This window comes from Vibrio sp. HM8-C (assembly GCF_058630515.1).
The window spans coordinates 1-57,671 of sequence record NZ_JBMMKS010000014.1 but is presented as its reverse complement, the minus strand read 5'-3'; the positions used below and the strand labels follow the sequence as shown (position 1 = coordinate 57,671).

Here is a 57,671-nt window from a genome sequence, read left to right as displayed (position 1 = left end):
CCGAAGTCTGCTAGACGTGCAACTTTACCTGTGTAGATCTTACCAACTTCAACTTCAGCAGTGATTTGCTCGATACGACGAATCGCTTCTTTCGCTTGCTCACCAGAAGTTGCAGCGATCTTGATTGTACCGTCATCTTCGATTTCGATAGTTGTACCAGTCTCTTCAGTCAGAGCACGGATAACTGCACCACCTTTACCGATAACGTCTTTGATCTTCTCAGCATTGATCTTCATTGTGTGGATACGTGGAGCAAATTGAGAGATATCTGCGCGAGCACCAGAGATAGCTTGATCCATTACAGATAGGATGTGCTTACGTGCACCTTGCGCTTGGTTAAGAGCAATTTGCATGATCTCTTTAGTGATACCTTCAATCTTGATGTCCATTTGAAGTGCAGTGATACCAGAGTTAGTACCTGCTACTTTAAAGTCCATATCACCTAGGTGGTCTTCGTCACCAAGGATGTCTGAAAGAACAACGAAATCGTCGCCTTCTTTAACAAGACCCATTGCGATACCCGCAACAGAAGACTTGATTGGCACACCAGCATCCATAAGAGCTAGAGAAGTACCACAAACAGAAGCCATTGAAGAAGAACCGTTTGATTCAGTGATTTCTGAAACAACACGTACTGTGTACGGGAATTCTTCTGGAGAAGGCATTACTGCTGCAATACCACGCTTAGCCAGTTTACCGTGGCCGATTTCACGACGCTTAGGAGAACCTACAAAACCAGTTTCACCTACACAGTATGGAGGGAAGTTGTAGTGTAGTAGGAAGTAATCTTTCTTCTCGCCAGTTAGCTCATCGATGATTTGTGCATCACGTTGAGTACCTAGAGTAGCAGTTACTAGAGCCTGAGTTTCGCCACGAGTGAATAGCGCAGAACCGTGAGTACGTGGAAGAACGCCAGTACGTACATCTAGTGCACGAACCATGTCCTTCTCACGACCATCAATACGAGGGTTACCCGCGATGATGCTACGACGTACAACTACTTTCTCTAGATCGTGGAAAATAGTGTGTACTTCTTTTAGGTTCAACTCTTCGTTTTCAGCAAGTAGCTTCTCGTTTACTTCTGCACTGATTTCATGGATGCGGTCATAACGCGCCATTTTTTCAGTGATTTGGTAAGCTTCAACTAGTTTAGTTTCAGCTAGTTCAGCAATTTTTGCTTTAAGCTCTGTGTTTTCAGCAGGAGCTGTCCAGTTCCAAGCAGGAGTAGCAACTTCAGCTGCAAACTCATTGATTGCATTGATTACCGTTTGTTGTTGGTCGTGACCAAATACAACTGCAGAAAGCATCTCTTCTTCAGTTAGGTTGTCAGCTTCTGACTCAACCATTAGAACTGCAGAATCAGTACCAGCAACAACTAGGTCTAGACGAGAAGTTGCTAGTTCTTTTTCACTTGGGTTCAGAACGAGTTGACCATCGATGTGACCAACACGCGCAGCACCGATAGGACCGTTGAATGGGATACCTGAAATAGCAAGCGCTGCTGAAGTACCAATCATAGTCACGATATCTGGTTGAACATCTGGGTTCACAGACATTACTGTCGCGATAACTTGAACTTCGTTTGTAAAGCCATCTGGGAACAGTGGACGGATTGGGCGGTCGATCAAGCGAGCAGTTAGTGTTTCGCCTTCTGAAGGACGACCTTCACGCTTGAAGAAGCCACCAGGGATTTTACCTGCAGCGTAAGTACGCTCTTGGTAGTTTACAGTTAGAGGGAAGAAATCTTGACCTTCCACCGCTTCTTTCTTACCAACAACAGATACGAATACTGCGGTGTCATCCATAGTAACCATTACTGCTGATGTTGCTTGACGAGCAATAACACCTGTTTCTAGCGTTACAGTGTGGTTGCCATACTGGAACGTTTTAACAACTGGTTTTTCGAACATGTAAATATTCCTTACTCTGAGCATTTGCTCAGATTAAATAAATGAACCTCACACATTACGAATCGCGACTAGTGAAAACGCGCTTCAATTCCGTATCCAGAATATTCAGCAAACACGCTTTGAATAGCCGCGACCGTTTGGTCGACGTGGTTGACTGTAATGTAGTGAGTATTAGTGTGAAAGCCTAACTAAGGATTTCGCCGTGCGTAGTATATACCCGCTTGCGGCAAGATGCTAATTTCAGGAAAGAATTAAGGTCGCCATAAATAGCAATTTTGACTTTCTACAGACACAAAAAAGGGGCATAAAGCCCCTTTTTCTTTAAACCTGCAAGGCAGACGCTAATTAGCGACGTAGACCTAGACGGGCGATTAGTGCGTGGTAACGCTCTAGATCTTTACCTTTTAGGTAGTCTAGAAGTTTACGACGGCTAGAAACCATACGTAGAAGACCACGACGGCTGTGGTGATCGCCTTTGTGAGCTTTGAAGTGACCTTGTAGGTGGTTGATAGAAGCTGTAAGTAGAGCTACTTGAACTTCTGGTGAACCAGTGTCGCCTTCAGAACGTGCGTATTCTGCAACGATTGCTGCTTTAGTTTCTGCATTCAGAGACATAATTCTCTCCTAAAGAGTTAAGTTTATATTTGTGTCAGCCAATCTCTGATTCAGCCGACACGTGAGGTGCGGATTATAGGGAATAACCTTTAACCACACAAGCGCTATTTCGCTTAATAACACCTGTAAGTTCGCTCGATAAATCCACAGAAATTGGCTTTGTAGTTAACAACGCAGCGACTTCAAGTACGCTATGGATAAACTACTAATCTTTTTGGCGCGATCTTTCCATCATCGTTAATTTCAGCAACACCTAAGAACAAACGTTCTTCGCCGCCAGTCATACGAACGATGCCTTCAGTTGGCGCACCAAATACTTGAACCGGTTGTCCATGTTGAACCATATCAACCAACTCAGGAACAAGGTTTACTTCTGGTAAATCCTGTACAGCAGTATCCATAGGCAACAGCAACGCATCAAGAACATCATAAGGTGAACGTTCTTCACGATGAGCTTGCTCAATAAGTGCGTTAAGCTGCTCAAGCGTTACCATATTTTCATATGGGTATTTCGCTACACCAGTACGACGCAACATAGTCACGTGCGCACCACAGCCTAGCATTTCACCTAAGTCATCGACGATAGTGCGGATGTAAGTGCCTTTTGAGCAGTGAACTTCCATCTCAACTTCATCATTTTCAAAACGATGCAGTACGATGTCGTAGACAGTGATTTTACGAGACTCACGCGGAACTTGGATACCTTGACGAGCATATTCGTACAATGGACGACCTTGGTATTTCAATGCCGAAAACATTGATGGTACTTGGTCCGTTTCACCACGGAATTTTTCGATACAACTCACCAACGTGTCACGGTCAACATTCACGTCACGTGTTTCAACCACTTCACCGTCTGAATCTGATGTATCGGTACGTTCACCCAGCCTTGCAATCACACGATAGCGCTTATCGGAATCAAGTAAAAACTGAGAAAACTTAGTCGCTTCGCCTAAGCAAATAGGTAGCATTCCGGTTGCTAGTGGATCGAGCGCTCCGGTGTGCCCTGCTTTTTCAGCAAAGAAAAGGCGTTTAACTTTTTGTAAGGTGTCGTTGGATGAGATGCCGGTTGGTTTATCAATCAGCACCACACCATTAATCGGACGCCCTTTACGACGACGAGCCATTACTCTTCGTCCTCACGACCTGCTTCTTTTTGCTTTTGCTTGTCGCTACTTACGACTTCAGAAACAAGGTTAGACATACGCATACCTTCAACTAAAGTGCTGTCGTAGTGGAAACGAATTTCTGGAGTTAGACGTAGGCGAATACGCTTACCAAGCATCATACGGATATGAACTTCGTGTTCACGTAACGCTTTTAGACAAGACTCTGGAGTTTGCTCACCAACACAAAGGAAAGTGACAAACACTTTCGCGTAAGCTAGGTCACGAGAAACTTCCACGTCAGAAATGGTCACCATTCCTAAACGAGAGTCACGAACTTCGCGTTGAAGGATCATTGCGAGTTCTTTTTGTAATTGTTGAGACACACGTTGAGTGCGGCTAAATTCTTTTGGCATAATTTTCTCACTAATAGAAAGAATGGGGGAATGGTATTCCCACTCCCCCATGGCGTATTCAACAACCGAACATTGCCGTTAATACTGCAGTATTAATGAACCCAGTTTCGCTTATCGATTGACGAACTTAGCAACAAAGGATTCATTAATTTTAGCGAATTAATCGATGGTACGTTGGATTTCGATAGTCTCGAATACTTCGATTTGGTCGCCTACGCGAACATCGTTGTAGTTCTTAACGCCGATACCACACTCATAACCATTCTTAACTTCTTGCATGTCGTCTTTGAAGCGACGTAGCGACTCAAGTTCACCTTCGTAGATAACCACGTTATCACGTAGTACACGAATTGGAGCGTTACGCTTGATAACACCTTCAGTAACCATACAACCTGCGATTGCACCCAGTTTCGGTGACTTAAATACGTCACGAACTTCAGCAAGACCAATGATCTCTTGCTTGAATTCTGGAGCAAGCATACCGCTCATTGCCGCTTTAACTTCGTCAATCAATTGGTAAATGATTGAGTAGTAGCGTAGGTCGATGCTTTCGTTTTCAACCGCACGACGAGCTGAAGCATCCGCACGAACGTTAAAGCCAACAACGATAGCATTAGATGCTGCTGCTAGTACTACGTCAGTTTCAGTAATACCACCAACACCAGAACCTACGATGTTCACTTTCACTTCTTCAGTCGATAGCTTCATCAATGAATCAGCGATTGCTTCAACAGAACCTTGTACGTCAGCTTTCAGTACGATGTTCAGTTCAGAAACGTCACCAGCAGTCATGTTAGAGAACATGTTCTCTAGTTTAGATTTTTGCTGACGAGCAAGTTTCACTTCACGGAACTTACCTTGACGGTAGTTTGCAACTTCACGAGCTTTACGTTCATCACGTACAACTGTCGCTTCATCACCGGCAGCAGGTACACCTGAAAGACCTAAGATCTCTACAGGAATAGAAGGACCAGCTTCGTTGATTTCGTTACCTACTTCGTCACGCATAGCACGTACACGACCGTACTCTTGACCACAAAGAACGATGTCGCCTTTGTTCAGAGTACCAGACTGTACAAGTACCGTTGCGATTGGACCACGACCTTTATCTAGACGTGATTCGATAACCACACCAGAAGCCATGCCGTCTTTCACTGCTGTCAGTTCTAGAACTTCAGCTTGTAGCAGGATAACTTCTAGAAGTTGGTCAATGTTAGTACCCTGTTTTGCAGAGATGTGAACGAACATGTTCTCACCGCCCCACTCTTCAGGAATAACATCGTACTGCGCCAGTTCGTTCTTAACGTTGTCTGGGTTAGCCGTGTCTTTATCGATCTTGTTCACAGCGACAATCAGAGGCACACCCGCCGCTTTCGCGTGTTGGATAGCTTCGATTGTTTGTGGCATTACGCCATCGTCTGCTGCAACTACAAGTACAACGATATCCGTCGCTTGAGCACCACGAGCACGCATAGACGTAAACGCCGCGTGTCCAGGAGTATCAAGGAACGTGATCATGCCGTTTGGCGTTTCAACGTGGTATGCACCAATGTGCTGTGTAATACCACCCGCTTCACCAGATGCAACGTGTGTACGACGAATGTAGTCAAGTGTTGATGTCTTACCGTGGTCAACGTGACCCATGATGGTAACAACTGGTGCACGAGAAACTTTTTCAAACTCGTTGTCACGGTCTTGCATTACCGCTTCTTCAAGCTCGTTCTCTTTGCGAAGAATCACTTTGTGACCCATTTCTTCAGCAACAAGCTGTGCTGTTTCTTGGTCAATCACTTGGTTGATTGTCGCCATAGCCCCCATCTTCATCATCACTTTGATGACTTCAGTACCTTTCACTGACATCTTACTTGCCAGTTCAGATACAACGATAGTTTCGCCGATTACAACGTCTGACTTAGCAACAACTGCGCTCTTGTCAAAACCATGTTGCATTGAAGATGGCTTAGCAATTTTGCCAGCTTTACGACCTTTACCGCCACGGCGAGTCTCGCGCTCTTGCTTGTCGTCACGATTAGACATTTTCGTCTTTTTCGTTTTGGTTGAAGCACCACGGCGACGACCACCTTCTTCACGACGGTCTGCTTCATCTTCTGCCGCGCGAGCATAGCTCGAAGTGGTCACATGGTAATCTGTATTATCGTCCATACTACCCTTTTTCTCTTCTTCAGCAGACCAACGCTCATTATTCTGTTCAGCCAATTCACGTGCTTTCTCAAGCTGACGAAGACTCTCTTCTTCAGCTTTACGCTTAGCTTCTTCTTCCTGACGACGCTTCAATGCTTCGGCTTCTTTTCGCGCTGCTTCTTGCTTCGTTTTATCTTCAGCAGAACGTTCACGTTGCGCCCCACCCTGTGCATCACGTTTAGCATCTTCTGCATCACGTTTTGCTTTTTCTTCTGCGTCACGTTTTGCTTGCTCTTCTGCTTGACGTTTTGCTTGAGCTTGCGCTTCCGCTTCACGTTTTGCAGCTTCTTCAGCTTCACGTTTCGCTAATTCTTCAGCTTCACGCATTGCAGATTCTTCTGCTTCGCGTTTTGCTTCATCTTCAATTGCACTGCGCTTAACATACGTTCGTTTTTTGCGCACTTCAACTTGAACATCCTTACTTTTACCGCCACCTGCACTTACGCTTAATGTGCTGCGGGTTTTACGCTGGAGCGTTAAACGAGTTGGCTCAGCTCCTGAGCCCTCTCCATGTTCCTTACGTAAGTGATTCAGAAGTTTGCTTTTTTCATCTTCTGACACGCTGTCTGAACTCGTTTTTTTCATACCAGCATCAGCAAGTTGTTCTAATAAGCGGTCAACTGGAGTACCAATTTCTTCACTCAGTGCTTTAACTGTAAGTTGTGTCATGCCGCTTTCTCCCTTGCTGAAATTATGCGTCTTCGCCGAACCAACAAATGTTACGAGCAGCCATAATTAGCTCGCCAGCACGTTCTTCGGTTAGACCGTCAATACCTTCAAGATCGTCGATACCTTGATCTGCTAAATCTTCTAGTGTTACCACACCTTTAGCAGCAAGTTTAAATGCCATATCACGCTCAAGACCAGCTAGAGAAAGTAGGTCTTCAGCAGGCTCTAGGCCTTCGAACGATTCTTCTTGTGCCAATGCGATTGTTGTCAATGCATCTTTTGCACGGTTACGTAGTTCTTCAACTAGGTCTTCGTCAAGACCATCTACTTCAAGTAGTTCATTTACTGGAACGTACGCAACTTCTTCTAATGTTGAGAAACCTTCTTCAACCAATAGCTCAGCAAAATCTTGCTCAATATCAAGGTACTTCATGAAGTTCTCGATAGCTGCCATTGATTCTTCTTGGTGTTTCTTGTTTAGATCTGCAACTGTCATTACGTTCAGTTCCCAACCAGATAGTTGAGACGCTAGACGTACGTTTTGACCGTTACGACCGATAGCTTGAGCTAGGTTATCAGCTTCAACTGCGATATCCATTGAGTGCGCATCTTCATCAACGATGATAGAAGCTACATCAGCTGGTGCCATTGCATTGATAACGAATTGCGCTGGGTTATCATCCCAAAGCACGATATCGATACGCTCGCCACCAAGCTCGCTAGATACTGCTTGTACACGTGCACCACGCATACCGACACACGCACCAACAGGGTCGATGCGACGATCATTGGTTTTCACTGCGATTTTCGCGCGAGAACCAGGATCACGAGCAGCGCCTTTCAGTTCGATCATCTCTTCGCCGATTTCAGGCACTTCTACACGGAACAGTTCAGCCAACATTTCAGGCTTAGAACGTGTAACGAAAAGTTGGAAACCACGAGCTTCTGGAGCAACTTTGTACAGAAGACCACGTACACGGTCGCCTGGACGGAAGTTTTCACGAGGAAGTTGGTCTTCACGCAAAATTACAGCTTCAGCGTTGTTGCCAAGATCTAGGATAACAGTCTCACGGTTAACCTTCTTAACCACACCTGTTACTAGCTCACCTTCATTATCGATAAACTGTTCAACGATTTGTGCGCGCTCTGCTTCACGTACTTTTTGCACGATTACTTGCTTAGCAGTTTGCGTTGTAATGCGGTCGAATGTTACTGACTCGATTTGTTCTTCGTAGTAATCGCCTAACTCAACTGAATCATCATCATAAGATGCAGCTTCTAGAGACATCTCTTTAGTTGGGCTCTCTACTTCGTTTACTACTAACCAACGACGGAAAGTTTCAAACTCACCAGTTTTGCGGTCGATAGCAACACGAACATCTACGTCAATTTCGTATTTCTTCTTAGTTGATGTTGCTAGCGCAATTTCAAGCGCTTCAAAAATACGCTCACGAGGTACTGCTTTCTCGTTCGAAACAGCCTCTACAACCGCTAAAATTTCTTTACTCATTGTTATAGCCTCTTAAGCTCTTTTCTCTAGGAGAACTAAAATTTAGGGATCAGGTTAGCTTTTGAAATATTGCTAATCGCAAAATGTTCTTCTTGACCATCGACAGTTACAGCAACAGTTTCACCATCAACTGAGTGAATGATACCTTTCCATTTACGACGATTTGCTACAGCCATTTTCAAAACGATGCTGACCTCGTGACCGATAAATTGATCATAATGTGCAGCTTTAAAGAGTGGCCTTTCCATACCTGGCGAAGACACTTCTAAGTTGTAAGCCACAGTGATCGGATCTTCAACATCCAATACAGCACTCACTTGATGACTTACTTCTGCACAATCATCAACGTTAATACCGTTTTCATGATCAATGTAGATACGTAGTGTTGAGTGTTGTCCTGCGCGAACAAACTCTAATCCAACCAACTCATAACCAGAAGCCGCTACAGGCGCTTCAAGCATCTCAGTTAATTGTCTTTCTAAACCAGTCATTTAAACCACTCCAGAAACAAAAAAAGGGCATAGAGCCCAATTTAAATTCCAAGCAAAGCACCTGTGTTGCACGTTAAGAAACACAGATAACAAAAAACCCCGAAAGTCGGGGTTTTTGCTGCTGGACCCTGATAAATTGAGAATTTCTTCTCAACTGCAGTGAGGTAAACACTGCCAAACTTGCAACAATTATCGTTCTAATAATAGAGAAACGCTAATAATAGAAAATAATTGGTTGCGGGGGCCGGATTTGAACCGACGACCTTCGGGTTATGAGCCCGACGAGCTACCAAGCTGCTCCACCCCGCGTCCGACTTGCGAGCATTATACGCTCAACAAGGTGTTTTACAAGTTTGTAAACATGGTGCCGAGAGAGGGACTCGAACCCTCACACCGAAGCGCTAGCACCTCATGCTAGTGTGTCTACCAATTTCACCATCTCGGCATAACCTTTCTTACTTTTCAGTAAGATTATTGAGGAATTTCATCGCCTGTTGGGGCTGGAGTTTCACTCAATGTACCTTCAGTAGTTTGCTCAATCACTTGACCTTTAGTAGGGTCAACCCATTGTGATTCAGCTTTGTGAGTAGACATGTTGCCTAACACAAGACTAAAGATAAAAAATACTGTTGCAAAAATTGCAGTCATTCGGGTTAGGAAATTTCCTGAGCCGCTCGCGCCAAACACTGTGTTTGAAGCACCAGCACCGAATGAGGCTCCCATATCTGCGCCTTTACCTTGCTGGATCAACACTAGGCCAATGATACCAACCGCTGCCAACAGGTAAATCACAAGTAGAACTGTAAACATCGCTTCCACCTATGTTCCAAATTGTTGAGCCAGCGCCGTTCCAATCATGACCAATCATCGACGAGAACAAGGCTAGCGACCTCCTCAACGAAGGCGGAGGCAATACTATCGGATGCGAGTATGACTGACAAGGGATATTTATTAAAAATATCTAGTTTGCTTATTAAACGGTCAAAAAAGGCTCAAAGTGATATTAGTTTAAACTTGGCTCCAAATTTCTAACTCGGTTAAAAACTTAGGAGCCAATAAAAACAAGACTTAACAGCTAGCTTTAACTGCTTCTGCAATTTTTAAAGCTGAGGATTTAACAAGTTCTGCGTCTTCACCTTCAACCATTACGCGAAGCAGAGGCTCCGTGCCCGACTTACGAAGTAAGACACGCCCTTTTGCGCCTAGTTGCGCTTCGACTTCTTTAACGCTTGCGATCACGGCATCAGCTTCAAGTGGATTAGAATCACCACTAAAGCGTACGTTTTCGAGAACTTGAGGGTAAAGTGTCATACCTTTAGAAAGTTCACCAAGTGACATTTCGCTACCAACGACTGAAGCTAAAACTTGTAGAGCCGCGACAATCGCATCACCGGTTGTTACTTTATCAAGCAAAATAATATGACCTGAATTTTCTGCACCGATTTTCCAACCTTTAGCCAATAATTGCTCCATGACATAACGGTCACCAACCGCCGCACGTACAAATGGGATACCCAGTTGCTTTAAGCCATTTTCCATGCCTAAGTTCGTCATCAGCGTGCCAACAACACCGCCTTTTAGCTCTCCACGACGTAATGCATCGCGAGCGATGATGTAAGCAATTTGGTCACCGTCAACCTTGTTACCACTCTCATCGACCATGATTAAGCGGTCACCATCGCCATCAAATGCCAGACCAAGATGCGCCTGCTCTTCAACAACACGTTTTTGTAACGCCGCTACGTCAGTTGCACCTACTTTGTCATTGATATTAGTACCATTCGGTTCAATACCCATCGCAATAACTTCAGCTCCGAGTTCTTTAAACACATTTGGAGCAATGTGATACGTCGCGCCATGTGCGCAATCCACGACGATTTTTAGCCCAGCCAAACTCAATTTGTTTGGAAATGTACTTTTGCAGAATTCGATATAACGCCCTGCTGCGTCAACCAATCGTGATGCTTTGCCTAATAACGCCGATTCAACACAGGTTATCTCTTTGTCCAATTCAGCTTCAATAGCCAACTCCACCTCATCAGGCAGCTTAGTACCATCAGATGAAAAGAACTTAATACCGTTGTCATAATAAGGGTTGTGAGATGCGGAAATAACGATGCCCGCTTCCGCACGAAAAGTTTGCGTTAAATACGCAACTGCAGGCGTTGGCATTGGCCCTGTTAATACAGCCTTTAAACCGGCAGCGGCTAGACCCGCTTCAAGAGCTGACTCCAACATGTAACCAGAAATACGTGTATCTTTACCTATGATTACTTGCTTAGTACCTTGCTTTGCTAACACTCGACCAGCTGCCCAGCCAAGCTTAAGCACAAAATCGGGAGTGATTGGGTATTGCCCAACTTTGCCACGAACACCGTCAGTACCAAAATAACGTCTTTCATCAGACATAATATTTCCTTAGCCTATTCTTATAACTATTTGTGACTTATAAATTATCATTCATTGTTTGAATAATTTTCATCGCTTCCAATGTCTCTTCAACATCATGAACGCGGATTATTTGTGCGCCTTTTAGAGCAGCTATAGTTGCGCATGTTACACTCGCAACCATACATTCCGCAGGTTTCTTCTCAAGAAGTTTAAACACCATTGATTTGCGAGACATACCAGCAAGTATAGGGAAACCAAATCGATGAAGTTTTTCTAAATTGGCGAGTAAATGATAGTTATGCTCAATTGATTTACCAAAGCCAAAGCCAGGATCAAGAATGATATTTTCACGTGCAATACCTGCTCGCTCACATTCAGCAAGCTTTTCGAGAAGAAAGCTTTCCACTTCGAGCTGCACATTATCGTATTCAGGGTTGATTTGCATCGTTTTTGGCTGCCCTTTCATATGCATGATACAAACAGGAACATTAGCCTTTGCTGCCACTTCAAGGGCTCCAGGCTCTTGCAACGAGCGAACATCATTAATTAAATCAGCACCGGCTTCTATAGATTGACGCATCACTTCAGCTTTACTGGTATCAACAGAAATCCAAACATCTTGATTAAATTCGCGAATGGCTTTTATTGCAGGAATCACGCGTCGTAACTCTTCCTCAAGAGTGACTTCGGGAGCACCTGGTCTAGTTGACTCCCCACCAATATCAATAATGCTTACGCCGGCATCGATCATTTGTTTAGCACGAGCAATAACATTTTCAATAGACGTATAGCTTCCGCCATCGGAGAAAGAATCCGGCGTAGTATTGAGTATCCCCATGATATGAGGACGATTAAGAATGAGTTCTTTTGTTGCTGTTTTTAATTTCATAAACGATAAATGATTCCATAACCATGTTTCCATAACCCGGAAACAGAAAACCCCGAACTAGTCGGGGTTTTAGTGATAACGAAAGATTATTCTGAATCTTTTTTCTCAGTTGATGAGTCAGTAGAAGTCTCTTCTACTTTAGGTTCTTCCTTTGACTCTTCAGCAGAAGCTGCAGCTGCTTTAGCCGCTTCTGCTTTTTTCTCATCTTGAGCTTTAGCTTGGTCAGCCCAACCAGCTGGTTCACGAATATCTGATTTACGCTCCATCAGATCATCGATTTGCCCAGCATCAATCGTTTCATATTTCATCAGCGCATCTTTCATAGAGTGCATGATATCCATATTGTCGATTAGAATTTGGCGAGCTCGCTCGTAGTTGCGATCAATGATAATACGAATTTCATCATCAATTAACTTCGCAGTATCATCAGACATATGTTTAGTTTGCGTCACGCTACGACCAAGGAACACTTCGCCCTCTTCTTCAGCGTACAACATAGGACCTAACTTCTCAGAGAAGCCCCATTGAGTCACCATCTTACGAGCAATATCTGTCGCACGTTCGATATCGTTTGACGCACCTGTTGATACTTTTTCAACACCGTAAATCAGTTCTTCAGCAAGACGACCACCGTACAAACTTGATATCATCGACTCTAGATGTTGCTTCGACATACTTACACGGTCTTGCTCTGGTAAGTACATGGTCACACCAAGAGCACGCCCACGCGGAATAATCGACACTTTGTAAACTGGATCATGCTCTGGAACTAAGCGACCAACAATCGCATGACCAGCTTCATGATAAGCCGTTGACTCTTTGGTATCTTCTGACATAACCATTGAGCGGCGCTCAGCACCCATCATGATTTTGTCTTTAGCCAGTTCAAACTCAACCATTGAAACATTGCGTTTGTTGCCACGAGCAGCAAACAGTGCCGCTTCATTTACAAGGTTTGCAAGGTCAGCACCAGAGAAACCTGGAGTACCACGAGCGATTAATGATGGTTCTACATCACCAGCCAGAGGAACTTTGCGCATGTGAACTTTAAGGATTTGTTCACGACCACGTACATCAGGTAAACCAACAACCACTTGACGGTCAAAACGACCAGGACGAAGTAGCGCAGGATCTAATACATCTGGACGGTTAGTTGCAGCGATAACGATGATACCTTCATTACCTTCAAAGCCATCCATTTCAACCAGCATTTGGTTCAGTGTTTGCTCACGTTCATCATGACCACCACCAACACCAGCGCCACGTTGGCGACCTACAGCATCGATCTCATCGATAAAGATGATACAAGGGGCTGCTTTTTTCGCTTGTTCAAACATGTCACGCACACGAGATGCACCAACACCGACGAACATTTCTACGAAGTCAGAACCTGAGATAGTAAAGAAAGGTACTTTTGCTTCACCAGCTATCGCTTTTGCTAGCAATGTTTTACCTGTACCAGGAGGACCAACCATCAAAACACCTGTTGGAATTTTACCACCTAGTTTTTGGAATCGGCTTGGATCACGTAGGTAATCAACCAGTTCTTTTACATCTTCTTTCGCTTCATCACAGCCGGCAACATCACCGAATGTAGTCTTGATTTGCTCTTCGCTCATCATGCGGGCTTTGCTCTTACCAAAGGACATTGCACCTTTGCCACCGCCGCCTTGCATTTGGCGCATGAAGAAAATCCACACACCTACGAGCAGAATCATTGGGAACCAAGAGATGAAAATCGTTCCAAGTAGGCTTTGCTCTTCTGGAGCAGTGCCTTGAACTTTCACATTCTGGTTAATCAAATCATCAAGCAATTTCTCGTCATATACAGGCATATAGGTCACGTAACGTGCACTGCTGCCTCTACGAGTAAAGCTAATTTCACTGTTATTGAATTGAGCTTCTTGAATCTGGCCTTGGCCAACTTCTTGTACAAACGTCGTGTAATCGATGGTACGACCGTTATTGTCTCCTGGACCAAAACTTTGGAAAACAGACATCAACACAACGGCGATTACAAGCCACAGAATTAAATTTTTTGCCATGTCACTCAAGGTGTAAGCCTCTCGATAACTAGTTGTAATTAAAGGTAGGGTACTACAGTTTCTAGGCTGTAGCCATAGTGTTAACTTTTCTCATTACAAGTAAAATAGTTAACCTTTGTAACCAGTGGCGACGATATAAACTTCTCGAGAACGAGCTCTTGAAGAATCTGGTTTACGAATTTTCACAACTTTAAACATGTCTCGGACATCTTTAACGTATTGGTCAAACCCTTCGCCTTGAAACACTTTGACAACAAAACTACCATTAGGCGCAAGAACTTGTCGACACATATCTAATGCTAATTCGACCAGATACATCGCCCTAGGTTGGTCAACAGAAAGGTTACCCGCCATATTCGGTGCCATGTCTGACATTACGACATCCACCATATCCGGCTGAATCCGTTCTAAAAGCGCTTCTAATACAGCTTCTTCTCGGAAATCTCCTTGAAGGAACGATACACCAGCAATTGAGTCCATCGGTAAAATATCACAAGCAATCACTTGTCCATTATCACCAACAATACCAACAGCATATTGAGACCACCCACCAGGAGCAGCACCCAGGTCAACTACGGTCATTCCGGACTTCAATAATTTGTCTTTCTCTTGAATTTCTTCAATTTTAAAGATAGCACGTGAACGATAACCTTTCTTTTTAGCTTCATTCACATACTTGTCATCGAAATGTTCTTTCAACCAGCGGCCAGAGCTCGCTGAATGTTTTTGTTTACTCATTCTAATCCTAATCAAACAGCGTCTATCTGAGAAAGTATGGTAGAAAATATAGTCTTCAATGATAGATGGCGTTAAAATAGCTTTTTTCAACCCTGATAATAAAGAAATTTGGGCGCGTAATGAACCTAAGCAACAAACAAAAGCAGCACCTAAAAGGTCTAGCACACCATTTAAACCCAGTCGTTCTGATGGGCGCTAACGGGCTGACTGAAGCTGTTCTAGCAGAAATCGAAATTGCGCTTGACCACCACGAACTAATTAAAGTGAAAGTGGTGTCTGAAGATCGTGAGACAAAACAACTAATTGTTGACGCGATCGTTCGTGAGACTAAAGCAGAAAAAGTACAAGTTATTGGTAAAGTACTGGTTCTGTATCGTCCGTCAGAGCAACGTAAGATTGAACTTCCTCGTAAGTAATCACTGTTTTAAGTATTTAAAAAAGTGTTACTTAAGATTACAAAAAGGTCGCGATAGCGACCTTTTTGTATTTATAGCTAGTAATAAGGTCGACGGTTAGATGTAATCTACTCGTTCAATCTCAAATACTTTATCGCCACCAGGTGTCACGATTGTCACTTCGTCACCTTCAGTTTTAGCGATCAAACCACGGGCAATTGGTGAACTAACAGAAATACGACCAGCCTTGATATCTGCTTCATCATCACCAACGATCTGATAGGTTTTCTCTTCGTCAGTATCAACATCAATTAGAGTTACAGTTGAGCCAAAAATAACTTTGCCTGTCTTATCCATTTTCGTTACATCGATAACTTGAGCAACAGATAGCTTGTATTCGATATCACGGATTTGAGCTTCGCAGATACCTTGCTCTTCACGAGCAGCGTGATATTCCGCGTTCTCTTTTAGGTCACCTAGCTCTCGCGCTTCCGCAATCGCTTGAGTAATCTGTGGGCGCAATTTCAATAATCTTTCAAGTTCATCACGCAGCAATTTCTCGCCACGTACTGTCATAGGAACTTTTTCCATTTTATACCTCTACGCCAAAGCTATCTTTGGACAAAACGAAACAGCCTAACATCCCTAGGGAGATAGGCTGTATTAGATAAACGTATTTTGGCTAAGTGTAAACAAACTTTCTGCCGAAATCATCCAAATTAAAATTTAGATACAAGAATTGGCTTTCGGAGCACAAACCTATCATTTAGCTGCATAGTCAGTCCGACGACTAATTGATGTCTCATCCAACGGTTCATTAGTCACACCTATTTAGAATCTCTTGATATTGAATTTACATTCACACAGATTATGAATTAAAAAAATATAAATCATTAAAAATCAAAATTTTAAACATAAAAACAAAAATAAAACAGTGTGCAATATTTTTTCAGAATATTTGACTAACCAATACCCACGATTTGAAGTTTTAATCTAGCAGCACCGTATCTAACGAACTCATTTGTACTATTGTACTTTGAACGTATATGAGAATCGCTGACAGCCAAAACTAGCGAAGATTACCTTAACTTATGGATATGGGCAGACTACTAAAGCAACACTATCTAAATGGACAGTTAATTAGGATTTACAAAATGAAAAAGACTCTAATTGCTTTAACAGTTGCTAGCACAGCAGTGGCAACAGGCGCTAACGCTAACGAACTTTATAACAAAAATGGCGATACTCTTACTATGGGTGGTCGTGCTGAAGCACGTCTGTCAATTAAAGATGGCAAAGCAGATGACCTATCTCGCGTTCGTCTAAACTTCCTTGGTAAAAGCATGATTACTGACAGCCTTTACGGTGTTGGTTTCTACGAAGGTGAATTTACTACAGCTGACAACGCTGACGGTTCTGATCTAGACAACCGTTATACATATGCTGGTATTGGCGGTAACTTCGGTGAAGTAACTTACGGTAAAAATGATGGTGCGCTTGGTGTCATCACAGACTTTACCGATATCATGGCCTTCCACGGTAACTCAGCGGCAGATAAAATTGCAGTCGCTGACCGTACTGACAACATGATCACATATAAAGGTGCTTTCTCAGATCTTTCACTGAAAGCAAGCTACCGTTTTGCAGACCGCACAACTGCGGCTGATGGTGGTTACTCAGATAATAGCGAAGATGGTTACTCTCTATCCGCTATCTATGCACTTGGTGACACTGGCTTTAAAGTGGGTGCTGGCTATGCTGACCAAGATACTCAAAATGAGTACATGCTAGCGGCTTCTTACGCAATTTCTGATTTCTACTTTGCTGGTACTTTCACTGATGGTGAAAAAGATACAAACGTAGATTACACAGGTTATGAATTCGCAGCAGCTTATACACTAGGCCAAACTGTATTCACAACTACATACAACAAAGCTGAAACTTGGGACAACACTACAGCAAATAACGTCGCTGTAGATGCAACCTACTACTTTAAACCTAATTTCCGCGCTTATGTATCTTACAATTTCAACCTAATTGATGCGGGTGATGCATATACATCTCAAAATGCTACAACTGGTGTATATTCGCAAGGTACAGCAACAAAAGCTCAAGCTGAAGACGAAGTTGTGCTAGGTATGCGTTACGACTTTTAAGCTAAAGTTAGATAGTTAGATGCAAAAACGCCTGCTGATGCAGGCGTTTTATCAAAACAAGCTTAGAACGTATAGTAAACGCCTGCTAGGTATAAAGAGTTATCAGTATTGCTAGCATATTCAGAATTCTCTTGAGCAGAGTACTCAACAAAACCTAATAGGTTGTTAGAGAACGAGTAGTCAGCACCTACTGTGTAAGCTGTGAAATCTTCAGCTGCATTATCTTGATCAGCTACAAAGCCTGATACATATAGGCGAGCAGCATCAAATTTGTAATCAGCAGCAACACCAATAACATCAGTGTCAACACTGTTTACTTGTTCAACTACGTAATGTGCTGCAACAGAGAAAGCATCCGCTGAATAACCAACTTTAACACCGTAAACATCGTTGTCGCCGCCATTGGTCACGTAATCACCATTGCTATCTTTAGCACGGTTACCATGGTCTTGGTATGACGCGCCTACGTTGAAACCAGCAATTGTGTATGACGCAGATACGCCATAAGCAGCATCTTGATCTTCGTTTTCGTCAAGGTACGTGTCAGCAATAAGAACTAAGCCGTTTGCTTCGTATTTAGCAGCAATTGTATGACCGTTAGACTCAAAGTCCGTAACGAAGTCATCCATGAATCCATAACCTTCGTTAGTATTATCAATGGTAATAGCATTGAAAGAGTCACCAAAGTCACCAACTTCACCAACTGCAATACCAAAGCTTTCACCAAACATTGCGCCAAAATAAAGGTCATCTGTTTTTAAATCTTTGCTACCGTCAGAACCGTAACCTTCACCGTTCTCCATTTCAAATGAACCAAATACAGTAACTGTATCGTTAAGCTTATGAGTAGCATCAATTTGAATTTTTGCCCAAAGATCTGCATCTACATCGCGACCAGCTGTATTGTCTGACTCGAACTTACTTAAGAAAGTGTCGATTTCACCAGACACACCAAATGTTGTTGCATCACCTTCGTAGATGTTAGCCGCATTTGCAGCACCTGAAACTAAAGCCGCCACTGCTAGCGCGATAATTTTTTTGTTCATTCCCTATTTCCTTATTACTTAGCCTAACCTGTTAAGTATTTTGTTTAAGTAATCAACACAAAGCCCGTTGCGAATGATTGATATCAACACAAGAACCTCAACAATTGATACACACAAATTATTTAACTCTGCGCTTACAGCATAGACTAGTAAAAAGAACTAAATGGCGGGAACTTTTGTTTTTTTATTAATAAAAAAAAATCAACCTGATGATTTTTATATATTTTATTAAAAACGAGAAAGCATGCATTTCATCAATCTTTTCCTGATTTATACTGAACAACGCTGCTTTTTTATATTTCTTCATACAAAAATACGTGACAATAATCACACAATACCACAAATCAACGATACTGATTAATGCTCGAACACCTAAGAAAGCAAAGATTGAGGACGTTTCTTTGAATGATTAAAAAGCGAACTTATCCGAATCTGTTTCAAATAATTCTCCCAAACTGTCAATGAAACTTAGTGCCTAACACATTATACTGACTTCACTTTTGAGCAATTTTGTAGTCAATATGCAGCGTGTATTTCTAGCCAAACAGATCTTCAGAACAATCGTTCTTGCCTCAATTACGGGATTAACGCTTTGTGCTTCAGTTTTTCCAGTTCAGGCTAATGAAGTCACCGATACACTACCTCCTGCAACTCGCTATGCACTTATCGCCAAAAAGCTCAGTGACAACATTGATACTGAAATTCAATCTACAACCCAATACTTTCCACCGGCCAGTACTCTAAAGATAGTGACGGCTCTAGCAGCTAAGCTGGAGCTTGGTGATGAGTTTCGTTTTCAGACAAGTCTCACTCAATCTGGAAGTAACTATTCTCTTATTTTTTCAGGTGACCCAACTTTAACAACTGACAGTATCAAACAGTTACTCAGCCACCTAAAATCTAAAAACTCAGGAGTCATTAGAGGCGACCTCTGGCTAGATAACAGCGCATTTACTGGATATGACAAAGCGGTAGGCTGGCCTTGGGATATTGTTGGCGTTTGCTATAGCGCCCCCGCAAGTGCCATTAATATCGATGGGAACTGCATTCAATCGTCCATCTATACTGAAAAAAATGGTAAAACCCGAGTCTATGTACCAGAGCAATACCCTGTCTACGTAATGACTAACGCAGAGTCTCTAACAGAAGAACAACAGAAACAGCAACACTGCGATTTAGAGCTCTATCCTACTCAGGAAAACCACTATCAGTTATCAGGATGCCTGACACAGAGAACGAAACCTCTTCCTCTAAAATTTGCTGTTCAAAATACCGAACTGTACGCCCATAGAGTTGTGTATAAGCTATTAAATCAATTAGGTATTGAGCTAAAAGGCGAGATAAAAATAGGAAAGATGCCTAAAGAAGGCACTCTTCTAGCGTCTCATCAGTCTGAACCTCTGAGCGCATTATTAGATACCATGCTTAAAGATTCAGATAACCTGATAGCAGACACGTTAACTAAAACCATAGGCAAACATTTTTACCAACAAGCTGGCAGTTTTAACAACGGAACAGAAGCAATTAAAGAGGTGATTGCTAGTAAAACAGGAATATCATTAAAAGAAGACCAACTTGTTGACGGCTCGGGCTTATCTCGCAACAACCGTATTCAGGCATCCAGCATGCTCAAGATCCTGTATTACATTTGGAACAATGACAGCAGTTTGGGAATAATTAACTTGCTACCAAGTTCTGGCGAATCAGGTACGCTTCAGTATCGTCGCAGCATGCGTGATGATTCTGTGAAAGGAAAAATTAAAGCAAAAAGTGGATCGCTATATGGAACACATAATATGGCGGGGTATGGTTTAGATAAAAATGGCAAACCAAGTTCGGTTTTCATTCAATTCGTTACAGATTACTTCCCACCGGAAGTAGAAAATGACGTACCGATTGAAGCGCCTCTGGTCACATTTGAAAAAAGCTTCTACCGCCAAGTGATTGAACTTAGCAATTAACTACCTCTACAGGCTAATTTATAAAGACAAAAAGCGCCACTAGGCGCTTTTTGACGTTCAATAAACAGTAAATTATTTCACTGTTACACGAGCGAACTTACGCTTACCGACTTGGTAAACATAAGTACCAGCTGCAGGAACTAACTTAGCATCTTCGATTTTCTCGCCGTCTTGTTTAGCTGCACCTTGCTTGATCATACGCATTGCATCTGATGTAGAGCTTACAAGATCCGCCTCTTTAAGTAGGTTAGAGATTGCAATACCGGCTTCAAATTCAAACTCTGGCATCTCTTCTGGCATCGCACCTTTTTGGAAACGGTTGATAAATTCTTGCTCAGCAGCATCAGCGTCAGCATCAGTGTGGAAGCGAGCAATAATCTCTTTAGCCAAAAGAATCTTAGCATCACGTGGGTTTGCACCATTCGCGACGTCTGATTTGAGCTGTTCTAACTCAGCAAGAGGACGGAATGACAATAGCTCGTAGTAGCTCCACATTAGATCATCAGAGATGGACATGATCTTGCCGAACATTTCACTTGGAGACTCACTAACACCAATGTAGTTATGTGCTGATTTAGACATTTTCTTCTCACCGTCTAAACCAACCAATAATGGCATCATCAACACAACTTGAGGTTTTTGGCCATTCGACTTTTGCAGCTCACGACCCATCAATAGGTTGAATTTTTGGTCAGTACCACCAAGCTCAACGTCAGTTTCCATAGCCACTGAGTCATAACCTTGTAGGAGTGGGTACATGAACTCATGAATAGCAATTGGCTGACCACCCGCGTAACGCTTTTTAAAGTCATCACGCTCTAACATACGAGCAACAGTTTGATTTGCAGCTAGACGAATCATACCTTCAGCACCAAGCTCTGATAACCACTCAGAGTTAAACTGAATTTTGGTTTTAGCTGGATCTAGGATCTTAAATACTTGCTGCTTATACGTTTCCGCATTACGTAACACATCTTCGCGTGTTAGAGGTGGACGAGTGGTATTTTTACCTGTTGGGTCACCAACCATACCTGTAAAGTCACCGATAAGGAAAGTAACATCATGACCTAAGTCTTGGAAAGTACGTAATTTATTCAGAATCACAGTGTGACCTAAATGAATATCTGGCGCAGTTGGATCGGCACCTAATTTGATACGTAAAGGACGGCCTTCTTTAAGCTTAGCAATCAGCTCTTCTTCAGGAATCAGTTCCTCAACACCACGTTTAATTTCAGCTAAAGCCGCTTCAATACTCGCCATTCTTGTTCACTCCCACAGATTTGGCAAAAATTTAATAGTTCGACATCTTACTTGAATAGCGATGCATTTTGAAACCAGTTAGACTACGGAACTGGATATTTTATTAATTATTAACTGAATGACCCCCGAGTATGCTTTCTATTTTCACTCGTCTTCCATGGATTCATCGTACTTTAATCGCTTTGTGCAGCGCGCTCATCGTATTTGCGCTGTTATTTTTACCTAGCCCTGAGTCGTTGAAAAAAAATCCTGAAAAATTAGAAATTGGCCGTCACTACCCGCTTGCTATTAACAGCGAAGCCCTGTCTCCTGGTACAACCATTCTTCCTACGGCTATCTTACGCTGGGAAAAACATAAGGTTCGTTCTGGAGAAAGCGCTGCCGTTTTGTTTCAACGTATTGGACTCAGCGCTAGGCAGTTATATAACCTAACATCAAGTAATGACGACATTAATGATCAGCTCAGTCGACTGCGTCCCGGTGATGAAATCCAGTTCGGCTTTAATGAACAAAATGAACTGATTCAACTGAAACGTAACCTCAGCGCTTACGAGACGTTTGTAGTCACTCAATCCGAAGATGGCTATATCTCAGAATTAGATAAGAAAGAAGTCTTCTACCAGTACAATTATGCTGAGGCTGAAATCACTTCCAACTTCTGGAACGCTGCGATATCAGCTGGTCTAAGCGCAAACCAAATCATGGAACTAGCGGGGATATTCGGTTGGGATATCGACTTTGCTCTCGACATTCGTTCAGGAGATAGCTTCAAACTTTTGTATCAAGAGAAGATAGTAGAAGGTGAAGTAGTCGGACGCGGCAATATCATCGCAGCAACCTTCATTAACCAAGGTACTAACTTTACCGCTGTGCTCGATGACGATACAGGTAACTATTACGATCCAAACGGGCGAGCAATGAAAAAAGCGTTTTTGCGCTCCCCTCTAGACTTCCGTCGCGTTTCTTCTAACTTCAACCCTAGCAGACTCCATCCAGTTACAGGCCAAGTTAAAGCGCACCGAGGTACGGATTATGTAGCACCAATCGGCACTCCTATTTGGGCTGCGGGTGACGGTGTGGTTGAAAAATCAAGCTACAACCAATTCAACGGCAACTATGTTTTCATTCGCCACAGCAATACATACATCACTAAGTACTTGCATTTAACTAAACGAACCGTGAAGACTGGTCAAAGAGTTAAGCAGGGACAAGTGATTGGTACTTTAGGAAGAACAGGCCGAGTTACAGGCGCTCATTTGCATTACGAATTCTTAGTTAATGGTGTTCATAAAAACCCGCGCACTGTATCGCTACCGCAATCACAATCTTTAACAGGCAAAGCGAAGCAAAGCTTCATTGCTAACGCAGAAATTAGATTGCAACGTTTAGATAGATACAGTCAGCTTCTCTACGCCAACTAATCTACTTTCACTACAGTTTAAAACTTTAAGTTAAAAAGGGCTGAGTATGATGACTCAGCCCTTTGTCCATTTAAATTCACTAGAAAATTCAGCTTTAAACAATCAGGATTCTTTGTGCTTGTTTCGCCCCAGCATCAATAGGCACGGCGTCAGAACAAGCGTTAGAACCGTTGCAAACGCAAGTCCACCAGCTACGGCCGTCGCCAGCTGTGACCACCACTGAGTACTTGGTGCACCGAACTCAATCTTTTGATTAATAAGATCAATGTTCATTTCAAGCACCATCGGAAACAAACCTAGAATGGTGGTTATTGTCGTAAGCATTACAGGACGTAAACGCTGAACACCAGTACGAAGGATAGCCTCTTTCTTGTCCATACCTCGTTTAATCAATTGATTATAAGTATCGATTAACACGATGTTGTTGTTGACGACGATACCAGCCAGAGATATCACCCCAATACCGGACATAATCACACCAAACGGCTTTTGGAAAATCAACAAGCCAGCGAACACGCCCACAGTTGAGAACAACACCGCACTCAAGATCAAGAAGGCTTGATAGAAGCTGTTAAATTGAGTAACCAGAATCAGTGCCATAGCCACAAGCGCAACTAAGAACGCCTTTTCCAAGAACGCAGCTGAGTGTTCCTGCTCCTCATTTTGCCCTCTCATTCGAAATTCAACGCTAGCAGGAAGACCTAAGTCAGCCAAAGCTTGTTCAATTTTCGGCAGCTCAAGGGCAAGGTTATAGCCTTCATTCAGATCAGCCATCACGTTAACAATTCGGCGTCCATCGACACGCTTGATTGTATCTTGCTTATGATCAGGCTTAATTTCCGCAAAATTGGTAATCGGCACAAGCCCTGCTGGCGTTTTAACCCGTAGCTGACCAAAACGACCTATATCCCGCTTGTCTTCAGGATAGCGTACCAAAATGTCCACTTCTTCATTGGCATCATCAGGCAGATAGTCACCAATTTTCAAACCGTTGGTGACAAACTGAACCGTATTGCCAACCAAAGTAGCATCGGCTGCAAAGCGAGAAGCATCGTCACGACGAATATCAATTCGCCAGTCAATACCGGGTTTTGAGGAAGTATCGCTAATATTAGTAAAAGCAGCATTCGAGTCAGCCCAATGACGAACGGTTTTCGCCGCAAGCTCTAATTCTTGAGCGTTATTACAAGAAAGTTCGATGACGACATCATGCTCCACAGGCGGCCCTGCATCAGGAAACTTGTACTCGATTTCCACACCGGAGAACTTGTCCGTAGTCTGTTTCAGCTCATCAATGATAGTCATCACTTTACGGCGATATTGCCAGTCCACAGGTTTTATCTGAATCTGACCAATAACGTCATCTCCACCCGTTCGGGTATAGACACTTTCAAACTCATCATGCCCAAGCATCACTTGCTCAATTTCACGCATGATCACGTCTTTCTCATTAATAGACAGATCACCGTAAGAACGCACTTTCACATTGAAATACGGAGGATCGACTTCTGGGAAAAACTCTACTCCATTGCCCGCTTTTACATAAGCAAAAGCAATGGCGACAGACATTAGGATCGCGCTAAACAGAATCTTTAAAGGATGGTGTAAGGCTATGGATAATGTTTGATAGTAAAGCTTGGTAATGCCCGTCGCTTTATCAAAATCGCCATCATGTAGCGCTACCATGTTTGATCTTGCTTCTGTTGTTACGTTTTGCGGGCGTCCCATTACGCTACCCAGCACAGGCACAAACAACATCGCCATGATTAAGGAAGCCGTCAAAGTAGCGATCAGAGTCAGAGGAAGATACCTCATGAACTCCCCTGTCACATCAGGCCAAAACAGCAACGGTGCAAAAGCTGCAAGCGTTGTCGCAGTAGAGGCTGTGATCGGCCATGCCATACGTTTAGCGGCATCACGATAAGCTTCTCCTCTTGGCATTCCTTCTTGCATTCTTCTATCTGCAAATTCAGTCACCACAATTGCGCCATCCACCAACATGCCGACTGCCATAATCAGCGCGAATAGAACAATGATGTTAACGGTCAAGCCGAACACGGAAAGAGATAACAAACCGATCAGGAATGAACCGGGAATAGACACACCGACCAATAGCGCGGTTCGCACTCCCAACACAGCAATGATGACGATGACCACAAGAATGATGGCTGACAACACGTTGTTTTGAAGGTCATTGAGCATCATCTCGACGTCTTGAGATTCATCCCACGTGTATTTGACTAATAGATTTGATGGCCAATCTTCTCGCTTCTGAGCTTCTCGAATCACGGTTTTCACGAGTTCAACCGTTTCAATAATGTTCTCACCCGCACGCTTTTTAACATCCAAAACAATCGCAGATTTTCCATCTAGTCTTGCGAACGAACTCGGATCTCTAAATGCACGTCTTACTGTTGCGATATCACCAAACGTGATGACTTGCTTACCATCGACTTTGACTGGCAGCTCTAAAACATCTTTTATCGAGTCAAACACAGACGGTACTTTAACCGAGAAGCGACCATAACCAGTGTCAACAAAGCCAGCAGCAACAACGCGGTTGTTCAACGCAATCAGGTTGTAAATATCGCCTTGATCGAGTCCATAACTCTCCATGAGGAGTTGATCGACAATGATCTCCACGATGTCATCTCTATCACCCGCAATATCGACTTCAAGCACTTGTCGAAAACTTTCCAGTTTGTCTCTCAACAGACGGGCAATTTGCACTATGCCACGTTCAGGCACAGTGCCGTATAACACTACAGAAAGAACCGGTTGGGCGTTTGCTAGCGTAACCTCATTGACCGTAGGTTCATCACTGTCTGCGGGCAACTTTGGCTTAGCTAAATCAACCGCATCACGAACATCTGCCATCGCTTTATCAAGATCAACGCCAACATTAAATTCAAGCACTACAGACGCATGCCCTTCTGAAGAGTTGGACGTCATTTCCTTGATGCCTTCAATAGAGCGTAACTCTTGCTCCAAAGGACGTGCGATCAAGCGTTCGGCATCTCCCGGAGAAATACCTTGGTGTGAAACAGAAACGTAGATAATTGGAATAGTAATATCAGGGCTCGACTCTTTAGGAATCGTGACATAAGTAAGTACACCGGCTACCAGTATAAAAACCAGTAGCACGAGCATAGTTCGAGTACGCGACAGTGCCGCGTCAATTAACGCAAACATGTCGCCTCCTAAGGCTTACTGATTTCTAAATTTGATGTCTGTTTATCTAATATCTGTTTAACAGCGGCGACCTTATCACCATCACGCACAAAACCTTGCCCGCGTGTAATGATGTCGACTTCTTCACCCAATCCAGTTAACCAAACACCATCTTGCTCCGCTTTTACTAGCTGGATAGGAATAAAATGAACGGTATCTTCAACTAACGTTTTCACACCTAAGTTACCCTGGTCATCAAGTGCAAGCATCGCTGGAGTAATTTTCACTGCCATTTGCGTTTCTAAACTCAGTTCTACCTGAGTACTAACCCCTGCAGGAATAAGCTGATTTGGATTCGGCACTTCCACTTCAATCGCAAACGTATTGGTTGAAGGCGAAGATAGCTGGGATAAATATCGAACCGTTCCCTCTGTTTGAGAACCTTGAATAAAGTGGATAGTTGCAGGCTGACCTTTGGTAATACTCTGAATGTGACGTTCACTCACATTCGCTTCAATCACCAATCTTTTCAGATCAATCAAAGTAGCAACGGGATCTCCAACACCGACGAAATCACCTTGTTCAATAAACAAGTTTTCGACGACACCATCAAATGGAGCAACAATGGAAGTATGCTCTAGACGTAGCTCAACCGATTTTACGCTGGATTGGGCATCAGTCAGTGCTGCAAGAGCATTGGTATACGCGATCTCACCTTGTAAGCCACGGTTTTTAAGTGATTCTGCTGCTTTGTACTCTTGACGCTTCACCGATAACACGGATTTCGCTCTTTCTAGTTGAGCTTGTAAATCACCTTGGTCTATCAAAGCGATCACTTGCCCTTTAGTAACCTTCTCGCCTTTATCAATTTTGGTAATAAGAATTTTACCCGCGATTTCAGCAGACAAACGAGCTTGTTTGTCAGGTGCAGTGCGACCATAAAGGTCTATTTTTTTTTCAGTAGGTTCGGCATGAAAGGTTTGATACATCACTTTAGCAAGTGGAATAGTATCGGCAGATTTTGCTGGGGCTTGTTCTTGTGCATTTATAGAACCAAGACTCAGCCAGAGGGTTAAAAGTATGATTAATATGAAAGAAACGAGCCAGGGCTTTTGTGAAAAATAACCGCCCCCTAGTAAACTTCTCAATGAGAAATGAGACATGGACAATCCTTTATAATTATGTCCCTGCACAACGACTCAAATATACAGGGAGAGTGAACCAGCCATGATGTCATTCATAGCTAATTCACTCTGCATCATTAGTTAAACACTAAACGATGCACCGCAACCACATGTGGTTGTTGCGTTTGGATTGTTTACAAAAAAGCGAGAACCTTCCAGTCCTTCTGTATAATCAACCACTCCGCCAATCAAATATTGCAGACTCATAGGGTCAACCACTAGGGTTACGCCGCTATTCACAATTGTGGTGTCTCCATCATTTACATTCTCGTCAAATGTGAATCCGTATTGGAAGCCACTACAACCACCACCTGTAATATACACACGCAGTTTTAGTGCTGGGTTTTCTTCTTCAGCAATCAACGCTCTGACACGTGTTGCTGCTGCATCCGAAAAGGATAACGGTACATTTACTTCACTCACATTGACCTCTCTCAGTCAGGTAAATGCACACCAGATATTATTCACGATATCAATCTGATGGACATGACTCTTTTTTGATAATGCGGCGATTATCTAATACCTGACCTATACGTTCAAGTATTCACCGATACTAAGTTCAATGTCTCCAGAGATACTAGTGTCCATTTTTGCCGAACAAGCAGAACAACTCAGTGAGAAGAGTCAGAAATTTAGCTAAAACGTTTCCCCTCTGCCTGCACAAGCGTACAATGCACAGCAACTTGGTCCGAGACATAATAAAGAGGAACTATCCATGACCAAATCAGCTGATCTCTATAACAAAGCTCAATCAAAAATTCCTGGCGGCGTTAACTCTCCAGTTCGTGCATTTAACGGCGTTGGTGGCTCTCCTATTTTTATTGAGCGAGCAGACGGCGCATTTATCTTTGATGCTGATGGAAAAGCATATATTGATTACGTAGGTTCGTGGGGACCTATGATCCTTGGTCATAACCATGCTGTTATCCGCGAAGCGGTAATTAATGCAGCAAACCGTGGTTTAAGTTTCGGTGCTCCGACTGAAATCGAAATTACCATGGCTGAGTTAGTGTCTGAGCTCGTTCCTTCAATGGAACAACTACGTATGGTGAGTTCTGGTACAGAAGCAACCATGAGCGCCATTCGTCTTGCTCGTGGTTTTACTGGTCGTGACAAAATCATCAAGTTCGAAGGTTGTTACCACGGTCATGCAGACAGCTTATTAGTTAAAGCTGGCTCTGGCGCTCTAACTTTAGGTCAGCCAAGCTCTCCAGGTGTACCCGCTGATTTTGCAAAACACACATTAACCGCTCGCTTCAATGACCTTGAATCTGTGCGTGAATTGTTTACAGCAAACAAAGGTGAAATTGCATGTATCATCGTTGAACCTGTCGCGGGCAACATGAACTGTATTCCACCGGTTGAAGGTTTCCATGAAGGTCTGCGTGAAATTTGTGACCAAGAAGGCGCACTGCTGATTTTTGATGAAGTAATGACAGGTTTCCGCGTAGCACTTGGCGGAGCTCAAGCTCACTACAACATCAAACCAGACTTAACAACTCTAGGTAAAATCATTGGTGGTGGCATGCCTGTTGGTGCATTTGGTGGCCGTAAAGATGTCATGCAATTCATCGCTCCAACGGGTCCGGTATACCAAGCAGGTACTTTGTCTGGTAACCCTGTTGCTATGGCGGCTGGTTTAGCGTGTCTGACTCTGTTGAAAGAAGAAGGTAACGAGAAACGCCTAGCGGCTAAAACAAAACAATTGGCAGATGGCTTTAAGTACCTAGCAGACAAACACGGTGTGCCAATGGTAGTAAACCAAGTGGGTGGCATGTTTGGTTTCTTCTTCACTGAGCAAGAAAGCATTACTTGCTACGAAGATGTGACTAAGTGTGATGTCGAACGCTTTAAGCGCTTCTTCCACTTAATGTTGGACAAAGGCGTGTACCTTGCTCCATCTGCATTTGAAGCAAGCTTTACTTCTCTAGCTCACGGTTCAAGAGAAATCGAAGCGACACTTGAAGCTGCGGATCAATGTTTAGCGATTATCGCTGCTGAAGCGAAATAACGTTGACGACTATCTTTTATAAGAACGACTAAGTTTTATAAGAGCAACTTAGTTTTATAAAAACAACTGAGTTTCATAAGGCTGCGCTGAGCAGCCTTATTTATTTCCAGTTAGTGACAACTAACACCACGATAATGACTGTAACAGCGCCAATCCATGAAAATTTGCGACGTTTTGCATTCTTACTTTCGCAACACTTCTCATCATTGCAACATCCCATAATACCCTCTTCATTGCTAACCGACTGAATTACAGCCATTATAAACATACTTATTTGATTCCAAGGACAGCCAAAAGTGCCAGAAAAAATCAAAATTTCATCCAGTCATTGGGTTCTTGTTATTGCCCTGCTAGTCGCTGGTTTCGCCTGTTACTTACTAGTAGAACCCTATATCAATTCGATTGTGATGGCATTTATTATTTCCATGCTCATGTTTCCGCTGCATGAGAAGTTGGACAATATGATGCCAACCCATAAAAACATTTCATCCTTGTTATCCTGCATTATTCTGACGTTTATCATCGTCATTCCGCTGCTTTTTGTCTTTGCAGCTATCGTTCAGCAAGGCTCTAAGTTTTCCCAAAACGTCTATCAATGGGTAACGCATGGCGGCATTCAAACTCTGTTCAACCATCCATTAGTGGTGAAAGGTCTAGCACTAGCAAATCAGTATTTACCTTTCGACGGAATTAATCCCCAACAAATCGCACAAAAAGTCGCTCAATTTGCGACAAGTTTTGGCACAAACTTAGTCGGCATCAGTGCCAAGATTTTAGGTGATGCAACTAACTTCATTATGAGCTTCTTTTTGATGTTATTTGTCCTGTTCTTCCTACTAAGAGACAGAGAAAAAATCATCTCATCTATTCGTCATATATTACCTTTGTCTCGCAGCCAAGAAGATCGTTTGTTGGATGAGATTGAAAATGTCTCTAAATCGGCAGTGATGGGATCTTTCTTAACGGCTATCGCACAAGGTATCGCTGGCGGTATAGGTATGTGGTTAGCTGGTTTTCCGGGACTATTCTGGGGAACGATGATGGGCTTTGCATCGTTCATTCCCGTTGTTGGTACAGCACTTATCTGGATTCCAACCGCAACCTATTTATTCTTGACTGGCGATACAACGTGGGCAATTTTCCTTGTTGTTTGGAGCGTCGCTGTTGTGGGTTCGATTGATAACCTACTCAGACCATTCCTGATGCAAGGCAGTGCTGGCATGAACACCTTGATGATTTTCTTCTCACTACTTGGTGGTATCCAATTGTTTGGTTTGATTGGCCTTATCTACGGTCCACTGATTTTCGCTATCGCAATTGTGCTGTTTAATATTTACGAAGAAGAGTTCCACAACTTCTTAGACAGTCAAGACAACAGCTAAAAAGCTTCATGCTTGGAGCCGACTATGCGAGAATCGGCTCCAAAATTGAACCTAGCTTCATTGAACCAAAAAACCTAGATTTTAAATAAACCCTAAGCACTAAATAAACCACAGGCTCTAAATGTCTAACTACATTACCCCAAGCCAGATCGCTCTGCGTCAACTTGCGTACTTTGAAAACAAGAAAGTACTTGTTGCCGGAGAGGCGGAAGATCTGTTTCCTGTCGAACTCGCTAAACACTGCGCTTCTGTTTCTGTGTTCACGACCAACTATGGTTACTATCGCCAACTTGAATCAAAATCAGCGATTAGCGTCCATTTTGGTGCTGAACTTGAACATGACATTGATGCTGATATGGTGCTGTTGTACTGGCCTAAAGCAAAAATGGAAGCGGAATATCTGCTTGCTATGTTGATGGCGAAACTTGGTGTAAATACAGAAATCGTCGTTGTTGGTGAAAACAGATCTGGTGTTAAAAGCATTGAAAAGATGTTTGAAAACTACGGCAGAATAACAAAATTCGACTCAGCCCGTCGCTGTTCATTTTATTGGGGACAATGTTTAGAACAACCAAAAGCTTTTCAAATCGACGAATGGTTTAAATCTTATTCTGTTCAATATCAACAACATGAACTCACCATTCGCAGCTTACCAGGCGTATTTAGCCACGGTGAATTTGACCTAGGTAGTCGACTACTTTTAGACACTTTGCCAAATCTAGAGGGCAAGGTTCTTGATTTTGGCTGTGGCGCAGGTGTGCTAGGTTGTGTGATGGCGAAGCTCAATAGTGATATATCGCTAGAAATGTGTGACATCAGTGCGCTAGCCGTCCGCTCAAGCGAAGAAACCCTAAAGGCAAACAGTCTATCTGGTCGTGTCTTTGCGTCAGACATCTATTCAGATACTGCGACTGACTACAATTTCATTGTCACAAATCCACCTTTCCATGCAGGTTTAGATACTAGCTACAATGCAACTGAAACGCTTTTGGAAAAGTCACCAAGTCATTTACGCTCTGGCGGTGAACTGTTCGTTGTTGCCAATAGTTTCTTGAAATACCCTCCAATTATTGAGCAATCACTAGGTAATTGCGAGACGTTAAATAAGACCAGTAAATTTGCTATTTATCACGCTAAAAAAGCCTAACATTTGGTTACAAATTAACTAAAAGTGAGCCTATGACCACGATTTAAGTGGGACTTACTTGTCAAAGAAAAAAAACTTGTTAACTTCTGCGTAACTGTTTTTTTGTCGATCACATAACTTGCAGGTTTGCCTGCAAGTTTCATTGAAAGAAATCTCTTTGATATGTTCAGGTTTTATCGCAGACAAAAGTTTAAACGCTTACAAAACACCTTAATGCTAGCCTTTCTGGTGCTGAGCATTACCCCTCTGACCGTTACAGCAATCTTCTTCCTGAAGTCTCATATTGATGATCTTCAAGAACAAAGCACTTCTCACCTTCTGTCTGTTCGAGATACTAAACAGCAGCAAGTTATCGACTATCTCAATGCTAAAGAATCAGAAGTGATGGGATTTGTTCGCTCAGAACTCGCATATGCCAGTGGCGGTCGATTTTACGGCTTAGTGAACGCGTTTTCTCGCTTAGGTGAAGATATGGAACAAGCGAGAGAGAATGCGCAACAAAGATATATTCTTGGATCCGGCGATCAAGTAAAGACGTCTGTTCTTCCTCAATCAAACAGCTACGTTGGCAGTGAACGTTACCGCCTGTTGCATAAACGCTACCACTGGGCGTATATGGAGCTACTTAAACGCTCCGATTTCGATGATATTTTATTGGTCGATTTAAACGGAAATGTAACCTACTCCATCAATAAGAACGAGGAGTACGGTACTAACCTGTTTTCAGGGAAGTTCAAAGATGCCAATCTTGGGCAAACCTTTCAGCGGTTAGAGAAAACCGTTTCTGAGCATCGAGAAGATAACGAAGACTTTACCCCCGTAATTCTTTCAGACTTCATCGAAGAAAATGGTCAGCAATACGCTTGGTTTGGCGCCCCTATTATCCAACAAGGCTATTTGCACAGCTACGCGATGTTCCGCTTGCCAAACAAAGGCATTACTAAGCTCATCGCCGACAGCAGCAATTCAGCTATGCAAACACTGCTTGTAGGACAAGATCATCGCTCGCTAACGCTTTCGTACTTACAAGACGAAATTGATAAAAGCGGTGAAGTCATCAATTTAGCGCTATCAGGCAAAATTGATGTAGGCACTTATACCGATACTCTCGGTGAGAAAAACATTGCAGCTTACGCACCCATCAATCTTAAAAATACACACTGGGCCATCATTGTTGAGCTACCAGAGAAAGAGGCCTTTGCACGTGTTAACCAGCTAGAAAAGCTGTTCATATTAGCCATGCTCACCGCCATCGTATTGGTAGTCATCGCCTCTCATATGCTTTCAAATTTCATTACAGCTCCGTTATTGAGGCTCACTTGGGCTGCTGAGCGTGCCTCTGCCGGCGATCTCGATGAAAGCATGATTAACACTGAACGCAAAGACGAAATCGGTCGACTTGCTATCAGTTTCGAGCGTATGCAGCGCTCCATCCGTGAAAAAATCCAGCTCATCAAATCGCAAAACAGTGAACTGGAAAAAAACATCCAAATTATTCGTAAACAAAACGAAGAGTTGCAGCTAGCCAACAAACTCAAAGACGAGTTTCTAGCGACAACCTCTCACGAATTAAGAACGCCATTACACGGCATGATAGGCATTGCTGAAGCACTGATTTCTGGTGCAAACGGCCCTATTACGTCTGACCACAAATACCAGTTAGATATTATCGCCACCAGCGGTCAACGCCTTGCTCGCCTAGTGGACAACTTACTCGATTATCACAAGATGCGTTATGGTGATTTGGATATTCAGTGCAATGCGGTTGATCTTTCTAGTTCGACACGTCTAGTGCTAGAACTCTCTAACCATCTACTTGGTAAAAAACCGATTAGGATCATCAACCAGATATCAGACAATCAGTTCTGGGTATCGGCCGATCCTCAACGCCTAGAGCAGGTGCTATATAACCTTATCGGTAATGCGATCAAATACACCTCGGAAGGTAAAATTGTCATTTCAGCGTCATTAATCGATGACCAAGTTCGAGTTCAAGTTGTAGATACTGGACAGGGCATTCCTGCGGATCAGTTAGAACATATTTTTGAACCGCTTATTCAAGGGACAATAGATACAAACCGTTATCGCCAAGGTTCAGGACTCGGTTTATCCATCAGCCGTCAACTGATAGAACTGATGAATGGTACCCTTTATGTAAGTAGCCAGCCGCTAGTTGGCACCACATTTAGTTTCACATTACCTATTGCTTCAGTTGAAGAGATAGAGCAAGCCAAACTGACCGAACAACCACACTTCCAAGCACCAGATATTGGCGAAGTTGAACTGCCAGACACGAGTAATTTGCCGGAAAACCACGATGGTCCATTGTTATTGGTTGCAGATGACGAACCCGTGAACCTTCGTATTCTGGACAGTTTCTTAAGATTAGAAGGTTATCGTGTCCGTACGGTCGCAGACGGAAATGAAGTGCTTAAAGCGGTAGAAAAAGAGAAACCAGAGCTATTACTGCTCGACATCATGATGCCGGGTATGAGTGGCTATCAGGTTTGTGAAAAGCTAAGAGAAACATATAGTCTGACTGATTTACCGATCATCATGCTCACCGCTTTAAATCAAACAGAAGACCGATTGAGAGGTTTTGCGGCAGGCGCAAATGACTACTTGTCGAAACCTTTCAATAAAAAGGAACTGGCAGCGAGAATCCACGCTCATATGGCGGCAAGCCAAGCAGAGCAAAGACGATTAGAAAACCTTGAACTGCAAAATGAGCTCAAACAGAGAAATATCGTTGAAGCGGATTTACTAGAGACACAAGAGCGGCTTTTAGAACAGCTTGAATCTGCACATGAAGCCATTGTTTGTCTAAAAGAAAACAACAAGATTCTGTTTGCAAACCAAGCTGCATCCAGACTCTTTAAACGAACTCAAGAGCAACTTAAACGCTCCAGTGCTGAAGAGCTGTTTTCCCATAAACATCTCAATATTGCTCAAGAACATTATTGTGGTGAAGTGGACATTTTTGTTGGTGATTCACGCCTTCGCCTACCCGCAGATATTCTCAGACTACCGAAGAGTTCTGGAATGCAAGCGATTTACATATTAAACGTCGGTGGAGCTCAGAGCGCGCAAAGGATACAGAATTTAGAAACAGCGGTGGATGCACTATCAAGCTACGCATTCAGCGGGGATAAAGAGAGGCTGCAGCAACTAAAAGAACTCGGCGGTGAATTTACCCGCATTGCTGATAAAGCCGAAGGCGACAACCAATCGAAGCAAGAATTAATGCGAACAGTGCTCGTTGATGCGATGACCAGTGCGCTCAACTATTGGGAGAAAGCTCCGGGTCAATCTAAGTTCACCTTCGCCGAGCAAAGTGGTCTGTGGCGTGTCTATCTCGACCGAAGCACACTGCAAACCCGAACACTTGATAAGTACCTGCGAGTAGAAACAGTACCGAAAACGCCGCGCTGGCGTACTGTGCTGAACTCTCTCGATTACATCCTTGAGCATCATAACGAACCTGGGTCAGAGCGCCTTCATTTAGAGGCTTTGCGTAATAAGCTTCAGAAGTTGATCGCTTCAATGTAGAACGCAGTTCTATGTTTCATCACTTATGTTGAAACAGTTCAATTCACTTTAGCCCACAGCTGTGGGCTATTTTATTGCTACCCACAATTTTCTATTCACCACTGTTTTCTACTCACTACTATTTTCTACTCACGACGTTTCGCCACTAACGACGTTTACCAGCAACTATTTTTTACCAGCAACTAAAAGCAGCAGTCACCTTTACCTTTAGATCTAAGCTGCCTCTAGGTACGTGTTATACCGCTTCTACGTTGCAAATATCCATGAAGAACCATACCAATAGCGTTCTGCATTAAAACCTTTACCTCTCCCATCGCCTAAATACTCTCGTAGATATGTGGGAGTTTAAGCACTACCAAATTCGTTTCAATAAAGTTAATTAACAAAGAAAATTAACCATCCAAAATTGAGCCTAATCAGATAGAATTGACGTGTATCGATGCTCCAAAAATTCAAAAAATAAGGTAAAAAAGAAGGAATTATTTGTCTCTGGGATATCAATCACAACAATTCGCCAGAATTAATTTCCAAAGACAAATTAACGAGAAAAAGTGGTAGTGACAATCCTCTCACTTTATAGAAAACGCAGAAAACACTTTTTAAATAAAGAATAAAAACGATAGTGACCACTAACAAAAGACAAAAACCCACCATAATTAAGCGGTTTTACACCTTTCAATAAGCGGTCAAAATAGCATCAAACATAAAGAGTTTTGACGTTAATGACGGAGATGGGTGAAGTTTTGACGTTTTTAACGAGAAATGAGTTTGCTAAAAACTCATACAAGGTGTTTTCTTACCTCAGCCAACGGTTTACAGGCCACTCATATCCACCAAGCTCCTCCGCTGGTGGAACTCAATATGAGGTAACCCCTTGGAAATTGTTCATCCAATGATGAAATTCATATCCATTCGTGAAATGAAGCAAACAGTAAGGAACAGCTATGCTTGCCAATATTAAAAAGACAGCACTCGCAACAGCCGTTATCGCTGGAGCAATTAGCGTCTCAGCTCCTGCATTAGCCCGCAGTGAGCTAACCATAGTGCCTGATTTTTACCCAACTATGGTTCGTAACTTCAACCCATACTTAGCAACAAACCTACGTACGACAACTGACTTTATCTATGAACCATTAGTTATTTTCAACGAGATGAAAGGCAACACTCCGGTGATGCGTCTTGCTGAAAGCTACAAAATGGCTGACGACCTAATGAGCGTGACATTTAACGTTCGTAAAGGTGTGAAATGGTCTGATGGCGAAACGTTTACTGCTGATGACATCATCTATTCTTATCAACTACTAAAAAACAAACCTGAGCTTGACCAACGTGGTATCAACAAATGGGTTAAGAGTGTAGAAAAAGTAAATGAATACACCGTACGCTTCCAACTGACTGAAGCGAACTCAAACGTACCATACGAAATTTCGCTTGTACCGATCGTAGCTGAGCACATCTGGAAAGATGTCAAAGAACCAACAACTTTCACCAATGAAAACCCTGTTGGTACAGGTCCATTCACTGAAATCGATACCTTCACTCCGCAACTTTATGTTCAGTGTCGCAACCCGAACTACTGGGATGCAGCAAACCTAGAAGTTGATTGTTTACGTGTTCCACAAATCGCAAACAACGACCAACTACTGGGCAAAGTCGTTAACTCTGAGCTGGATTGGACTTCATCTTTCATTCCTGACATTGATCGTACCTATGCAGCAGCAAGTCCTAACCACCACTACTGGTATCCAGCATCGGGTACTCAAGCATTCGTGGTTAACTTCAAAAACCCTGATGCAGCGAAGAATGAAGCATTAACTAACGTTGATTTCCGTCGCGCATTCTCTATGGCGATTGACCGTCAAACGATTATCGACATCGCATTCTACGGTGGCGGTACAGTGAACGACTTCGCATCGGGCTTAGGTTACGCATTTGAAGCTTGGTCTGATGAAACCGTACACAACAAGTACAAAGGCTTTAACACATACGATGCTGAAGGCGCGAAAGCACTTCTTGCGAAAGCAGGCTTCAAAGATGTAAACGGTGACGGCTTTGTAGACACGCCATCTGGTAAATCTTTTGAGTTGTTAATTCAATCTCCAAACGGTTGGACAGACTTCAACAACACTGTGCAACTGGCGGTTGAGCAGTTAACTGAAGTGGGTATCAAAGCGAAAGCACGTACTCCTGAGTTTGCGGTTTACAACGAAGCAATGCTGAAAGGTACTTACGATGTAGCATACACAAACTACTTCCACGGTGCTGACCCTTACCTATACTGGAACAGTGCATATAACTCAGCACTTCAAGGTGGTGAAGGTATGCCTCGCTTCGCAATGCATTTCTACAAAAACGATAAGCTAGACGGTCTACTAGATAGCTTCTACAAAACAGCGGATAAGAACGAGCAGGTACAAATTGCTCACGGTATTCAGAAAATCATCGCTGAAAACCAAGTCACTATCCCTGTATTGTCAGGAGCTTGGATGTACCAATACAACACCACTCGATTCACTGGTTGGTGGAGCGAAGACAACCCGAAAGGTCGTCCAAGTGTTTGGGCTGGTATCCCAGAGCGTCTACTACACGTACTGGACTTAAAACCAGTTAAGTAAACGTTCATTCTTTGCGGCGTACCTCGTACGCCGCCTATTAAAAATCCCCACTATTTAAACAATTTATGACGCTCTGCGTCAGGGGATTTCTCGCTCTAAATTTCGCTAGCAATCAGAAACACACTGGGTGAGTAAGGTGTAAGTTATGGGTTATTTTTTAAGACGTTTGTCATTTTATTTTGCCGCGCTGCTTGTCGCAGCCACCATCAATTTCATTATCCCGCGAGCAATGCCTGGTGACCCAGTTACCATGATGTTTGCTAACGCAACCACGCAAGTAACACCAGAGCGTATCGAAGCTATGAAACAATTGCTTGGCTTCGTAGATGGTCCTTGGTACGTACAATACATCACTTATATGAAGAGTATCTTTAGCTGGGAGCTAGGTACTTCAATTAAGTTCTACCCTTTGAGCGTTAATGATCTTTTAGGTAGTGCATTTGGCTGGTCACTTTTTCTAGCCGGTACTGCCGTCATTATCTCTTTCTCAATCGGCTCAATTCTCGGCATCTTTGCTGCGTGGAAACGTGGTAGCCGCTACGACACTTTTATCACTCCGGGAATGTTGGTTATCCAAGCAGTGCCACAAGTCGTTATCGCAATGCTTGCCATGTTCATCTTCGCTATCGGTCTGAAGTGGTTCCCAACAGGTTACGCATACACAGCAGGTACAATGCCTGACTGGACAAGCTGGGCATTTATTAAAGATGTGGGCTATCACGCCATACTGCCTCTTGTCTGTGCGTCTATCGTTCAAATCGGCGGTTTCTTGGTCAACATGCGTAACAACATGATCAACTTACTGGCTGAAGACTACATCACGATGGCGAAAGGCAAAGGTTTGAGCGAAAACCGTGTTGTTTTCAACTATGCCGCGCGTAACGCATTGCTACCGAGTGTAACAGCGCTTTCTATGTCATTAGGCATGGCGATTGGTGGTCAGCTCATCATCGAAATCATTTTCAACTACCCGGGTCTTGGCACTGTGCTATTTAACGCCATCACTGCCCGTGACTACCAAGTTCTGCAAGGTCAACTTCTTATCATGACTCTGTTTATGCTGTTCTTTAACCTGCTCGCAGACATGCTTTATGTCGTACTCGACCCTCGTCTACGTAAGGGAGGTAAATAATCATGAAAGCACTTTGGAAACTTTTATCGGGTAACCGAGTAGCCATGATTGGCGTTGCCATACTGTCGATGTTCTTATTTATCGCAATTGCAGCACCTTTGATTACAAAACATGCCCCCGACAAACGTACAGGTAACCCACATGAATATCCTACGTTTGTAGTGAAAGCGGCGAAAAGCGATCCCAATGGTTGGGTTGCTGAAAACTTCGCAACCGACAGAAGAACATTGGCGATGTCGAAGAAAGCAGATCATACCCTTGGTACGACTCGTATGGGTCGTGACGTATGGGCGCAGGTCGCTTACGGTGCTCGCGTATCACTAGCAGTCGGCTTCGGTGCGGGTATCACAGTTTGTTTTCTGGCGACCATCATCGGTGTTTCCGCTGGTTACTTCGGTGGCAAGGTCGATGATTTTTTAACAGCAGCAATGAACATCATGCTGGTTATTCCTCAATATCCGCTGCTGTTCGTGGTTGCAGCTTTCATTGGAGAAGCTGGTCCTCTAACCATATCCCTCATCATAGGGTGTACCTCCTGGGCATGGGGTGCTCGTGTGGTACGAGCTCAGACGCTAGCACTGCGTGAAAAAGAGTTCGTCAAAGCCGCTGAAGTATTAGGTGAGAGTTCATGGCGCATTATCTTCGTTGAGATTCTTCCAAACCTTATTTCAATTGTCGGCGCCAGCTTCATCGGTTCAGTGATGTACGCAGTAATGATGGAAGCCACTATTTCCTTCCTAGGTTTAGGTGATCCGAACACCATCAGTTGGGGCATCATGCTTTACAACGTGCAAACCTCTTCATCTATGCTGGTTGGCGCTTGGTGGGAACTACTAGCTCCGTGTCTATCACTGACTCTGCTAGTAACTGGTCTGGCACTGCTTAACTTCGCAGTGGACGAAATTGCAAACCCACAATTGCGCTCTCACAAAGGGATGAAACGTTGGAAGAAACTCGCTCAGCAAGACAAATCAGCGCGCGAGCCTAACTTGCCACCTCAAAATGCACTTTGGAGCGGAGACAAATAACATGACAGCACCACTTATCTCAATCCGCAACTTATGCGTGGACTACATTACTGACGCTGGTGATGTACGCGCCTGTAACAACGTTAGCTTTGATATTGCACCGGGCGAAGTCTTTGGCTTAGCTGGTGAATCAGGTTGTGGTAAATCAACCGTTGCATTCTCGCTAATGCGTCTACACAAGCCGCCAGCGTTTATTACCGGTGGTGAAGTGATTTTCAATGGCGAAGACATCCTTCAGTACAGCGATGACAAAATGCAGTCATTCCGTTGGAGCCAGATGTCGATGGTATTCCAAAGCGCCATGAACGCACTTAACCCTGTATTGCGTATGGAAGAGCAGTTCTGTGATGTGATTATGCGCCATACCAATTTGACTCGAGAGCAGGCAAAACGCCGCGCTGAAGGTCTGTTGGAAATAGTGGATATTCACCCTAGCCGCTTAAACGACTACCCACACCAGTTTTCTGGAGGTATGCGTCAGCGCTTAGTGATCGCGATTGCGTTAGCGCTTAACCCGAAGATGATCATCATGGATGAGCCGACCACGGCACTTGATGTGGTTGTTCAGCGTGAGATTCTGCAAAAGATCTATGCGTTAAAAGAAGAGTTCGGCTTCTCTATTTTGTTCATTACCCATGACTTGTCTTTGATGGTCGAGTTCTCCGACCGCATTGGCATCATGTATTCCGGTGAACTGATTGAAGTAGCTCCTTCAAAAGAGATTCTACAAAGCCCGTTCCATCCTTACACCAAAGGATTGGGTAGTTCATTTCCACCATTAACAGGACCAAAAACCAAGCTCACAGGTATTCCGGGGAACCCTTTGAACCTACTGGAAATCCCACAAGGCTGCCGTTTCCAAGCGCGCTGTGATCGTGTCCATGAAACCTGTACCAAAGTGTCGACTCTACTTCGTCAAATTGAGCCGGGACGTTATTCAAATTGCCACCTTTACGGTGAGCCGATTGCACAGGTAAAGCTCTAGTTTGAGTTGGTTACGGTCAAGCTATTCGCAAAGTTAGGGGTGGAGAAAAATATGAATATCCAAAACGAAAATCTATTAATTGAAGGGAAGAATCTGGTCAAAGACTTCCCGATCAACAGTAATACGCTGAAACAACCGATGATGCGCGCTATCAACGACGTGTCATTCAAAATGTATAAAAGTCGCGGACTTTCAGTGGTCGGTGAATCAGGCTCTGGCAAATCCACTACAGCCAAAATGATCGCCAAAATGTACGCACCGACTTCAGGCAACATTGAGTACAAAGGTCGTGATATTCAAGAGATCAAATCTCGTTCTGATCTGATGCATTACCGCGAGGGAATCCAAATGGTTTGGCAAGATCCATTCGGTTCACTTAACCCAACGCACACCATTTTTCACCATATTGCCCGCCCACTTTTAATCCATAAAAAAGTGAAGCCTGGCAATAAGAAAGAGCTTCAAGAACGCGTGTATGACTTGCTGGAACAGGTTGGTTTAATTCCACCTAAAGAGACAGCAGAAAAATATCCGCACCAGCTTTCTGGTGGTCAGCGTCAGCGTGTCAACTTAGCTCGCAACATCGCGGTGGGTGCTGAAGTGGTGCTCGCTGATGAACCGACTTCGATGCTCGACGTCTCGATTCGTGCTGGCGTGTTAAATCTGATGGAAGAGATGAAATTTGAGAAAAAAATGTCTCTTCTCTATATCACGCACGACATCGCAACCGCTCGCTACATTGCAGAAGATCTCGCCGTTATGTATGTCGGTCATATGGTGGAATGGGGTGATACCGAGCAAATCATTCACGATCCGCAACATCCATATACCCAGCTACTGGTTTCAGCGGTTCCGGATCCAAAGAAATCGATCCACGAAAAACTAAAAGGCAACAAAGGTGAAATCCCATTGTGGACTCCAGCCTCTGTGGGCTGCCCGTTTGCTGGACGCTGTACCCATGCCACCAGCAAATGCCGTGAGCAATTGCCGGCGGTGACGCAGCTGGCAGAGAATCACTTCGTCCGCTGTTATTTATACGAAAACTAAAAACCTATACAAAAACTAAACATTAACAATAACTTATAGGTTTTCCTTCGTCTTGGGCAAACCTGATGTATTAAGAAAGCTAGCACTGCCTTTACAGTGCTAGTCAAGAAAGGCAACTGGAGACCTAAATGCAGTTACTGATCAACCACATTGGCTATGAAACATTTGGACCAAAACAGGCGGTGCTTTTGAGTCAAACCTCAGAGCTACACCCTACTTTTGCTCAACTTGTTTGCAGTTATAGCCATAAGACTGTCGCTCAACTCAAAATTGAGCGACACGGTAAAGTGGCGAATTGGCATCAAGGGTATTTTCATCGCATCGACTTTTCTCCGTTTACTGGGGAAGGCAGCTTTTACTTACGTGTTGAAAACTCTCAATCTGAAAGTACTCAATCTGAAGTTTTTACGATTGCTCAAGGTCTACTGATGCAGCGTACTTTTTCCGATGTGCTGCATTATTTTAAGTCACAACGCTGTGGCGGAATTTTTGACAAGCAAGATAAGTCTGTACCTCTACTAGGCACATCATCCACTGCCGATGTGCATGGAGGCTGGTACGACGCTTCAGGTGACGTTAGCAAATATTTAAGTCACCTTTCTTACGCTAACTATTTGAATCCACAACAAACCCCCATTGTGGTATGGAACCTGTTCAAAGGGTTAGCGCTTTTAGACCATCGCTCGGAGTTTGCTGCATTTTCTCGCACTCGCCTTAAGGAAGAGGCGTTGTTTGGTGCTGATTTCTTAGTTCGTATGCAGCACTCCGAGGGATTTTTTTACATGACCGTTTTCGACCAGTGGAGTAAAGACATCAAGCGCAGAGAGATCTGTGCTTATGAAACTCAGCAGGGTCACAAATCCAACGATTATCAAGCAGGCTTCCGTCAAGGCGGTGGTGTGGCTATTGCAGCGCTTGCAAGGGCTGCAAGGGCTGCAAGATGCGATATCCACGGTGAATACACCAGTGAAGACTATCTAAATGCTGCTGTGAAAGGCTATTGGCATTTAAAAGAATACAACACTCATTATCTCAACGACGGTATAGAAAACATCATCGATGAATACTGCGCATTACTTGCAGCATGCGAGTTGTATCGCTCTGTATCAGAAGAAGACTCAAAGCAGACTTACTTACAAGAAGCAAGAAACTGGGCTGAACGCTTATCTGCAAGACAGCAAGTCGACGAAAACTATCTTAACTTCTGGTCAGCAAACGAAACCGGTAGTCGACCTTACTATCATGCTGCAGAAGCTGGGCTTCCTGTCATTGCACTGTGTGAATACCTTGATATCGAACCTTGCGCAGAGCGTTTCGCATCGGTTCAAACAACCGTACAGCAATCATGCTTGTTTGAACTAACCATTACTTCTTCAGTACGCAATCCGTTTGGTTATCCACGTCAATATGTCAAAGATGTAGATGGCGACAAACGTAGCGCATTCTTCATTTCACAAAACAACGAAACTGGCTATTGGTGGCAGGGCGAAAACGCCCGTCTGGCTTCGCTTGCAGTCATGGCTTATCAAGTACAGCCGTACTTAAAAGACCAACAACTACAACACAAACTGCTGAGCTTTGCACAAGATGCTCTGAACTGGGTACTTGGCTTAAACCCATACGATATGTGCATGCTAGACGGGCACGGGCATAACAATCCGGACTACTTACCACATCTTGGATTCTTTAATGCTAAAGGCGGTGTCTGTAATGGCATTACCGCAGGGTTTGAAGATCCAGAAGATATTGCCTTCAATCCCGAAAAGCAGAAAGACGACATGATGCAAAACTGGCGATGGGGAGAACAATGGATTCCTCATGGAGCTTGGTACTTACTGGCGATCATGGGCCAGTTTGAGCATTACAAATCGGCTGGGTGCGAGCAGTCAAAGGAGACATGTCATGAGTAACTACTATGTGGGCATTGATGGTGGCGGTACTTCCTGTCGAGCTCGCATTCGAGATGCAGAAGGCAACCTAATTGGCGAGGGTAAAAGTGGCAGCGCGAATATCCTGCTTGGGGTAGACATTGCCTTGCGTTCCATCATTGAAGCTATCCGCATAGCGGCAAAGCAAGGTGGTCTAGACGAGACTCACTTACACAGAATGCATGTGGGACTTGCGTTAGCGGGAGCAGAACAAAAATCGGCATGGTTTGCTTTTATGCAGCAACCATACCCTTTTGCATCCATCACATTAAACACCGATGCATACGGAGCTTGTTTAGGTGCTCACAATGGTCAGGACGGCGCCATTATGATTGCGGGTACGGGCTCTTGCGGCATTTTACTTAAAGATGGGCAACAGCATGTGGTGGGTGGCAGAGAGTTCCCAATTTCAGACCAAGGCAGCGGCGCCATGATGGGCTTAAGCCTGATTCAGAAGGTGATTCTGACACAAGATGGCATTCGCCCTCACACTAAGCTGAGCCAGCACGTGATGGAGCATTTTGATAATGACGTAGACCAAATTGTTGAATGGTCTAAGTCCGCGCTTCCCCGTGATTATGGTCAGTTTTCGCCAGCCATTTTTTCTTATGCGCAGCAAAACGATGCCCTTGCTGTTGAACTGCTTAAAGAAACAGCAGCAGATATCGAAATGTTCTTAAACGCTCTCCAGCGCAAAGGCGCAGAGAAAATTTGCCTGATGGGCAGTATTGCTGAACGTATTTTGAATTGGCTATCCCCGACAGTTCAGCATTGGATTGTTACCCCCCAGTTCGACGCTATAGAAGGCGCACTGATGTTTGCTGGCAAGCCAGCGCACAATTTGTATTAGAAGAAGTTGTATTAAGAGAATTTCTATTAAGGGTTGATGATGAACTATCGAATTGACTTTGCTGTACTTTCAGAACAGAAAAATGATTGCCGATTTGGGCTGACGCTGCATAACTTAAGCGAGCAAGATCTTGCTGACTGGTCATTGCACTTCATCATGGATCGCTTTATCCAGCCAGACAGTGTCTCCAACGGCGAACTGCATCAAGTAGGCAGTTTTTGTAGCCTTACGCCAAAACAAGCGGTTTTACCCGCAAATGGTCACTATTACTGCGAATTCCGCATTAAAACAGCACCATTTCGTTTTTATAGTGACGGCATAAAAGAAGCGTTTGTACAGCTTAATCATGCCGAAGCTACCGTCCGCTATGACGTCGCGGTTACACCAATTGTTCTGGCTTCCCCTTATCAAGAACGCAGTGAAATACCGCAAACGCTACAAGCCGAGCTATGTTTGATTCCTAAACCGAATCGTATAGAAAGACTTTCTGGAAGCTATTTGCTAGCAACCACCAGCCAGATCACGCTGCAATCAACACAAGCAGAACAAGCTGCAATATGGCTGCAACAGGAACTCAAAAGTCTGTATGAGTTCGAACCACAGCCAATTGGCAACGCTGACATTGTGTATCAAATCAATCCTATTCTGGATGAAGAACATTATCAGTTAACCGTTACTAGCCACGGTGTACTGCTAGAAGCAAGTAGCCATGTGGGTTTTGTTCATGCGTCAGCAACGTTATTGCAGTTAGTCCAACGCACACAAAGTGGCTTGTTCATACCGTACGTCAAAGTCACTGATGCACCTCGCTTTAAATACCGAGGCATGATGCTCGATTGCGCTCGACATTTTCATCCTGTTGAACGTGTAGAACGCCTCATCAATCAATTGGCTCATTACAAATTTAATACCTTTCACTGGCATCTCACTGATGATGAAGGCTGGAGAATTGAGATCAAATCACTGCCTCAGCTTACCAATATCGGGGCTTGGCGTGGCGTAGACAAAGAGATTGGTCCGCAATTCAGTACGGCGACGGATCAGCACGGTGGCTATTACACCCAAGAAGAGATCAAACGAGTGATCGCTTTTGCGCAAGTTCGTGGGATCACCGTTATTCCAGAGATCGACATTCCCGGTCATTGCCGCGCTGCGATCCGTTCACTCTCTGAATGGCTGCTCGACACCGAAGATCGTTCTGAATATCGCAGTATTCAAAATTATAACGACAACGTGTTGTCCCCTTCGTTGCCTGCCACTTATCGATTTTTGGATCTGGTCCTTGAAGAGGTTTCAGCACTGTTTCCAAGTCAATTCATTCACATTGGTGCTGATGAAGTTCCAGATGGAGTCTGGATTAACAGTCCTAAATGTCAGGCATTGATGGACGAACATGGGTATCAGGACGCGAAAGAACTACAAGGACATTTACTGCGATACGTTGAGAAGAAATTACGTTCTTTAGGCAAACGCATGGTGGGCTGGGAAGAAGCTCAGCATGGCAACAAGGTGAGCAAAGATACCGTTATCTACTCTTGGCTGTCAGAGCAAGCCGCGCTGGACTGCGCGAAGCAAGGCTTCGATGTGATCTTGCAGCCGGGTCAGTACACCTATCTCGATATTGTTCAAGATTATGCCCCTGAAGAACCGGGGGTGGCATGGGCAGGTGTGACACCTTTAGAACGCGCTTATGGCTATGAACCTTTGGAGGAAGTACCTGCCGATCACCCAATTCGCAAACGCATATTAGGTATGCAAAGCGCGTTGTGGTGTGAACTGATTAACGACCAATCACGTATGGATTACATGCTCTACCCTCGACTTACCGCTCTGGCAGAGGCTGGCTGGACGCAAAGTGCTTTACGTGACTGGACAGACTATCTCGCTCGCCTAAAAGGACACTTACCTTTGCTCGAAAAGCAAGGCATCCATTATCGAGCCCCTTGGAAATAACAATTTATTTTGCCTTCCCTTTCAAATTCAAAGCAAGGGATGGAAACAAGCACATATTCATTTTCGCTAGCATCGACATTGGCTGCGTTATTCGCAGTTTTTAGAAAAAGGAAATCACCATGAAATACGGCTATTTCGATAACGACAATCGTGAATACGTCATCACTCGTCCAGACGTTCCAGCGCCATGGACGAACTATTTAGGTACGGAAAAATTCTGCAGCGTTATCTCTCATAACGCCGGCGGTTACTCATTTTATAACTCGCCAGAATACAACCGAGTGACCAAATTCCGCCCTAATTTCACGCAAGATCGTCCGGGGCATTACGTCTATCTACGTGACGATGAAACTGGTGATTTTTGGTCTGTCTCTTGGCAACCTGTAGCAAAGAGCCTAGACCAAGCAGATTATGAAGTTCGCCATGGTTTGTCTTATTCAAAATTCAAGTGTGACTACAACGGAATTGTCGCAACCAAAACTCTGTTTGTACCAAAAGGTGAAGATGCAGAAGTCTGGGATGTCGTCATTGAAAACACCTCTGATCGCCCTCGGACTATCAGTGCATTTAACTATGTTGAGTTTTCATTTAGTCACATTAAATCGGACAACCAAAACCATCAAATGTCGCTTTACTCTGCTGGCACTGATTACAAAAATGGTGTGATTGAATACGACCTCTACTACAACACTGACGATTTCCTTGGCTACTACTACCTAACCGCAACGTTTGATGCTGATAGCTATGATGGGCAACGCGATACTTTCTTAGGTATGTACCGCGATGAAGCAAACCCTATTGCTGTAGAGCAAGGCAAATGTTCTAACCTCACTCAAACCTGCTACAACCACTGCGGTGCTCTGCATAAGCAATTCACGCTACAACCGGGTGAACTAGTACGTTTTGCTGTGGTACTAGGCGTTGGTAAAGGCAATGGCGAAAGACTTCGTGCCAAATACCAAGACCTAACTGAAGTGGATAAGGCGTTCGCTGCTATCAAACAACACTGGGATGAACGTTGTGACAAGTTCCAGGTGAAGTCACCAAACGAAGGTCTAAACACCATGCTTAACGCTTGGACTCTCTATCAAGCGGAAACCTGTGTGGTATGGTCTCGCTTTGCCTCCTTTATTGAAGTGGGTGGACGTACCGGTCTTGGCTACCGCGATACTGCGCAAGACGCAATCTCTGTACCTCATACCAACCCAAATATGACGCGCAAACGCTTAGTGGATCTTCTACGTGGACAAGTAACAGCAGGCTATGGCTTACACCTGTTTGATCCAGACTGGTTCGATCCAGAAAAAGCCAACGTAAAACCTTCTAAATCTCCGACGGTTGTTCCAACACCTTCTGACGAAGATAAGATCCACGGCATTAAAGATACCTGTTCAGACGACCATTTATGGATCGTTCCGACCATTCTTAATTACGTTAAAGAAACCGGCGATTTCAATTTCATTGATGAAGTCATTCCTTACGCCGACGGCGGTAACGCAACGGTTTACCAGCACATGATGGCAGCGTTGGATTTCTCAGCAGAATACGTAGGGCAAACAGGAATCTGTAAAGGTCTGCGAGCTGACTGGAACGACTGTCTGAACTTAGGCGGTGGTGAATCAGCAATGGTTTCTTTCCTTCACTTCTGGGCGCTTGAAGCATTCCTAGAATTGGCGAAATACCGTAATGACAATCAAGCGGTAAGCAAATACCAAGCGATGGCAGACGGTGTACGCGACGCATGTGAAACCCACTTATGGGATGGACAGGGCGAATGGTATATCCGCGGTCTGACCAAAGATGGCGACAAAATCGGTACCTTTGAACAATTGGAAGGCAAAGTTCATCTTGAATCGAACTCGCTAGCGGTTCTATCTGGTGCGGTATCGCAAGAGCGTGGCGAGAAAGCGATGGATGCTGTGTACAAATATCTGTTCTCACCATACGGCATACATCTCAATGCTCCATCCTTTGCAACACCAAACGATGACATTGGTTTTGTGACCCGTGTTTATCAAGGCGTAAAAGAGAACGGCGCTATTTTCTCTCATCCAAACCCTTGGGCTTGGGTAGCGGAAGCTAAGTTAGGTCGTGGCGACAGAGCGATGGAATTCTACGACGCCCTAAACCCATACAACCAGAACGATATAATTGAGACTCGCGTAGCTGAGCCATATTCCTATGTACAGTTCATCATGGGACGTGACCATCAAGATCACGGTCGAGCAAACCACCCATGGCTCACAGGTACATCTGGCTGGGCTTACTATGCAGCGACTAACTTCATCCTTGGTGTACGCACTGGTTTCGATACTCTGATTGTTGACCCATGCATTCCAACTTCATGGCCGGAATTTGAGGTGACACGCCAATGGCGCGGTGCAACTTACCAAATCAAGGTTCTGAACCCGAATGGCGTAAGCAAAGGCGTAACCTCAATTAAGGTGAATGGTGAGCAGGCAGATGTCATCAACGCTCAACCGCAAGGCAGCGTTAACCAAATCACAGTGGTAATGGGCTAATACACGCTTTGCGTTAAGCGTAAGTGGATATTGATAAACAAACCCTATGTGCCATGGATGGCACATCGAAGCTCCATGGACGCTTGTTTATGAACAAATAAATGCCTGTTTGTTTTCAATATCCGCTCTAAGCAAGTCCAATAAGGAGAATAGAACATGATTCAATTTGGTACCGGCGGCTGGCGCGCTTTCATTGGTGAAGAATTCACGAAAGACAACGTTCGTTTAGTTGCGCAAGCGTTAGCCAATATCATCAATAGCGAAAATGTCGCCAATGAAGGCTTTGTGATTGGTTACGACCGCCGCTTCCTTTCAGATAAAGCAGCTAAATGGTTTGCAGAAGTGTTGGCTGGTAACGGGATTACAGTCAGTTTTATCGACAAATTCGTACCAACACCAGTGGTGATGTATAAAGCGAAACAGCTCGACTGCGCATACTCAGCTTGTATTACTGCCTCTCACAACCCAGCTGATTACAATGGCGTAAAAGTATTTATACGTGGCGGACGCGATGCCGATGAAGTAATCACTAACAAGATCGAACAACAAATAGCACAACTAACCTTATCGGCTGTACGTGCAGTGGAATTTGATCAAGCACTTCAAGACAAGCTAATTATCGTGATCAACCCAATGAATGAATTTGTCGATTCGATCATCGACTTTATCGATATCGAAGCGATCAAAAAAGCCAACTTACGCGTGTTGATCGATCCTATGTTTGGCGTAGCGAAAAACGCTCTGCAAACGGTGTTGATCAATGGTCGCTGCGATGTGGATGTGATCAACGATGGTAAGAACCCTGATTTTGGCGGATTAATGCCATCGCCAAGTGCGACCACCTTGTACCGACTACAACACTTAGTTAAAAATGAAGGTTACGACATTGGTATCGGGACTGACGGTGATGCGGACCGCCTTGGCATCATTGATGAAAAAGGTAACTTCATTCACCCTAACGAAGTGTTGATGCTGCTGTATTACTACCTGCTTGAATACAAAGGCTGGAAAGGCTCAGTAGTACGCAATATCGCCACTACGCATCTGTTAGATAAAATCGCAGCTGATCACAACGAAAAGAGCTTTGAGGTTCCTGTAGGCTTTAAGCATATTAGCTCACAAATGGAAGCGGATGATTCACTGTTAGGCGGTGAAAGCTCTGGCGGTTTAACCATTCGTGGTCATATCAAAGGCAAAGATGGCGTGTTTGCCTCAAGCTTGCTGGTTGAAATGATCAGCGTGACAGGTAAGAAGCTTTCAGAGATGCTGGATGAAATATATCAACGCTATGGCTATGCCTACACCGCCGAAGGTGACTGCAAATTTAAAGCAACAGAGAAGCAAGCTCTGTACAACAAAATCTATATTGAAAAGCAATTACCGCACTTTGAGTTTGAAATAGAAAAAGTCAGCTACGAAGATGGCGCAAAAGTCTATTTCAAGAATGGTGGTTGGGTCATTGCCCGTTTCTCAGGCACAGAACCTTTGCTGCGTATATTTGCAGAGATGGAAGACAAGCCGACTGCGGAGCGAGTATTACTGCAGATGAAGACATTTTTGTCTTTGTAAGGATATTCAAATAAGCAAATGACTTAGTCAGCGTTCCTCAAAGTAGTTGGCGTTGCAGCTAGGCGGCAAGTGAGTGAATCCCCATGAGCATAGATTTCTATTTCGTTTATAAATAGATTGTGATTGGGGTTTACTCAGGCAGCCAACAACGCTGCAGCGTCAAATACGAAGAGGATCAGAATGCGAGAATACCCTGCTCATCAATTTCCACGACAACTTTTTGTCCTACAGAGATTGGCTGAGAAGATGTCGCAAGAAGCTTAGTACCATGGACATCAATCACGTATCGACAGTGATCGCCCATAAACTGCTGCTCTAAAACCGTTACTTCGCCATCGTCGGACGCTTGAATCAATACCTGTTGAGGACGCAGCAATAAGTCGCAACTATTGCCGACTGAAATATCCACCTGCATTTGTGCTTCTAGTGTCCCTAAAGCGGTAACAAACAGACCATCAGTATTACGCGTCGCAGGTAAGTAGCTACCACCACCAAGGAAATCAGCGACAAACTTACTCGACGGCTGATAATAAAGCTCTGAAGCCGTGCCATATTGCTCAATCACACCGTGATTCATTACTGCCATTTTATCAGCGAAAGCGAAAGCCTCTTCACGAGAGTGGGTCACGAAAATAGCTGTTACACCCTGCTTTTTAAAGATTTTACGAATCTCGGCGATCAAATCGTGGCGTACTTGCGTATCAATATTTGAAAAAGGCTCATCAAGCAAAAGCAGGTCTGGTTTATAGGCCAGTGAACGTGCAATCGCGACGCGCTGTTGCTGACCACCGGAAAGCTGGTGTGGGTAACGATCACCAAAACCACTGAGGTGAACCAGTTCCAACATATCCTGCACTTTACTACTACGTTCAGAAGCAGGTAGCGAGCGAAGGCCAAAGCCAACGTTCTCTTCTACCGTTAAATGTGGGAACAGAGCGTAATCTTGGAAAATCATACCGATATTGCGCTTTTCAGGCGCTAACCAGTTTGCTCCGTCATCAATAGTGACGCAATTCAAGCTCATGTGCCCTGAAGTCAAAGGCAATAACCCAGCAATCGCTTTAAGCAACGTTGTTTTACCGCATCCACTCGCACCAAGCAGACAAACAATTTCACCTTGGTCGACTTCAAGTGAAAGAGATTCCAACACAGTTTGAGTATCGTACTGACAAGTCAGCTCTTGAATGGAAAGTGCGCAGCTCATCAGTGGTTTTGCTCCAAAGAACGGTTAACAATAACTAGAGGTATTAAACCAACTAATACCAACAAAACGGCGGGCAAAGCAGCAAGTTCTAAATGCTCATCCGAAGCATAGTTATAAACATACGTTGCCAGCGTTTCGAAATTAAATGGACGCAGAAGCAATGAAGCATTGAGTTCTTTCATCGATTCGATGAACACCAGCAAACCAGCAATCAAAGCACCACGTCGTACTAGCGGAAAGTGGACTCGCCACAACATGCTGTTAGCCTGACACCCCATAGTGCGTGCGGCCATATCCAGTGAAGGGGAAATCTTATTGAGGCTGCTCTCAATACTGCCGATAGCGATGGCAGAGAAACGTACCAACATCGCAAAAATAATCGCGAACATAGTGCCAGAGAATATCAGTCCCGGTCTCCCCCACTGCATCGCTTTCGCTATGTCATTGACAGTGTGATCCATGGTGAGAACTGGCACCATAACACCAATAGCGAGCACAGTTCCCGGAACCGCATACCCCATGGAAGACAGGCGCATCAAAGCGACGCTAAAACGATTTTGTTTCAAGCGAGCATAGAAGTTTAGAATCAAGGCGACAGTAACAGCCACTATCGCTGCAGTTAGCGACACTTTGAGACTGTTAATCGCATATTCTCGGAACTCTGCCGTCCAGCTTTGTTCGAAATAAGTGTATGCATAACTGAGAAGTTGTAGCAGTGGGAAGATAAAGGCAGTAGCCACTAATCCCCAACACCAGAACATAGCAAACCACTTTTTCCAACCGCTTAGTTGATAACGAAAATCTTCATGGCTATTGAATTGAGTCTGATACAGCTTTTGCTTACGGCGACTGTAACGTTCCGCACTCAGCAATAACAGCACGATGACCAGCATAATGGCTGAAATTTTGGCAGCGGCATTAAGATTGGAGTAGTTGAGCCAAGTGTCATATACCGCAGTTGTTAATGTGCTGATTGCAAAATATTTAACGGTGCCGAAATCCCCGACGGTTTCCATCGCCACCAGCGATAATGCAACAGCAATAGAAGGGCGAGCCAAAGGCAAAGAGATACGTCTAAAACTTTCCCATGGGGAGCATTTTAGTAATCGAGCCGACTGTAGTAGAGAAACGTTCTGTTCCATAAACGTAGCTCGACACAATAAGTAAACGTAAGGATAAAGCACTAAAGCCAGCACGATGCTGGCTCCGGTTAAACTTCGGATATCAGGAAACCAATACTCACCCGCCTGCCAACCAGTTAACTCTCGGAGCCACATCTGAACAGGTCCCGCATAATCAAACCAGCCGGTAAAAATATAGCCAACGATGTATCCGGGAATGGCTAATGGTAACACTAACGCCCATTGGAGAACCTTTTCCCCCGGCAGCTTACACATCGCCATAATCCAAGCACTTGGTATACCAAACAAAAGGGATAAAGCCATCACACTAGCGGTGAGAATGACGGTATTTTGCGCGTAGGTGGGCATCACCGTTGCCATTAGATGAGCAAAGACGTCATCGGTATGACCAACAGCGGTAAAGAATATCGCTAAGATCGGCAAAACCAGCAGGGTTGCTAGAACAACACTACTGGTTTTCCATATAAGATGTTTTTCTTTCATTGCCTATTACAACAAGACAATTTGAGATGCATCAACATGTGCAAAGACATCTCATATCGCTTTTAAAAATAGGGGAAAAATTCCCCCCTCGAACACATTAAAGGTCAAATTTTACTTCATCAAGTAACTTGATTGCTGCTGTATGGTTATCAGCAATCTTTTCTAAAGGTAGTGTATCTGACTTAAACTCGCCCCAAGATGCCACAAGTTCTGAACGCTTCACACCCGGTTTCACAGGGTATTCGAAGTTAACTTCTGCGTACATGTGCTGAGCTGTTTCACCCGTTAGGAATTCCATTAGTTTTACAGCATTATCACGGTTTGGAGCGTATTTAGCCATTGCCATACCGCTCACGTTCACGTGTGTACCTTGAGCGTTTTGGTCTGGGAAGTTGATGTATACCGATTCCGCCCAGCTCTTTTGCTCTTTGTCTTCAAGCATTTTACCCAAGTAGTAGCTGTTACCTAAAGAAAGATCGCATAGACCTTCTTTAATAGCACGAACTTGGTCACGGTCATTACCTTGTGGTTTACGAGCTAGGTTCGCTTTTAAGCCTTCTAACCATGTTTTTGTTTCTGCTTCGCCGTGGTTAGCAATCATGGCTGCAACCAAAGCGATGTTGTATGGGTGCTTACCACTACGAGTACAGATTTTACCCTTATATTCAGGCTTAGCTAAATCAAGATAGTTAAAGTCATTGCCCAATTTGCCTACGCGATCACGTGAAGAATAAACACTACGTGTACGAATCGTTAAAGCAAACCATTCTTCGTTACTATCACGGTATTGTGCTGGGATATTTTCATCAATAACAGAGCTGTTAACTGGTTGAGTTAACTTCTTATCAGACAATTCAAACAAACGGCTAAACTCTGAAGTTAATACCACGTCCGCAGGACTGTATTCACCTTCTTGTGCTAACTTTTCTGCAATACCTTCATTAGCAAACTTCACATTAACTTTAATGCCCGTCTCTTTAGTGAACTCTTTAAACATTGGTTCAATGAGGAAAGGTTGGCGGTAAGAGTAAACATTCACTTCCTCTGCTGCCATAGCAGACGGAGCTAAAACGCTTAACGCAAGTGCAGAAAGTGTGAGCATCTTTTTCATCGTTTAAACCTAATAAGTAGTGATAATGATAACGTTTTTTATTTCGATAAATTATATTAACCGTTTTTCCCGAACACAATCGTAAATAATAAAAAACCTGCCACAGGGGCAGGTTTTTTCGACGAGGATCTAAGTATTAATTATTTAATTACTGAGAACTCAGGATACGCTTCAACACCACAGTCGTGCATATCCATACCTTCTTGCTCTTCTTCTTCAGAAACGCGGATACCCATTGTTGCTTTTAGGATAGACCAAACAATCAAGCTTGCTGCGAATACCCAACCAAAGATAACTACTGCGCCTAGAAGCTGAGAACCAAATGTTGCATCTGCGTTGCTTAGTGGAACAACCATTAGACCGAAGAAACCACACACACCGTGTACAGAGATTGCACCCACTGGATCATCGATTTTTAGTTTATCTAGAGCAATGATACTGAACACTACAATTGCACCAGCAACCACACCGATAGCTACAGAGTATAGTGGTGATGGAGATAGTGGATCTGCAGTGATAGCAACTAGACCTGCTAACGCACCGTTAAGGATCATAGTTAGGTCTGCTTTACCCCAAGTTGTTTTACAAACTAGTAGTGCCGCAATCGCACCTGCTGCTGCTGCTGCGTTAGTGTTTAAGAAGATTTTGCCGACAGCAGTTGCGTTTTCGAAGTCAGAAACCATCAACTGAGAACCGCCGTTGAAGCCAAACCAACCGAACCATAGGATAAGTGTACCTAGAGTAGCAAGTGGCATGTTTGAACCTGGAATTGGGTAAACTTCACCGTTTTTGCCGTATTTACCTTTACGAGCACCTAGTAGGATTACTCCAGCTAGAGCTGCTGCTGCACCTGCCATGTGTACGATACCAGAACCTGCGAAGTCACTGAAACCTGCGTCAGATAGGAAACCGCCGCCCCAAGTCCAGTAACCTTCCATAGGGTAGATGAAAGCTGTTAGAACTACAGAGAAGATTAGGAATGCCCATAACTTCATACGTTCAGCAACTGCACCTGAAACTACAGACATCGAAGTTGCAACGAATACTACTTGGAAGAAGAAATCCGACTCTAGAGAGTGGTCAGCGCCTTCAGCTTGTGAACCGATTAGCGTACCGAAAGAAGGTAACCAACCAGCTTCTGCGTTATCTACGTACATGATGTTGTAACCAACGATTAAGTACATAGTGCACGCGATAGCGTAAAGCACAAAGTTTTTAGTCAAAATTTCAGTGGTGTTTTTTGAACGAACTAGACCAGCTTCTAGCATCGCAAAACCTGCTGCCATCCACATTACTAGTGCGCCTGAAATTAAGAAGAAGAAAGTATCCAGTGCGTAGCGTAACTCCGCTACAGTTACTGACAGTTCCATAATAGTTGTCTCCAATCCCTGATTCTTAAAGTGCTTCTACGTCCATTTCGCCAGTGCGAATACGAACAGCATGACTTAAGTCATAAACAAATATTTTACCGTCACCAATTTTGCCTGTGTGAGCAGCTTTGATGATTGCTTCAACAACGCGATCTACGTTGTCTGCTTGTGTTGCGATCTCGATTTTTACCTTAGGTAGGAAATCCACTTGGTATTCCGCACCACGGTAAAGCTCTGTGTGACCTTTTTGACGACCGAAGCCTTTTACTTCTGATACTGTCATCCCTTCGATGCCAACATCAGCTAAAGCTTCGCGTACATCGTCAAGTTTGAATGGTTTGATGATTGCGTTTATGAGTTTCATCGCGTCCTCTCTGAAGCTGTAGTCCATTAACTCTAATCCCATTCTAGTAATCCAAGGTACGTGCCAACTTTTTAACTTATTGATACAAAAGGATTTAATGTGATATTTGTGCAAAAAAAAGAAAGGGTCGCACAAATATTGTGCAACCCTTTCCCAAAAATAATGCGTTTAAGTCATTCTTCACCACATAAGTGCACGCTTCAAAAGCAACACATCTAATAGGTTTGGATGAACTCACTCCATTGTCTCATCATTGATTCAAAGTCTTCCAGACCACATTCTGCCGTACTTTCACTGTCGTAGAGCTCAAATTCACTTTCAAACTCAATATCATGGCTATAGCCCAAAGTGTTTTCCTGAACCGTCACTTCACTCCCTATAACAGAGAGAGATATCTCTTTTCCAGCCAGTTTCCACTCTTTTGCTGGACTTTGGTGCACTTGGTTAAGTAACGAAAACACTTGCTCGATCTTTGTGCGATCTTTGCCAATCTCTTCTTGTAGCCAGCGAGCGATCACTTGATGTTCCATATTACAACTGACGTAATACTCACCCATTAATGTGTTTTTCGTAAATTCAAATTCCATCGGATTGATACCAAACAAACCTAATTTTGCGTGGAGTATACCTGCCTCACTATCTTGTTACGAGAACGTTTATGACGAGAAAGGATACGAGAATGTCTAAGGTAATTATTAACAGA

43 protein-coding genes and 2 tRNA genes (1 of these 45 running past the window's edge) are annotated in these 57,671 nt (G+C 43.8%); 18 read left to right on the top strand and 27 right to left on the bottom strand.

From position 1 onward, the window contains the following. From pnp to rlmE, 14 genes are all read right to left on the bottom strand, one after another. Nucleotides 1-1,910: the 5' portion of a polyribonucleotide nucleotidyltransferase gene (gene pnp / locus ACOSVQ_RS15670; protein WP_491983437.1), read on the bottom strand. 223 nt of this gene lie to the left of the window's left edge; only the first 1,910 of its 2,133 coding nucleotides appear in the window; it begins with the start codon at nucleotides 1,908-1,910; the stop codon falls past the left edge of the window. A 345-nt stretch (nucleotides 1,911-2,255) separates the two neighbouring features. Further along, complete coding sequence (gene rpsO / locus ACOSVQ_RS15665; protein WP_491983436.1) at nucleotides 2,256-2,525, bottom strand: 30S ribosomal protein S15; 270 nt, start codon at nucleotides 2,523-2,525, stop codon at nucleotides 2,256-2,258. Nucleotides 2,526-2,716: 191 nt separating this feature from the next. Beyond that, nucleotides 2,717-3,652, bottom strand: coding sequence for a tRNA pseudouridine(55) synthase TruB (gene truB, locus ACOSVQ_RS15660; protein WP_491983435.1), 936 nt, complete (start codon nucleotides 3,650-3,652; stop codon nucleotides 2,717-2,719). After that, nucleotides 3,652-4,047, bottom strand: a complete 396-nt coding sequence (rbfA, locus tag ACOSVQ_RS15655; RefSeq protein ID WP_165310368.1) for a 30S ribosome-binding factor RbfA — start codon at nucleotides 4,045-4,047, stop codon at nucleotides 3,652-3,654. The genes truB and rbfA overlap by 1 nt, the downstream gene beginning before the upstream one ends. 159 nt (nucleotides 4,048-4,206) lie before the next feature. Next, nucleotides 4,207-6,918 carry a translation initiation factor IF-2 gene (gene infB / locus ACOSVQ_RS15650; protein ID WP_491983434.1) on the bottom strand — a complete coding sequence of 904 codons (2,712 nt, stop codon included), beginning with the start codon at nucleotides 6,916-6,918 and terminating at the stop codon, nucleotides 4,207-4,209. A 22-nt stretch (nucleotides 6,919-6,940) separates the two neighbouring features. Further along, nucleotides 6,941-8,428, bottom strand: coding sequence for a transcription termination factor NusA (nusA, locus tag ACOSVQ_RS15645; RefSeq protein ID WP_491983432.1), 1,488 nt, complete (start codon nucleotides 8,426-8,428; stop codon nucleotides 6,941-6,943). 35 nt (nucleotides 8,429-8,463) lie between these two features. Further along, a complete protein-coding gene (rimP, locus tag ACOSVQ_RS15640) occupies nucleotides 8,464-8,919 on the bottom strand; it encodes a ribosome maturation factor RimP (RefSeq protein ID WP_491983431.1) in 456 nt (151 codons plus the stop codon). A gap of 232 nt (nucleotides 8,920-9,151) precedes the next feature. Next, a tRNA-Met gene (locus ACOSVQ_RS15635) sits at nucleotides 9,152-9,228 on the bottom strand. A gap of 53 nt (nucleotides 9,229-9,281) precedes the next feature. Further along, nucleotides 9,282-9,364, bottom strand: a tRNA-Leu gene (locus ACOSVQ_RS15630). Nucleotides 9,365-9,390: 26 nt separating this feature from the next. Then, nucleotides 9,391-9,729 carry a preprotein translocase subunit SecG gene (secG, locus tag ACOSVQ_RS15625; protein ID WP_491983430.1) on the bottom strand — a complete coding sequence of 113 codons (339 nt, stop codon included), beginning with the start codon at nucleotides 9,727-9,729 and terminating at the stop codon, nucleotides 9,391-9,393. Between the two features lie 258 nt (nucleotides 9,730-9,987). After that, entirely contained in the window at nucleotides 9,988-11,328 is a 1,341-nt protein-coding gene (glmM, locus tag ACOSVQ_RS15620; protein ID WP_491983429.1) for a phosphoglucosamine mutase, read from the bottom strand. A gap of 37 nt (nucleotides 11,329-11,365) precedes the next feature. Beyond that, entirely contained in the window at nucleotides 11,366-12,199 is an 834-nt protein-coding gene (folP, locus tag ACOSVQ_RS15615) for a dihydropteroate synthase (protein WP_491983428.1), read from the bottom strand. A gap of 86 nt (nucleotides 12,200-12,285) precedes the next feature. Beyond that, nucleotides 12,286-14,253, bottom strand: coding sequence for an ATP-dependent zinc metalloprotease FtsH (gene ftsH, locus ACOSVQ_RS15610; RefSeq protein WP_491983426.1), 1,968 nt, complete (start codon nucleotides 14,251-14,253; stop codon nucleotides 12,286-12,288). A 99-nt stretch (nucleotides 14,254-14,352) separates the two neighbouring features. Then, the gene (gene rlmE / locus ACOSVQ_RS15605; protein ID WP_165310360.1) at nucleotides 14,353-14,982 is read right to left on the bottom strand and encodes a 23S rRNA (uridine(2552)-2'-O)-methyltransferase RlmE; all 630 of its coding nucleotides are present in this window, start codon (nucleotides 14,980-14,982) and stop codon (nucleotides 14,353-14,355) included. A 119-nt stretch (nucleotides 14,983-15,101) separates the two neighbouring features. On the opposite strand from rlmE, the gene yhbY reads away from it, so the two are divergent. Then, entirely contained in the window at nucleotides 15,102-15,398 is a 297-nt protein-coding gene (gene yhbY / locus ACOSVQ_RS15600; protein ID WP_042484407.1) for a ribosome assembly RNA-binding protein YhbY, read from the top strand. A 96-nt stretch (nucleotides 15,399-15,494) separates the two neighbouring features. On the opposite strand, the gene greA is transcribed toward yhbY, so the two are convergent. Continuing rightward, nucleotides 15,495-15,968: a transcription elongation factor GreA gene (greA, locus tag ACOSVQ_RS15595; protein WP_491983425.1), complete on the bottom strand. Its 474-nt coding sequence runs from the start codon at nucleotides 15,966-15,968 to the stop codon at nucleotides 15,495-15,497. 563 nt (nucleotides 15,969-16,531) lie between these two features. Between greA and ACOSVQ_RS15590 the strand changes: the two genes are divergently transcribed. Then, on the top strand, nucleotides 16,532-17,533 hold the full coding sequence (locus ACOSVQ_RS15590) for a porin (protein ID WP_491983424.1): 1,002 nt from the start codon (nucleotides 16,532-16,534) through the stop codon (nucleotides 17,531-17,533). A gap of 62 nt (nucleotides 17,534-17,595) precedes the next feature. On the opposite strand, the gene ACOSVQ_RS15585 is transcribed toward ACOSVQ_RS15590, so the two are convergent. Beyond that, on the bottom strand, nucleotides 17,596-18,579 hold the full coding sequence (locus ACOSVQ_RS15585) for a porin (RefSeq protein WP_491983423.1): 984 nt from the start codon (nucleotides 18,577-18,579) through the stop codon (nucleotides 17,596-17,598). 521 nt (nucleotides 18,580-19,100) lie between these two features. Between ACOSVQ_RS15585 and dacB the strand changes: the two genes are divergently transcribed. Continuing rightward, the gene (dacB, locus tag ACOSVQ_RS15580; RefSeq protein WP_491983421.1) at nucleotides 19,101-20,540 is read left to right on the top strand and encodes a serine-type D-Ala-D-Ala carboxypeptidase; all 1,440 of its coding nucleotides are present in this window, start codon (nucleotides 19,101-19,103) and stop codon (nucleotides 20,538-20,540) included. Between the two features lie 72 nt (nucleotides 20,541-20,612). On the opposite strand, the gene tyrS is transcribed toward dacB, so the two are convergent. Beyond that, nucleotides 20,613-21,800, bottom strand: coding sequence for a tyrosine--tRNA ligase (tyrS, locus tag ACOSVQ_RS15575; protein WP_491983420.1), 1,188 nt, complete (start codon nucleotides 21,798-21,800; stop codon nucleotides 20,613-20,615). 131 nt (nucleotides 21,801-21,931) lie between these two features. On the opposite strand from tyrS, the gene shyC reads away from it, so the two are divergent. After that, nucleotides 21,932-23,221 carry a peptidoglycan DD-endopeptidase ShyC gene (shyC, locus tag ACOSVQ_RS15570; RefSeq protein WP_491983419.1) on the top strand — a complete coding sequence of 430 codons (1,290 nt, stop codon included), beginning with the start codon at nucleotides 21,932-21,934 and terminating at the stop codon, nucleotides 23,219-23,221. 102 nt (nucleotides 23,222-23,323) lie between these two features. On the opposite strand, the gene ACOSVQ_RS15565 is transcribed toward shyC, so the two are convergent. From ACOSVQ_RS15565 to erpA, 3 genes are all read right to left on the bottom strand, one after another. Next, nucleotides 23,324-26,413, bottom strand: a complete 3,090-nt coding sequence (locus ACOSVQ_RS15565) for an efflux RND transporter permease subunit (protein ID WP_491983418.1) — start codon at nucleotides 26,411-26,413, stop codon at nucleotides 23,324-23,326. Between the two features lie 8 nt (nucleotides 26,414-26,421). Beyond that, a complete protein-coding gene (locus ACOSVQ_RS15560; protein WP_491983417.1) occupies nucleotides 26,422-27,555 on the bottom strand; it encodes an efflux RND transporter periplasmic adaptor subunit in 1,134 nt (377 codons plus the stop codon). Nucleotides 27,556-27,657: 102 nt separating this feature from the next. Beyond that, a complete protein-coding gene (gene erpA, locus ACOSVQ_RS15555) occupies nucleotides 27,658-27,999 on the bottom strand; it encodes an iron-sulfur cluster insertion protein ErpA (protein ID WP_020332030.1) in 342 nt (113 codons plus the stop codon). 292 nt (nucleotides 28,000-28,291) lie between these two features. On the opposite strand from erpA, the gene hemL reads away from it, so the two are divergent. Continuing rightward, nucleotides 28,292-29,587 (top strand): glutamate-1-semialdehyde 2,1-aminomutase, encoded by a 1,296-nt coding sequence (gene hemL / locus ACOSVQ_RS15550; RefSeq protein ID WP_491983416.1) that lies wholly within the window; start codon nucleotides 28,292-28,294, stop codon nucleotides 29,585-29,587. Nucleotides 29,588-29,687: 100 nt separating this feature from the next. Here hemL and ACOSVQ_RS15545 read toward each other — a convergent pair whose 3' ends face one another. Continuing rightward, a complete protein-coding gene (locus tag ACOSVQ_RS15545) occupies nucleotides 29,688-29,846 on the bottom strand; it encodes a hypothetical protein (protein ID WP_491983415.1) in 159 nt (52 codons plus the stop codon). 37 nt (nucleotides 29,847-29,883) lie between these two features. Between ACOSVQ_RS15545 and ACOSVQ_RS15540 the strand changes: the two genes are divergently transcribed. The 13 genes from ACOSVQ_RS15540 (at nucleotide 29,884) to ACOSVQ_RS15480 (ending at nucleotide 51,294) form a co-directional block, all read left to right on the top strand. Further along, nucleotides 29,884-30,969 (top strand): AI-2E family transporter, encoded by a 1,086-nt coding sequence (locus ACOSVQ_RS15540; RefSeq protein ID WP_491983413.1) that lies wholly within the window; start codon nucleotides 29,884-29,886, stop codon nucleotides 30,967-30,969. 121 nt (nucleotides 30,970-31,090) lie between these two features. Further along, complete coding sequence (gene rsmC, locus ACOSVQ_RS15535) at nucleotides 31,091-32,116, top strand: 16S rRNA (guanine(1207)-N(2))-methyltransferase RsmC (protein WP_491983412.1); 1,026 nt, start codon at nucleotides 31,091-31,093, stop codon at nucleotides 32,114-32,116. 162 nt (nucleotides 32,117-32,278) lie between these two features. Next, nucleotides 32,279-35,665 carry a response regulator gene (locus tag ACOSVQ_RS15530; protein ID WP_491983411.1) on the top strand — a complete coding sequence of 1,129 codons (3,387 nt, stop codon included), beginning with the start codon at nucleotides 32,279-32,281 and terminating at the stop codon, nucleotides 35,663-35,665. A 944-nt stretch (nucleotides 35,666-36,609) separates the two neighbouring features. Next, nucleotides 36,610-38,280: an ABC transporter substrate-binding protein gene (locus tag ACOSVQ_RS15525; RefSeq protein ID WP_491983410.1), complete on the top strand. Its 1,671-nt coding sequence runs from the start codon at nucleotides 36,610-36,612 to the stop codon at nucleotides 38,278-38,280. A 145-nt stretch (nucleotides 38,281-38,425) separates the two neighbouring features. Further along, the gene (locus ACOSVQ_RS15520; protein WP_165310346.1) at nucleotides 38,426-39,412 is read left to right on the top strand and encodes an ABC transporter permease; all 987 of its coding nucleotides are present in this window, start codon (nucleotides 38,426-38,428) and stop codon (nucleotides 39,410-39,412) included. A 2-nt stretch (nucleotides 39,413-39,414) separates the two neighbouring features. Next, entirely contained in the window at nucleotides 39,415-40,440 is a 1,026-nt protein-coding gene (locus ACOSVQ_RS15515) for an ABC transporter permease (protein ID WP_491983409.1), read from the top strand. A 1-nt stretch (nucleotide 40,441) separates the two neighbouring features. Then, entirely contained in the window at nucleotides 40,442-41,425 is a 984-nt protein-coding gene (locus ACOSVQ_RS15510; RefSeq protein ID WP_165310344.1) for an ABC transporter ATP-binding protein, read from the top strand. A gap of 51 nt (nucleotides 41,426-41,476) precedes the next feature. Continuing rightward, nucleotides 41,477-42,472, top strand: a complete 996-nt coding sequence (locus tag ACOSVQ_RS15505; RefSeq protein WP_491983408.1) for an ABC transporter ATP-binding protein — start codon at nucleotides 41,477-41,479, stop codon at nucleotides 42,470-42,472. Between the two features lie 128 nt (nucleotides 42,473-42,600). Further along, the gene (locus ACOSVQ_RS15500; protein ID WP_491983407.1) at nucleotides 42,601-44,382 is read left to right on the top strand and encodes a glycoside hydrolase family 9 protein; all 1,782 of its coding nucleotides are present in this window, start codon (nucleotides 42,601-42,603) and stop codon (nucleotides 44,380-44,382) included. After that, nucleotides 44,375-45,250 carry a glucosamine kinase nucleotide-binding domain-containing protein gene (locus tag ACOSVQ_RS15495; protein WP_491983405.1) on the top strand — a complete coding sequence of 292 codons (876 nt, stop codon included), beginning with the start codon at nucleotides 44,375-44,377 and terminating at the stop codon, nucleotides 45,248-45,250. The genes ACOSVQ_RS15500 and ACOSVQ_RS15495 overlap by 8 nt, the downstream gene beginning before the upstream one ends. A 39-nt stretch (nucleotides 45,251-45,289) precedes the next feature. Further along, a complete protein-coding gene (locus ACOSVQ_RS15490; RefSeq protein ID WP_491983404.1) occupies nucleotides 45,290-47,203 on the top strand; it encodes a beta-N-acetylhexosaminidase in 1,914 nt (637 codons plus the stop codon). Nucleotides 47,204-47,322: 119 nt separating this feature from the next. Beyond that, nucleotides 47,323-49,725, top strand: coding sequence for a glycoside hydrolase family 94 protein (locus tag ACOSVQ_RS15485; protein ID WP_491983403.1), 2,403 nt, complete (start codon nucleotides 47,323-47,325; stop codon nucleotides 49,723-49,725). 156 nt (nucleotides 49,726-49,881) lie between these two features. Beyond that, complete coding sequence (locus ACOSVQ_RS15480) at nucleotides 49,882-51,294, top strand: phosphoglucomutase/phosphomannomutase family protein (protein WP_491983402.1); 1,413 nt, start codon at nucleotides 49,882-49,884, stop codon at nucleotides 51,292-51,294. 175 nt (nucleotides 51,295-51,469) lie between these two features. Here the strand turns inward: ACOSVQ_RS15480 and ACOSVQ_RS15475 are convergent, their stop codons facing one another. From ACOSVQ_RS15475 to ACOSVQ_RS15450, 6 genes are all read right to left on the bottom strand, one after another. Then, nucleotides 51,470-52,498: an ABC transporter ATP-binding protein gene (locus ACOSVQ_RS15475; protein WP_491983401.1), complete on the bottom strand. Its 1,029-nt coding sequence runs from the start codon at nucleotides 52,496-52,498 to the stop codon at nucleotides 51,470-51,472. Continuing rightward, complete coding sequence (locus ACOSVQ_RS15470) at nucleotides 52,498-54,123, bottom strand: ABC transporter permease (protein WP_491983400.1); 1,626 nt, start codon at nucleotides 54,121-54,123, stop codon at nucleotides 52,498-52,500. The genes ACOSVQ_RS15475 and ACOSVQ_RS15470 overlap by 1 nt, the downstream gene beginning before the upstream one ends. 97 nt (nucleotides 54,124-54,220) lie before the next feature. After that, entirely contained in the window at nucleotides 54,221-55,234 is a 1,014-nt protein-coding gene (locus tag ACOSVQ_RS15465) for a Fe(3+) ABC transporter substrate-binding protein (RefSeq protein WP_491983399.1), read from the bottom strand. Between the two features lie 140 nt (nucleotides 55,235-55,374). Continuing rightward, entirely contained in the window at nucleotides 55,375-56,604 is a 1,230-nt protein-coding gene (locus ACOSVQ_RS15460) for an ammonium transporter (protein WP_491983398.1), read from the bottom strand. 25 nt (nucleotides 56,605-56,629) lie between these two features. Beyond that, complete coding sequence (locus tag ACOSVQ_RS15455; protein WP_102941092.1) at nucleotides 56,630-56,968, bottom strand: P-II family nitrogen regulator; 339 nt, start codon at nucleotides 56,966-56,968, stop codon at nucleotides 56,630-56,632. Nucleotides 56,969-57,183: 215 nt separating this feature from the next. Beyond that, the gene (locus tag ACOSVQ_RS15450; protein ID WP_491983397.1) at nucleotides 57,184-57,555 is read right to left on the bottom strand and encodes a YacL family protein; all 372 of its coding nucleotides are present in this window, start codon (nucleotides 57,553-57,555) and stop codon (nucleotides 57,184-57,186) included. Between the last annotated feature and the right edge of the window lie 116 nt (nucleotides 57,556-57,671).

What these genes read in the sequence shown, in the direction of transcription:
- truB (WP_491983435.1), bottom strand. Translation starts at nt 3,652, where the DNA reads ATGGCTCGTCGTCGTAAAGGGCGTCCGATTAATGGTGTGGTGCTGATT.
- ACOSVQ_RS15515 (WP_491983409.1), top strand. Translation starts at nt 39,415, where the DNA reads ATGAAAGCACTTTGGAAACTTTTATCGGGTAACCGAGTAGCCATGATT.
- ACOSVQ_RS15545 (WP_491983415.1), bottom strand. Translation starts at nt 29,846, where the DNA reads ATGGCTGTAATTCAGTCGGTTAGCAATGAAGAGGGTATTATGGGATGT.
- ACOSVQ_RS15485 (WP_491983403.1), top strand. Translation starts at nt 47,323, where the DNA reads ATGAAATACGGCTATTTCGATAACGACAATCGTGAATACGTCATCACT.
- ACOSVQ_RS15530 (WP_491983411.1), top strand. Translation starts at nt 32,279, where the DNA reads ATGTTCAGGTTTTATCGCAGACAAAAGTTTAAACGCTTACAAAACACC.
- rlmE (WP_165310360.1), bottom strand. Translation starts at nt 14,982, where the DNA reads ATGAGTAAACAAAAACATTCAGCGAGCTCTGGCCGCTGGTTGAAAGAA.
- hemL (WP_491983416.1), top strand. Translation starts at nt 28,292, where the DNA reads ATGACCAAATCAGCTGATCTCTATAACAAAGCTCAATCAAAAATTCCT.
- rimP (WP_491983431.1), bottom strand. Translation starts at nt 8,919, where the DNA reads ATGACTGGTTTAGAAAGACAATTAACTGAGATGCTTGAAGCGCCTGTA.
- ACOSVQ_RS15520 (WP_165310346.1), top strand. Translation starts at nt 38,426, where the DNA reads ATGGGTTATTTTTTAAGACGTTTGTCATTTTATTTTGCCGCGCTGCTT.
- ACOSVQ_RS15490 (WP_491983404.1), top strand. Translation starts at nt 45,290, where the DNA reads ATGAACTATCGAATTGACTTTGCTGTACTTTCAGAACAGAAAAATGAT.
- ACOSVQ_RS15470 (WP_491983400.1), bottom strand. Translation starts at nt 54,123, where the DNA reads ATGAAAGAAAAACATCTTATATGGAAAACCAGTAGTGTTGTTCTAGCA.
- ACOSVQ_RS15525 (WP_491983410.1), top strand. Translation starts at nt 36,610, where the DNA reads ATGCTTGCCAATATTAAAAAGACAGCACTCGCAACAGCCGTTATCGCT.
- ACOSVQ_RS15560 (WP_491983417.1), bottom strand. Translation starts at nt 27,555, where the DNA reads ATGTCTCATTTCTCATTGAGAAGTTTACTAGGGGGCGGTTATTTTTCA.
- ACOSVQ_RS15510 (WP_165310344.1), top strand. Translation starts at nt 40,442, where the DNA reads ATGACAGCACCACTTATCTCAATCCGCAACTTATGCGTGGACTACATT.
- infB (WP_491983434.1), bottom strand. Translation starts at nt 6,918, where the DNA reads ATGACACAACTTACAGTTAAAGCACTGAGTGAAGAAATTGGTACTCCA.
- ACOSVQ_RS15480 (WP_491983402.1), top strand. Translation starts at nt 49,882, where the DNA reads ATGATTCAATTTGGTACCGGCGGCTGGCGCGCTTTCATTGGTGAAGAA.
- dacB (WP_491983421.1), top strand. Translation starts at nt 19,101, where the DNA reads ATGCAGCGTGTATTTCTAGCCAAACAGATCTTCAGAACAATCGTTCTT.
- secG (WP_491983430.1), bottom strand. Translation starts at nt 9,729, where the DNA reads ATGTTTACAGTTCTACTTGTGATTTACCTGTTGGCAGCGGTTGGTATC.
- ACOSVQ_RS15460 (WP_491983398.1), bottom strand. Translation starts at nt 56,604, where the DNA reads ATGGAACTGTCAGTAACTGTAGCGGAGTTACGCTACGCACTGGATACT.
- tyrS (WP_491983420.1), bottom strand. Translation starts at nt 21,800, where the DNA reads ATGGCGAGTATTGAAGCGGCTTTAGCTGAAATTAAACGTGGTGTTGAG.
- glmM (WP_491983429.1), bottom strand. Translation starts at nt 11,328, where the DNA reads ATGTCTGATGAAAGACGTTATTTTGGTACTGACGGTGTTCGTGGCAAA.
- nusA (WP_491983432.1), bottom strand. Translation starts at nt 8,428, where the DNA reads ATGAGTAAAGAAATTTTAGCGGTTGTAGAGGCTGTTTCGAACGAGAAA.
- ACOSVQ_RS15475 (WP_491983401.1), bottom strand. Translation starts at nt 52,498, where the DNA reads ATGAGCTGCGCACTTTCCATTCAAGAGCTGACTTGTCAGTACGATACT.
- ACOSVQ_RS15455 (WP_102941092.1), bottom strand. Translation starts at nt 56,968, where the DNA reads ATGAAACTCATAAACGCAATCATCAAACCATTCAAACTTGACGATGTA.
- folP (WP_491983428.1), bottom strand. Translation starts at nt 12,199, where the DNA reads ATGAAATTAAAAACAGCAACAAAAGAACTCATTCTTAATCGTCCTCAT.
- ACOSVQ_RS15505 (WP_491983408.1), top strand. Translation starts at nt 41,477, where the DNA reads ATGAATATCCAAAACGAAAATCTATTAATTGAAGGGAAGAATCTGGTC.
- ACOSVQ_RS15565 (WP_491983418.1), bottom strand. Translation starts at nt 26,413, where the DNA reads ATGTTTGCGTTAATTGACGCGGCACTGTCGCGTACTCGAACTATGCTC.
- ACOSVQ_RS15465 (WP_491983399.1), bottom strand. Translation starts at nt 55,234, where the DNA reads ATGAAAAAGATGCTCACACTTTCTGCACTTGCGTTAAGCGTTTTAGCT.
- rpsO (WP_491983436.1), bottom strand. Translation starts at nt 2,525, where the DNA reads ATGTCTCTGAATGCAGAAACTAAAGCAGCAATCGTTGCAGAATACGCA.
- rbfA (WP_165310368.1), bottom strand. Translation starts at nt 4,047, where the DNA reads ATGCCAAAAGAATTTAGCCGCACTCAACGTGTGTCTCAACAATTACAA.
- shyC (WP_491983419.1), top strand. Translation starts at nt 21,932, where the DNA reads ATGCTTTCTATTTTCACTCGTCTTCCATGGATTCATCGTACTTTAATC.
- yhbY (WP_042484407.1), top strand. Translation starts at nt 15,102, where the DNA reads ATGAACCTAAGCAACAAACAAAAGCAGCACCTAAAAGGTCTAGCACAC.
- ACOSVQ_RS15585 (WP_491983423.1), bottom strand. Translation starts at nt 18,579, where the DNA reads ATGAACAAAAAAATTATCGCGCTAGCAGTGGCGGCTTTAGTTTCAGGT.
- ACOSVQ_RS15590 (WP_491983424.1), top strand. Translation starts at nt 16,532, where the DNA reads ATGAAAAAGACTCTAATTGCTTTAACAGTTGCTAGCACAGCAGTGGCA.
- ACOSVQ_RS15500 (WP_491983407.1), top strand. Translation starts at nt 42,601, where the DNA reads ATGCAGTTACTGATCAACCACATTGGCTATGAAACATTTGGACCAAAA.
- ACOSVQ_RS15450 (WP_491983397.1), bottom strand. Translation starts at nt 57,555, where the DNA reads ATGGAATTTGAATTTACGAAAAACACATTAATGGGTGAGTATTACGTC.
- ACOSVQ_RS15495 (WP_491983405.1), top strand. Translation starts at nt 44,375, where the DNA reads ATGAGTAACTACTATGTGGGCATTGATGGTGGCGGTACTTCCTGTCGA.
- rsmC (WP_491983412.1), top strand. Translation starts at nt 31,091, where the DNA reads ATGTCTAACTACATTACCCCAAGCCAGATCGCTCTGCGTCAACTTGCG.
- greA (WP_491983425.1), bottom strand. Translation starts at nt 15,968, where the DNA reads ATGGAAAAAGTTCCTATGACAGTACGTGGCGAGAAATTGCTGCGTGAT.